This is a genomic window from Noviherbaspirillum humi (assembly GCF_900188095.1).
GTDB classification, from domain to species: Bacteria; Pseudomonadota; Gammaproteobacteria; order Burkholderiales; family Burkholderiaceae_D; genus Noviherbaspirillum; species Noviherbaspirillum humi.
In genome coordinates, this window is sequence record NZ_FZOT01000018.1 from 1 (window position 1) to 56,445 (window position 56,445).

Genomic DNA, 56,445 nt, shown 5'->3' on the forward strand with positions numbered 1-56,445 from the left:
GACGGCCATCCCGATGAAGGCGGAGTGCCGATAGGGATAGCCTCTACAGACTTGGAATCAGAGGATGCTCTTGACATGCTGCTGGCGTCTGAAAAGCTCGCTCGGGAGTTAATTGGAGCGATTTCGTTGACGAGCGGGAGAAGGCGGTAATACCACTTATCTAAGAAAACTTAGGGGTAAATTGCCCTCGAAATTGCCTAAACCAGCCGCTTCGGCTTGCCCATAGCGGCGAGCTTTTTCCCATAGAACGTCCATAGTTTCCTTCGTGCGTTCCCGATCCGCTGGCAGCTTTGCGAGCAGCTCGGCGAAGCAAATCATTGCGTTCTGTTCGGCTTGCGAGAGCTTATCGAAATGGATCAAAAGCTCTTCCGTATGCGAACCAGCTTGAGTCGCTATGTCTTTCATGGCTATCAGTGTTGATTTGCGTCAATCAATGCTAAACCAAAAATGTTTTACGAGCCATTTTTTCTGCATTCGAGGAACCCAATCGGTTCAAAGAGCGCAAAAAACCCGGCGTCTTTCGAGGCCGGGCAGATCGCTTTGGTCACTTGTTGCACGTCTGACGTTACTCCCCGCACAAGCGGCCAGTTAGATTTCCATCAACCCGCGCAGCATCTTCGAGCGCTGCACCAGGTCATCACGCTCGGTCGACGCCGGCGCCCGCCTGGCGAAGTCGGTCAGGTCCCGCAGCAGCTCGCCGATCGCCTTTTTTTCTTCGTCGGTCCACGCGGCCTGAGCGACCTTCGCCAACTCCAGTACGGTTTCAGGATCGGCGATGGATTGGAAGGTGGCTCGGCTCAGCGGGGTATCTTTCTCGATGGCTTCGAGGCAGGCTTGTTCGATGACCGGAAGGGCGTGCATGGATGGGAATCAGCAGCGTGGAGGAGCGTCCAATTATAGCCGCAGACGCATCTCATAATTACTTGCAAGGAAGTGGGTCATACAGAAGTGATACAGACTCACTGGAAGGCCAGTGTTTATGCGGTATTCCTCCCCTTGAACTACGGAGTAGTTCGGAATCATGGTCGGGATAATAGCTGGCGAATTAAAGGATAGTGGTAGCAACGTGGTATTGCTAATGCTGAGCAGCTGACCCCCGGCTTGGGAGTAATCATGGCATTTGGCTTGGTAAACCAATAAAAGCAGCCTTAAAACCAAACTCTTGAAGCGAGCCTCAGCCGCCAAGGACTTTGGTAAAAAAGTGAAAGTAACCTTAATGGAGAGTAAAAGCAGCTGTCGAAAGAATTTACAGAAGTTGCGATGTTTTTTTTAACCCTTTGTTTTATTTAGAATTTCCTGTGGGCACAAAAAATGCTACACCGAGGTTTCTATAAAAACAGGGGAAATCATGAATTTTGTAGGGAAAAACTTTAAGCTTGCTTGCATGCTTAGTTTATTGCTTGGCGCGGGTTCGGTTCATGCGACTCAGTTCAGCATCCAAGGCAGCGATGTCGTGACCAACAGCGGATATGGTTTTTCGTATTCCGGAGATGGTGGCAATCCGACAAATTCCGTCAACGATGCTCGAGGTTCCGTGGGTGACGGCGGCTATGATGCTTTTGATGGTATGGGCTACTTATCCAATACCGGCTCTTTAAGCGTCACTCGCCGAACTGAAGCGTTTCAATCTTTGAATCTATACCGATGGTTTGACACTTTCACCAACAATACTGGTTCGACCATTACACAAACCATTAACTGGTGGGGTAATCTTGGCTCTGATGGATACCAAACTACCTATGCCGGTCCAGGTAGTTCTTTCATCAACGTAGACAACAATGGATATGACCCGGTAGGCGCTTATATCTATGGGAATAACACCTTCGCTAGCACAAGCATGAATTCCTCATGGTATTGCGGTCCAGAGGGTCAGTGGAGCTGTTACGACAATGTCAATATTTCAACGACGCTTACCTTAGATGCCGGCCAGAGCGCTAGCTTACTAAATTTCGTTTTCTTGGCCAGAGATAATAATGACAGATCTGGTGATGTTGCATTAGCAACCAACACAGCCGCTAATTTGGTTGCAAATCCTTATCTAGACGGTCTCAACCAAGACGAGCGCTCCCGGATTCTCAACTGGGGAGGGATGCCATCCGAAGTGCCTGAACCAGGAACCGCAGCACTGCTTGGTCTCGGGTTGTTCGGTTTTATGATGTCGCGGCGCCGCAAGTCTTAAAACAACTAGAGAATAATGCTTCTAAACCCGCTTCGGCGGGTTTTGCTTTTAACCGGCAAACTCTTACTTTGTCATATCCGGAATGGGATATTGCCAGTGCCCGCAGGTCTACTTATCAGGGTCAATGAAATCACAGAGGTCAGCATTCGTGACCTCAAAATATGACCCGCGAGATTTCTATCGATAGGGGAAGTTGGAATATAACACCTGGCGTGTTGCAAGGCCGGGCAAACCCATTGGTCACCGATGCACCTCTGACCCTACTCCTGACGCAAGTGGTCAGTTAGATCTCCATCAATCCGCGCAGCATCTTCGAGCGCTGTACTAGGTCATCCCGCTCGGTCGACGCCAGCGACCGCCTGGCGAAGTCGGTTAGATCTCGCAGCAGCTCCCCGAGCGCCTTCTTCTCTTCATCGCTCCAGGCGGCCTGGGCTATTTGGACGAGCTCTAAGGCAGAGCTTGGATCAACGACGTCGCGGAATGCGGATTAGCCCTCAGGCGTGTATTCCTCGATGACTTCGAGGCAGGCATTTTCAATGACGGCAAGTGCGTGCATGGATACAGTGGGTTGGACAGAGGATGGCAGAGTATAGCGGCGGCAGTTTGGGGTCCAGCGTTGTATGAAATCGCACGTTGGTCAAAGTGTTGGTACTGGTAGTGATTGCCTTGCAGAGAAATATTAAATATCAAGGCGTTAGATGGTAAATAAGTTGGCACTGGTGACCGAGATATTCGATCATCTGCTGTGGTGTCATCATGGTCCCCTTCATGTCCTAGTGATTGCGCAATGGCCGCTGCCTGGCCTGGCCTTTGAAAGGCGCAGGAAAAGCGGTTCGGGCCATGTCGCGTGTCTAGGACAATTTACGATAACCGCGTCGACTCCACATGCCATGTTTTCGGTAAAGAGGCGGCGCCGGCATCGCTGCCGGCGCGGTCAGGCGACTACCCGCATCGAGCCGATGCTGCGCGGGACCACGCCGAGATCGTCCCATGCTTCCGGATGGCAGGTGAACAACAGGATCTGGTGCCGCTGCATGGCATCGAGCAGCGCACGCTTGATCCGTTCGCGCCGTGCCGCATCGGTATGCACCACCGCATCGTCGAGCATGAGCAGGGTCGGCACGCCGGCTTCCTTCAGCAAGTCGGCATAGGCAAGCCGGGTCAGTATGCCGAGCTGCTCCCGGGTGCCGAAGCTCAAGTAATTCAGTTCGGCGCCCCAGCCATCGCGGTTGAGCAGTGCCGGCGCGAGGTTGTCCTGCAGGTTGAGGTCGGATTGCGGAAACAGACGGCGGCAATAATGGGCCATGCGCTCCGCCAGCGGCGCCTGCAGCCGCTGCACCGTCCGGTCGCGTTCTTCCACCAGCATGTCGTGCAGCATCGCCAGCGCGTCGGCACGCAGCTTGAGTTCCGCCCGGCGCCGTTGCAGCTGCTCCACCTCGGCATTGACATCGGCCAGCCGTTCGCCCAGTCCTGAAGCACCGAGCTGCTCCAGCTTGCCGCGCAGCTCGGCCAGCGCCACCTTCTGCCGGGTATGCGCTTCGCGCTGCAGCGCCGCCGAGCGCTGATAGCGATCGACGTCCTGCTCCCCGGTTTCCGCCGCCAGACGATCGAGCTCCGCCCGGGCCTGCTCGATGTCCCGTGCATGCGCCTGCTCGGCGGCGACGGCCGAGGCCAGTTCCAATTGCTGTGCCTGGCGCGCGTCGGCGTCGCCGTCCGCCTCCATGCGCGCGCGCATCGCCGCCGACTGCTCCTGCTGCATGCGCAGCCTGGCTTCCGCCGCCGCGCGCGCCGTGTGCAATTCCTGCTGGCGGCGCTGGCATTGCTGCAGCCGCGCAGTGGCTTCGGCGACCGCTGCCTCGGCATCATGCCGCGACGGCGCCGTGCCGACGTCAGGCAGCTGCGCCAACCGCTGCGCCAGCTGGGCCAGCATGAGCTGTTCGTTCTCCACTGCCCGCGCCAGCGCGTCGCAGCCCTGCGGCGCATGCGCCTGCAGCAGACGCTCAAGGCTTTCCATCTCGCGCCGGGCATCCTGCCAGCGCTGGAACCTGTTTTCGGCGTCGGCCAGGTTTTGCGCGCCGAGCGCCTGGAGCAGGCCGGCGCGTTCGATGACCAGATCATCAGCCTGGGCCGCCAACACGGCGCCATCCGAAGCGGCCGGGACGATGCTGATTTCGCCTAGATCCGGCAGGTGCAACAGCGTCCGACCGGTAATCAGTGCCTGGCCGGTTCCGTCGAGGGTCTGGTCATCCATGCGCAGGGCGCGGCCGGGCTGCAACCGGTATTCGATGCGGGTGGCGCCGGTTTCCAGTCTGGCCCGCAGCGCGGCGAGCTCCGCTTCCAGCTGGCGCAGGCGATGCAGGGCGTCGACATCGACGGCATCGGCATGGGCCGCCAGGGTGAATGCCTGTAACCGTTCGCCAATGTCCCGGGACTGCGCCAGCTGCTGCTGCAGCCGTTCCACTTCCTTTTGTCTGAGGCCGGCTTGCTCCCGCCATTCCTGCGCCTGTTCCGCAGCCAGCGCCTGCTGCAGCGCGTCGCGGGAGACTTGGATGGCATGCTCGGCCTGTCCCATGGCGCCGCCGAGCTGCGCCAGCGCTTCCGCCGCCTCGGCTGCTTCAATAGCAGTCCGGCTTTGTCCGGCTTCGAGCGCCGCCAGGGCCGATAACGCTTCAAGCCGCTGTCGCTCGCGCTCCTGCAGCAACCTGATCCGGTCATGGGCGCCGGCGCGCAGCAACTGAAGCTGCTCCAACCGCACCCTGGCGTCGCGCAGCGCCGCGACCGATACCTTGGCCTGCTCGGCCTTCTGTTCCAGGGCTTCCCAGGGCTTGCGCCGGGACAGGTCATCATAGTCGGCTTCGAGTTTGCTCAGGCGATCGATCTCGGCCTCGAACTGTGCCTGCTGCAGCTGCAATTGCTGCTGGTCGCGCAGCGCCCGTTCCAGGTCGGCCTCGACCGCCGCATAGTGCTGAGTCGGCTTTCTCGTTTTTTCGGTGACGAGCTCATGCAGTTCGCGGCGCACCGCGGCGATCAGCACATCCTCGCCCGCCTCCACACGCGAGCCCGACAGCTGGTTCAGCGCATCGCGCAGATAAGTCGCCGCATGGCCGACCGGATTTTCCACGTCCTGCGCCTGCCCCTGCGTTACCCACAGCAGGCCGGGCACGCCGCCATGCTCCGGCGCCGCCGAACCGCGCACCGGCCGCGAGAAGCGCAGCAACTCGGCCAGCGCTTCTTCGGCTTCTTCCCCCTCCATGCGATGCTGGCCGTCGTGGATCAGCTCGCAGCGGGAACGCACCACGAAGCTCTTGCGCAACAGGTAGTGGCACGATCCGACCGCGAATTCGGCTTCTATCCGGGGTTGCCCCGAGGATGCCTGCCACGGCACCAGATGGCGCAGGGTGCTGGAACGGTGCTTTTCCAGGAACAGGGTGCGCACCGCGGTCGCGATGCTGGTCTTGCCGGCTTCGTTGGGGCCGGTGAAGATGTTCAGGCCGGGATCCAGGTCGTCGATGCGGACCTGCCCGGTGAACTGCTTGAAATCCTCGATCAGCAGGCGCTTGAGCTTCATGGCCGCGCTCCCAGGTCGCGCTGCAGGCGCGCCAGCAGCTGCAACGCTTCCGCCGCCAGGGCGCGCTGCGCCGGATCGTCCTGGGCGGCGTCGAGCCGGGTGACCACCTTGCCGATGTAGCCGCCGCGCGTGCCGAGGGCAGCCATGTCTTCTTCCGTCGGCAGCAGGCGCAGCGCGCCGAGGTCCGAACGCAGCGCCCGCACGCAAGCCGCGGTTTCTCCCAGCGCGGCTTCCAGCCGCTGGGATGTCGACAGATCGATGCTGCCTGCCACGCTAAGCGACAGCACGTCGCGTCCGCCCAAGCTTTTCAGGCGCTCGATCAGCCGTTCGACGTCGCTGCCGACGGCAAGGGTTTCTTCCCACTGGTGCCAGGCGTACTTGCTGCTGCGGTGCTCGGTGATGTGCGGCGGCGCGCCGGGCGCGTCGATCGCCACCTCCAGCACGAAGCCGGAGCGGTTATTGCGGAAGCGATCGGTTTCGGGCGTGCCGGCGTACCAGGTTCGTTCATCGACTTGATAGACGCCATGCCAGTCTCCCAATGCGAGATAGTCGAGCCGGGCACGGGTCGACCGATCGGCGGCGATCGGGTTGCCGGAATCGATGCTCTCCGCCAGGCGCTGAGTGACGCTGCCATGGGACAAGCCGATGCGGAAATGGCCGGGCGGCGTGTCGGCGCCATCGAAGAATTCGGTGACATCGTCGAAAGTCCGGCGCTGGGTCAGCGGCGCGGCAAGGATGGAAAAACCTTCGGCGAAAGGCATGACCTGGGGCTGCAGCAGCAGGCGGACGTTGGCCGGCACGCAGCCGAGGCGCATGGCGCGGGTCCAGACGCTTTCCGGGATCGCCGCATCGTGATTCCCCGGAATCATGATCCAGTGTCCGCTGAATAAGGAAAGGGCAGCGAACAGGCGCCGGATCACCTTGTCGGTGACCGTTTGCTGGTCGAAGACATCGCCTGCCACCAGCACCGCATCCACCTGCCTCTCCACCGCCAGCCTGGCAATGGCTTCCACCGTCTCGAAACGGGCTTCCGCCAACAGCGCACCTTCCTCGGCGGCGAACTGCCCGAAACGGGTGCCGATCTGCCAGTCAGCGGTGTGCAGGAATCGAATCATGGGAGCGGAAGGCCGATGCAAAGCGTTGGACTATACCAAAACTTGTCGCCGAGCAGGCTTATGCATGTACCTTTGCATGAAGCCAACAACATCGGCTATTTCGCATTGAGTCACGGCTAAGGCATGGGTTCTTGTGCAAGCTCATGGATGAGGCACGAAGATGAGAGCACTGATTCGATTTCCCTTTAAACGAACTATCGGCAAACGCCGTTGCGACCGATGCCTGGCGCGCTCCAGGTTGGCGATGCGGACGGCAGTTCGGGTCGCTCCAAACACAGACAAGCAGTAAAAAGGTGCCGGCACAAATAGTTCGGATTTCGAAATTTTAAAATCCAAAGCTCATGAGAAGCCGTGATCGAACGAGATGCTCTTGATTGCTTCGCCTCCTTGCGGCGGATTCCTGGCGATGGCGCCTTGCTGGCATGCCGCGACCGAGTAGTCCGATTAGCATGTATTCATTCGCGTTTCTGGTTCGCGCCGCTATTCAGATGGGTGCCGGACCCGGCCTATGTGAGGCCGGACAGCAGCGGGCCGGCACCTGGTTTGGCTCGAATGGCGAACGAGTGCGCAACCGAAGAAGGCGGCGCCGCGGCATGCTGCCTGAACAGGCAAGCCGTGCCGCGCACCCCAGTCTCGGCTCTAGGCTTCAACCAGCGTGGCAGAGAGCGCCGAAGCTTTCAGGCGCTTATGGCGCCAAACGACAGAGCAGGCAGGGGAAAAGTGAGCCGCAAGCGAAGCGGATTTTGCGCAAGGCGGGAGAAATGCTGCGGGTTATGGACCGCCCGCAGCATCGACTGGCTACAGATGGGTATGGTGCGACGCCTCGTCCACTAGCCACTCGGTAAAGTTTTCGAAGGCGGGGGAGGGCTGGCGGTCTTTCGGGTAGACGAGGTAATAGCCGTAGTCACTCTTGAGACCTTGGTCGAACGGCAAAATCAGCTTGCCCTGCTGGATTTCTTCCTCGACCAGGAAGCGCGGCATGATGGCAACGCCGAGGCCTGCCAGGAGTGCCGGGATCATGACGGAAAACTGTTCGTAGCGCTGGGCCTTGCGCGGGTGATAGCCGGGCACGCGGCGGGCGATGAACCATTTCTCCCAAACTTGGGGCAACTGGATGTGTTCCATCAGCTGATGCTTGAGCAGGTCCTGCGGCGAGTTGATCGGAATGCGCTTGGCCAGTGCCGGGCTGCATACCGGGTACAGCTCCCTGCCCAACAGATAGTGCGCCCGCATGCGGGGCCAGATGCCGCGCCCGAAGCGCAGTTCGGCGGTCAGCGAGCTGAATCCCGATTCATCCGCGACCCGCGGCGAAAACTGGATGCGGACGTCCGGATGGCGCTCGGTGAAGCCGGACAGGCGCGGAATCAGCCACTTTTGGCCGAGGGTAGGCGGCACGCCGAGGATGATGGTGGTGTTGTTGGCTTGCAGCGCACGCACCTTGACGGTAGCGTCGGCGAGCATCATCAGTGCCGGCTTGATCGCCTCGCAGTAGATCTTTCCTGCCTCGGTCAGCGCCAGGCCCTTGTGCACCCGGGTGAACAATCGCACTCCGAGGAAATCCTCCAGGCTTTGCAGCTGCTTGCTGACGGCACTCTGCGTAAGGAACAGCTCCTCCGCTGCGCGGGAGCAGGAAAGATGACGCGCGGCTGCTTCGAAGACGCGCACGGAAGTGATCGAATGAGGCAATAGCTGCATGCTTATTTCCAATTGGAACGAAGATGCAGAATTATTCTCTTTGTGTTGTCGAAATGGCAAGCCTGCAGGAAACTTTTATGAAAAAAACAACATTCCAGTTGCGGCGCGGCGACATTGCCGCGGCTTATTCGCAACGGATTCTGGACGGAGATGGGGGTGCCGAAACCGCTTTGCGGCACGGGTGCGCCGTTCAGGCTCAGGCCGGGACCAGGCGGATGTGGGTGATCTCGGAAGGCGCGCCGAAGCGCTTGGGCGGGCCCCAATAGCCCGTGCCGCGGCTGGTATAGACCCAGAGCTGCTGCAGGCGGTTCAAGCCGGCCACGAACGGTTGCTGCAGCGGCACGAAGAAATTCCAAGGAAAGAACTGGCCGCCATGGGTATGGCCGGACAACTGCAGGTCGAAGCCAGCTTCGGCGGCCGCCGCCGCGGTGCGCGGCTGGTGCGCCAGCAGGATCCTGACCGCATGGTCCGGATCGGCGCCTTGCAGCGCCGCCTGGGGGTCGCTGCGGTGGGAGCGGTCGAAGTGGTGGGCGCTGTAATCGGTCACGCCGGCCAGCAGCAGGCGGCCGCCGTTGTGGCTCAGGATCACATGCTCGTTCATCAGCACGCGCAGGCCGAGGCGACGCAGCACCGGCAGCCAGGCATGCACGTTCGAATAGTACTCATGGTTGCCGGTGACGAAGTAGGCGCCATGACGCGCGCTCAGCCGTTCCAGCGGCAGGACGTGCGAACCCAGGGCTGCCACGCTGCCATCCACCAGATCGCCGGTGATGGCCACCATGTCCGCTTCCAGGCGGTTCACCGCATCGACGATCCGGGCCAGATAGCCTTGCTTGATGGTCGGTCCGACATGGATATCGCTGATCTGCGCGATGCTGAAACCATGCAATGCTTGCGGCAGGCCTGCAATCGGCACATCCACTCGCCGTATCCGCGCGACGCGTCGGGCATTGACGAAGCCGATCAGGGAAATCAGGCCGCTCGCGGCCAGCACCGCCAGCGCGCTCCAGCGCCGCCAGACGTTGAGGTCAGCGTCGAGCAGCAGCAAGCCCGCCGCCAGCAGCGCCAGGTCGCGCAGCAGCGTGGTGACGAGCAACGTCGAGAACAATCCCATGGCCAGCATGCCGACCCAGGTAATGCGGTCCGCCAGCGACTGGCGGCGAATGCCATGCGCCGTCAGCCCGGCCGGGATCGCCGCCAGGGAAGCCAGCAGGAACAGCGTGCCGGCGATCGACGCCCACGGCTGGCCCGGCAAGGCCGGCAGCAGGCGCCAGCCGATATAGCCATGCAGCGCGGCTACGATGGCCAGCGCCAGTGCGAAGGTTCGGGAAATCATGATGGAGCGGGGAAAGGGCAGGGCGCCCGGAAACTTCAAGATGATGCTGAAAAGCCAAAGTTCAAGCCGGGCGGCGAACCGGACAGAAGCGGGCGGCGGTGGCCGCCCGGGCGGGATGTTTCATTCGGTCTGCGGCACTTCGGCCGGGCTGGTGTCCGGAACCACTTCCGGGCCATCGGGACCAAGCGGGCCGGTCGGGCTTTCCGGCGCCGGCGGAATTTCCGGTTCCATCGGCGTGGACGGCGTGATTTCCGGTGCGCCGCCCGGCGAAGGCATTTCCGGCGGTGACGCGGGATTGATATGCATGCGGAACTCCATTCGAACGACTCCTGTGAAAGACGGCATGCGGTACGCCGGCGCGGAACTCGCATCGGCATCGGTCCTCCTACCCTCAGGACTTGCATGTTCGTCATCTGTCAGAACCCGCGCCGCGCGGGAAGTTCAGGCCGCCCGCGCGCGTCCTTTCCCAGTCTGGAGGAATCCCCATGACGCTCACATTCGCTTCAACCGATTATGGTCGCATCGCCTTGGTGGCCGGCTCCCTGCTGCTGGCCGCCAGCGCTGGCGCGCAGATGCCGACCCCTTCCGATACCGGGAAGCCGGGCACCGGCCGGGCCGCGCCGGCGCCCGGCATGGTGGTGACGCCGCCTTCCGCCGGCGACGCCAGTTCCATCGCCAAGCCGCCGCCGGAGGTCGATCCCGGCATCAAGACCGCGCCGGATGATTCCCGCATGAAGCCGGATCGCGCACGCACGCCGCCGGCGAGCCAGGGCCGCGCCGACGGCAAGTGCAAGAGCACGGACAGGAATTGCGTTCAGAAATAAAATGGCCTGATTCTTCGACATCGGGGCCGGCATGCAGCAGACAGCGCGCGACAGATCGGGCAGAGGCAAGGGCAGCAGCGGGGGCGACCGGCCGGACCGGATTTCCGGCGCAGCCGCATGCTGAGCATTGCCGGCCAGGGCGTTGAACGCAAGCGGGTCGCACTGGCCTTCGCCGCCTACTTCCTTCTGCTGTCGAGCTACTACGTGCTGCGCCCGGTGCGCGACGACATGGCCGTTCAGTTCGGCGCCTCGCGCCTGCAATGGCTGTTTTCCGGCACGTTTCTTTTCACGCTGGGCATGGTGCCGCTCATCGGCCTGGCCGTGCGGCGTTTGCCGCGCGTCTGGCTGCTGCCGACGGTGTACGGCTTCCTGATCGCCAACCTGGCTGGCTTCGCCCTCGTCTTTCTGCTGGTCCCGGGCCGCCCCGCCGCGGCCGCCTTCTTCATCTGGCTCAGTGTTTTCAATCTGCTGGTGGTCTCCCTGTTCTGGAGCGGCTGCAGCGACGCCTTCAGCACCGAGGAATCGCATCGCAGCTACGGCCATATCGCCGCCGGCGGCACCGCCGGCGCCTTGGCCGGACCCGCCCTGACCGCCCTGCTTGCGCGCCATGTCCATACCAGCCAGCTGCTGCTCGTCTCCATCATCCTGCTGCTGGCGGCAACGCTGTGCATGGCCGCCTTGCGTTCCGCGAGCGCGAGCCGCGCGGCGCCTGGGGCGCCTGCTCCCGCCAGAATCGGCGGCTCCGTCCTGGCCGGCATTCCGCTCGCCCTGCGCCGGCCGCAGTTGCGGCGCATGATGCTGCTGATCGTGTCCTACACCACCGTGTCGACCCTGCTCTACATCGAACTGGTGGACCTGGCCGGCAAGCGCTATGCGGACTCCGGCGAGCGCAAGGCTTTCTTCGCCACCCTCGACCTGGTGGTCAACGGCCTGGCACTGGCGCTGCAATTGCTGGGCACCCGGCGCCTGGTGCAGCATGCCGGCCTGCGCGTCGCGCTCAGCCTCGCGCCGCTGGTCATCGGCGCCGGCCTGCTCGCACTCGGCGCCTGGCGCAGCGCCATCGCGGTGGCTGCGCTGCAGGTGCTGCACCGCGCGGGCGAGTTCGCCATCGCCAAGCCGGGCCGGGAAATGGTCTATACCACCGTGGATGCAGAAAGCCGCTACAAGGCCAAGAATTTCATCGATACCGCGGTCTACCGCGCCAGCGACGCTGCCAGCGGCTGGCTCATCGCCGCCGTGCGCACGGGCGGCGCGGACCCCATGCTCGCGGTCGGCCTGCCGGTCGCCGCAGTCTGGCTTTGGGTCGCCTACTCACTCGGGAGAAACCATGACAGCCTTACCCATGAACAGGCGTGACGCCCTGCGCCTGATGACGGCCGCCGCCATCAGCGGCATCGGCGTCCTGCCGGACGGCGCGGGCGCGGCGAACGGCGCCGATCAGCCAGGCATGCTGGCACGGCGCATACCATCCAACGGCGAATCGCTGCCGATGATCGGCCTCGGCACCTGGCAAACCTTCGACGTCGGCACCGCGCCGGCCGAGCGGGCGCCGCTGGAGGCGGTGCTGAAGGAATTCGTTGCGCTCGGCGGCCGTCTCATCGACTCCTCGCCGATGTACGGCAACTCGGAAATCGTGGCCGGCGACCTCACCGCGGCTCTGGGCTTGCGGCAAAAGCTGTTCATCGCCACCAAGGTTTGGACCTCCGGCAAGCGTGCCGGCATCGAACAGATGGAAGATTCGATGGGCAAGCTGCGCGCCGATCCGATCGACCTGATGCAGGTGCATAACCTGGTCGACGTTTCCACCCATCTCGCTACGCTGCGGGAATGGAAGCAGATCGGCCGAGTGCGGCACATCGGCGTCACCCACTACGCCGCCAGCGCGCATGATGCGGTGGCGCGGGTGATCAGCGGCGAGCCGGTGGATTTCATCCAGATCAATTACTCGGTCGGGGAGCGCGAAGCGGAACGGCGCCTGCTGCCGCTGGCGCGCGACCGCGGCGTGGCCGTCATCATCAACCGGCCCTTTGCCGGCGGCGACATGTTCCGGCGCCTGCGCAGCAAGCCGCTGCCGGGCTGGGCCGCCGAGATCGATTGCGACAGCTGGGCTCAGTTGCTGCTGAAGTTCGTGGTCTCGCATCCCGCCGTGACCTGCGCCATTCCGGCCACCGCCCGTGTCGAGCATCTGCGCGACAACATGAAGGCGGGCATGGGCCGCATGCCGGATGAAAAGATGCGGGCGCGCATTGCCGCCGAAGCCGCCTGAATCCAACGCCCAAAAAGAAGAAGGACCGCCGGGGCGGTCCTTCCTAAAGCCGAGCAGCCTGCTTATTCCGGCTGCACGCCTGCCTGCTGGATCACCGTCTTCCACTTGGCGATCTCGGACTGCAGGAACTGCTTGTGCACCTCGGGCGAGGTGCGGTTCTCGGCCACCGGCTCGGTGCCCAGGCCGGCGAAACGGTCGATCACCAGCTGGTCCTTGAGCGCCACCTTCAGGGCGCCGTTGATCTTGTCGATCACCGGACGCGGGGTGCCCTTGGGGGCATACAGGCCGTGCCAGACCGAGACTTCAAAGTTCTGCACGCCCGCCTCGCGGGTGGTCGGCAGGTCCGGGAAGACCGCGAGGCGCTTCGGCGTGGTCACCGCGTAAGCCTTGATCTTTCCCGACTTGATATAGCTGGTGGTGTTGGTGGTCTGGTCGCACATGATGTCCACCTGGCCGCCGAGCAGGTCGTTCATCGCCGGGCCGGTGCCCTTGTACGGAATCGTCGTGAACTGGGTGTTGATGGCGTGCTGGAACAGCATGCCGCACAGATGGGAAGCGGAGCCGGTGCCGGCATTGGCAAGGTTGATCTTGTCCTTGTTGGCCTTGATGTACTGCACCATGCTGCTGAAATCCTTGGCCGGGAAATTGCCTCGCGCCACCACCGTCATCGGGACCTCGGTCACCAGGCCGGCAGTCTCGAAGCTGGTCAGCGGATCGAAGGACAGTTTGCGGTACAGGCTGGGCGCGGTGGATTGGCCGATGTGGTGCAGGAGGATGGTGTAGCCGTCCGGCTGGGCGTGGGCGACGCGGGCCGCGGCGATCGTGCCGCCGGCACCGACGGTGTTCTCCACGATCACCTGCTGGCCCAGGGTCTTGCTCATCGACTGGGCGATCAGACGGCCGACCACGTCGGTCGGGCCGCCGGCGGCGAACGGGATCACCATGGTGATCGGCTTGGTGGGATAGGTCTGGGCGCTGGCGGCGGTGGCAGTCACCAGGGTCGCAGCGGCCAAGGTAAAGCGAAGCATGTTCTTCATGTGATCTCCTTTTCGTGGTCCGGTCAATCCATGCAGGCCAGACGTTCGATGCCTGTTTATTGATTTGATTCTCTTAAGAGTCGGTGGCAGTTGATTGCGCCCGCATGTTGCATGATCGACTTAGGCGGATTCTTCCATAACCATCAAAGAAAGAACATCAATTTTTATAGAGAAAATGCTCTTGTCAGGCCGGCTTTGATTAAAGTGATCGACTATCACTCGGCGAAGTGGGGCAGGTCTGCCATGCCCGGCCTTTGCAGCGCTGCTTTTGCTGCGCTGCGCAAATATTGGCATCGGTCAGCACGTTGCTCTCTCCAAGGAAGGAGCATGTCCAATCGAATCGCGTGCAATGTTTAGCCGCAGGAGACGGCCGACATGCACCTATGCCTCGTGAAACCCGGTTGCCTGGCGTTGATCTGCCGTCACTGGGGGCGGTGCCTATTGCGCCGCACCGGTTGCCGGCGCGGCGCCAGCCTGCGCGACGGCACTGGCGTTCCGGGCTTCCTGCTGCACCAGCTGATCATGCTCCTGCTTGCGGCTGCCGATGGTCATCGCGTATTCATGGGTGAACAGCGAACCGTAGAAAAAGATTTGCGCCGAATAGTAGATCCAGGTGATCAGCACGACCACCGAACCGGCCGCGCCATAGGCTGTGCTGAAATTGCCGTGGGCCACGTACAGCCCAATGCCGATCTTGCCGACCGTGAACAGCAGGGCGGTGAGGACTGCGCCGATGAACACATCCTTCCAGGCGATCTTCACGGCAGGCAGGTACTTGAAGATGACGGCGAACAGGCCGGTGACGATGCCGAAGGACACCAGCGTGGAAACCGCCTTGGCGATCAGCTCGAACGCTTCGGAGGAGCCGGAGCCGCTCCACAGGTTGCCGAGGGCCGACAGTGCCGTGCTCACCACCAGCGAAGCCAGCAGCATCAGCGCCAGCACCAGCAGCAGGCCGACCGACAGGAAGCGTTCCTTGAGCAGCCCCATGATCCCGGAGGTTTCGCTCTTCTTGACCTCCCACAGCTCATCCAGGCTGTCCTTGAGTTCGGCGAAGGCGGTGGTGGCGCTGACCAGTAGCAACACGAAGGACACCACGCCGGCGGCGATGCCGGTGCTCTTGGATTGACTGCCGGCGATGATGGTGCGCACCGCATCTGCGCCCTGGCTGCCCATGAGCGAATTCATCTGGGAAAGCAGCAGCTCGGTGACCGCCTCGCGGCCGAAGAACAGGCCGGCGAGGGTGACTACCAGGATGAGGATAGGCGCTAGGGAAAACAGGGTGTACAGCGCCAGCGCCGCGCCCTTGCTGGCGGCTCGATGCGCCACCCAGGCCTTGGCGGCGGCAATGGCCACGTGCAGCAGCGACTTCGCATAGGAGCCATTCTGATGCGTCGCCCGCGCGACCTCTTCCGCCTGCCGTTTTTCCTGGTGCTTCGCCGGCGAAGCCACCGGCGTGGTCGGCGCGAGGGGAGCGGAGCCTGCCGCTTCCGGATTGACCGCCGGCTGAGGCATGCGCGGCTCGGGCGGCGCATGGCGGCGGCGGTACATGCCATAGGCGGCGGTGGCGACATTGGCCAGCGCCAGCATCACGTCCAGCATGTTCTTGCCTTGCGGCGCATGTTTTTTAGATGCCTTCATGGTCCCGTCCTTCTTACGAAACCCGGTCCGCCGCAGCGGAACCGGATGCAATTGAGTTGTCATATAGGCAGCATGCACCGGTCTTTTGTTCCTCCATTTCCATTTGTTCACAATGCAAGAACGGGTGCGAGACCCTGCGCCGGGTTTTGCGCTACACGGCATCACGTTTGCAAAGCTGAAACTCTTTCCTGCCCCGGCTGCCAAAAAGGTATCCCCTGTACTTGAGGCCGCTTCCGTGCGTTCAGAGACTGCGCTGTCCGATAACTCCCCCCGCCCGCCATTGCCCGCCGAGCCTGAAAACCTGGACGGTATCGGCGACGATCGCGACGTCGCCCGACCGGCGCAGGGCGGCGGGGTGATGACGGCCGCCTTGCTGCTGCTGACCATCGCAGCCCTATATTTCGGGCGCGAGATCTTCGTTCCCTTTGCGCTCGCGGTGCTGCTCAGCTTCATGCTGGCGCCGCTGGTGGCCTGGCTGCGCCGCCTGCATGTGCCGCGGGTGCCCTCGGTCATCCTGGTGGTGGTCGCCGCCTTCGCCTTCATCGGCGGCCTGTCGGTGCTGGTCGGCAGCCAGGTGATACACATCGCTGAGAACCTGCCGACCTACGAGCAGACGATGCGGGACAAGATACGCTCGCTCCGCCATGCCGCGCCCGGCGGCGGCGTGCTCGACCGAGCGACTGAAGTGTTCCAGTCACTCGGGCGCGAGCTGTCGACACCGAACGAGGTGAAGGGCACCGGCGCCGCGCCGGCCAAGGCCAAGCCGCAGAAGGAGCCGATTCCGGTGCGCATCGAGCCGCCGGACAATCAGGCGCTGGGCAATCTCGAGAAGGCGATCGCGCCGCTGCTCGGGCCGGTCGGCACCGCTGGCATCGTGGTGGTGTTCATCATCTTCGTGCTGCTGGAGCGGAACGATTTGAGCGATCGCTTCATCCGCCTCATGGGCGGCGACCTGCACCGCACCACCGAGGCGCTGAACGAGGCGGCGCGGCGCGTCAGCCGCTACCTGCTGATGCAACTGGTGGTCAATGCCACCTACGGCATCCCGGTCGGCCTCGGGCTGTACATGATCGGCGTGCCGGGCGCCTTCCTGTGGGGTCTGATGGCCACGCTGCTGCGCTTTGTGCCTTATCTCGGCCCCTTCATCGCCGCTTTCTTTCCGATGGTGCTCGCCTTCGGCGTCGATCCCGGCTGGAGCATGCTGCTGTGGACGGTGGCGCTGCTGGTGGCGATGGAACTGATCAGCAACAATTTCATCGAGCCCTGGCTGTACGGCTCCAGCACCGGCCTGTCGCCGGTGGCGGTCATCCTGGCCGCCATCTTCTGGACCACGCTGTGGGGGCCGATCGGGCTGATCCTCGCGACGCCGCTGACGGTGTGCCTGGTGGTGATGGGGCGCTACGTGCCGCAGCTGCAATTCCTCGAGGTGCTGCTCGGCAGCGACCCGGTGCTGGCGCCGGAAGAGCGCTTCTACCAGCGCCTGTTGGCCAGGAACATCGAAGAGGCGGTGGAGATCGCCGAATTGCAGGTGGCGGAGACGGCGCTGCTGCCTTTCTATGACCAAGTCTGCCTGCCGGCGCTCAAGCTGGCGGAGAACGACCGCCAGCGCGGCGCGTCGCCGGAAGACCGCAGGCGGGTCGCCGACGGCGTGCGCGCCGTCGTGCGGGAGCTCGGCGCCCATCGCGACCGGCGCGATGAGGCGGCGGCTGCGCCGGCGGGCAGTTCCGGACCGGTGCCGCGCTGGTACGGCATGCCGGTGCTGTGCATCGGCGGCCGCAGCGAGCTCGACGCCGCCTCGGCGGCGATGACGGTGGACGCGCTGGAGAGCTGCGGCATCGGCGCGCGCCAGCTGCCGGCCACCGCGGTGTCGCTGGAAGCAATCGGCTCGCTCGAGTTGGCCGGGGTATCGGTCGTCTGCCTGTGCTACCTGACGCCGGAGCCGCATACCTATGCCCGCTTCGTCACCCGCCGTCTCAAGCGCCGCATGGCGCAACTCAAGGTGATCATCGGCGCCTGGAACCTTGGCACCGACCAGGGTTCGGCGGAACAGTTCGCCACCCAGGTCGGGGCCGACGCCGCCGTCACCAGCCTGGACGAGCTGCGCGAGGTGATCGAATCCCTGCTCGACGATACCGACACGGCAACCGCGCAGGAAATGCCGGTGTCGCCGCAGGAGAGCGACCGGCTGGAAGCGCTGCGGGCCAGCGGCCTGCTGGAAACGCCCGCCGGCGACCACCTCGACCGCGTTGCCAAGCGCCTGGCGGATGCCTTCGATGCGCCGATCGGCCTGGTGAGCCTGATCGACGCCAGGTCCCAGCTGTGGAAAGGGGCGTCCGGCCTGCCGCCGGACTTGAATCAGAGCCGCCAGACGTCGCGCGACACGTCGGTGTGTACCTATGTCGTCGCCTCCGGGCTGCCGCTGGTGGTGGAAGACCTGGCGCGCGACCGGCGCTTCACCAACAACCCGTTGCTGCGCGAACACGGCATCCGCTTTTATGCCGGCGTGCCGCTCAAGACTTCCTCCGGCCACGCCATCGGCTCGCTGTGCGTGATGGATACCCGGCCGCGCAGCCTGTCGGCGCGCGACACCAAGCTGCTGCAGCTGATCGCCGATGAACTGATGGCCGAGTTCGATCATCCGGCCGCGGCTGCCGTCCATGCCGAGGGCGGAGCCAAGCCGGCGCTGCCCGAACGCCGCGACGAGCCGCAAACCGAAGCGGTGCCGGGCAACGGCGGGTGAACATCCGCGCAGGCGCGCAGTCTATGGCTTCCATGGCCGGGCCGGCCAGCGGCATGCATTCCATCAATTTTGAGCCAGATCAACGCGCGGCGGCGCGGCGGGATCAAAGCGGGTCCGGCGGTTTTCTAGGTATGTGTTTTCACTCACCAAACACGGAGACGAATCGTCATGCAAAAGATGCGGGTCAAGGATACGGATGATGCGGTTGCCGGCGTCAGCGCCCTGCGTGAAATCCTCGTGTCGGAACTCGCGACGATAGACCGGCTGATCCAGCGCACCGAGCTGGACACGGAAGGCAAGGCGCGCGAGGAATCGGAACAGATCATGGCTACCTATGAGCGCGTGCGCACCAGCCTGCTGAGCGGCCTGGTCAGCGTCGACGAGGTGCTCGGCTGGGTGCACATGCTGGCGGAAAAGGATCCGGAGGGCAATGAACTCGATTGCGTGCGCTCCCTGCCTTACGTAAACATCCTGCCGGTGATCTGACCAGGCGTCCCTTCGCTTGACGGGTCGCGGTTCCGGCTTGGGGCCTTGGCACGTTCCCGCTTCGGTTTGCCCCTGCGGCAATCCGTCCCTGTGATTGCGGCGCGCCGCGCGGAATACGCGGCGGCATGACCATTCCCGCCAAATCGCCGATAATCCGATATGCGCGTGAAAAACGCGGCCCGCGCCAGCGGCGCCCGCGCATGCGGCTTACCGCTTCAATCACATAGGACGAGAAATGAGTATTGGTGGAAAAGAAACCCCGGCCGCGGCTGCCCCGGCGCCGGTGATCGAGCATGTCGCGACATCACTGCTGCCGACCAGGCACGGCGGGTTCCATATCCACGTGTATCGCTGCCCGGATGACGGCATCGAGCATGTCGCGCTGGTGCGCGGCGATGTCAGGGGCAAGGAAAGGGTGCTGGTGCGGGCGCATTCGGAGTGCCTCACCGGCGACGTGTTCGGTTCCATGCGCTGCGACTGCGGTGAGCAGCTGGACAAGGCGATGGCGTTGATCGCCGAGGCTGGCGAAGGCGTGATCGTCTACATGCGCGGCCACGAAGGCCGCGGCATCGGCCTGGGCAACAAGATCCTGGCCTACGCGCTGCAGGACCAGGGACAGGACACGGTGGAAGCCAACCTCGCGCTCGGCCTGCCGGTGGACACGCGCGATTTCCAGATGGCCGTCAGCATCCTCGGCGAGCTGGGCGTGAAGACGGTGCGCCTGATCACCAACAATCCCGGCAAGATGCGCAAGCTGGCCGAGCACGGCCTGCACATCGTCGAGCGCATTCCGGTGGTCACCGAGCGCACGCCGCACAACATCGCCTATCTGCGGGCCAAGCAGGAAAAGCTAGGCCACTTCCTCGACTTCAATTAAGTCAGGCCGCGGTCGCGTCCGGCGCGGCGGCCTGCTCCGCCGCGGCCGGCGCCTCGAACTGCGCGCGCAGGCGGCGAGCCACCGGCAGCAGGCCTGGCACCGACAAATCGTCCAGCACGATCTGCGGCGACCTGTCGATCTCCGGATAATTGCGCAGGATGGAGCGGCGGTAGGCCGGATCGTAGTGGCTGCGCATTAGCCGCTCGAACAGCTCGGCGATGCGGCGTTCCTGTCCCAGGGTTTCCCAGGTCGAGAATTCCTCGCCGCTGACCAGCGGCCGCAGGAAGCGCAGGCGATCCAGCAGCGACATCGGATCTTCCTCGAAATGCCGGTAATCCTCGCGCAGCAGCTGCACCCGCTGCGGCATCGGCGCTTCGATGGCGATGGTCAGGCTGCGGCGCATGCCCACGAGCATGGACTCCGGGATCTGCACCTGGCCGATCTTCTTGCTTTCCGCCTCCACCCACACCGGGCGCGACGGGTCGAATTCCGACAGCCGCTGCAGCAGCAGGCTGTCGAACATCTTCTGCGTCGGCTGCGGCTTGCCCGGCACCGCGCCGATCATGGAGCCACGGTGCACGGCGATGCCTTCCAGATCCAGCACCTGGGCGCCGGCTTCGTCCAGCGCCTGCAGCAGGCGCGTCTTGCCGCAGCCGGTGGGGCCGGACAGCACGATGTAGTTGAAGCGGGTGGGCGCCTCCAGCAGCTGCTCATTGACCCAGCGCCGGTAGGTTTTCCAGCCGCCCTTGAGCTTTTCGACGCGGTAGCCGATGGTGTCGAGCACGTCGAACCAGACCTTGCTGCGCTTGCCGCCGCGGAAGCAGTACACCAGGATCTTGCTCTTGGCAGGCCGGTTTGCGAGATGTTCGCCGATGTGGCGCGAAATATTGTTCAGCGAGTAACGCGCGCCGAGCTGATAGGCGGCGAGCGGATCGGTGCGGTGCAGGGTGCCGACCTCGGCGAATTCCTGGTCGTTCACCACCGGCAGGTTGATGGCGCCGGGGATGTGGTCCTCGGCATACTCGTGCGGGCTGCGCGCATCGATGATCAGATCGTATTGACGGAAATCTTGCATGGTGGCGCCATTTTACGGGGTTGGCGGCCGCTCCGCTGCTGAAATTCCGATGCGGTCCCTGATGCTTGCCGGTTTGCCATCCGGCTGCGCTAGTCGCCCTTTCCGATGCGCAGGTGCTCCAGGATTTCCCTGACGACCAGCCCGATCGGCTCCGCCAGTCCGAGTACGGCGCCGATGCCGGCCACCACCATGAAAAAGGTCAACATGATCATCCCATCCCGGGCATCGCGCCGGCCTGGCGCGCCAGCAGTAGAATGCCCCACGCAGTCAGCCCGGCGCCGGCGAGCCGCGCCGTCAGCCGTCCGGCGGGCGCCAGTTTTTCGATCAGCACCAGCAGCGCCAGCCCGGCGATCCAGGCCATGTTCATCAAGCCGCCGACGAACAGCAGCAGCATCAGGCCCCAGCAGCAGCCGAGGCAATAGGCGCCATGGCGCGCGCCCATGGCGAAGGCGCCGCGCCGGCCCGGCCGCCAGTGCGCGGCAAGCGTCTCCAGCGGCGAGCGGCAATGATCGAGGCAGGCGGATTTCGCCGGGAGCCATTGATAAATGCCCGCCGCCAGCAGGATGCCGGCCGCCAGCCGGTCGCTGCCGGCTTCCATCATCGGCGTCAGCCAGCCGGCGGCTTCCAGGGCGAACTGCAGGCCGGTTGCCGCCAGGCTGAAGCCGCTCCAGGCGGCGAGATAGCCGCCCGCGAACATCAATGCCGCCGCCGACCCGGCCTGCATGCGCGCCGCCAGGCTGCCATACAGCAGGATCACCGGCGCCGCCGCCGGCAGCATCATGGCGGCCATCATCACCAGCCACATCGCCAGCATCAGCAGCGCATGCATCGGGGTCCATGGCCAGACGCTCATCGGCATCTGCATGCCGCCCATGTCCTGCAGCGTGCCGGCGCCGCTGAGCAGATAGGCCCAGCAGGCCAGCATGGCGACGCCGAGCAGCAGGGGCGTCAGCGCATGCTCCCGCTGCAACGCCCAGCGCAGCGCCGGCCAAACCCAATGCCGCGCGCCGGCGCGCACATTACCGGCGGCATCCATGGTCAGCCGGTCACGCCTTCCGGCGTCTGCGTCACATGCGCCAGGGTGCTGTGGGAATCGCGGCTGGTGAAGCGGATCGCGCCGCTGCTGTCTATCGCGGCCGAGGCCACTTCGCCCTCGATATGCTCGAAGCCTTCCGGCATCACCACTCGGATGCGGTGCGGCGCACCAGTGACCGGATTGCGGATCGGCTCCACCGTCGATTCCAGCACCCCGGGAATGTGCAGGCGGGCACGGCGCGCTTCCTGGTCGAACGTGAATTCGATAGGCGCGAACACCGGCGGATGCAGCGTCGCCGTGATCAGGCTGAAGATGTGGAACAGCGTGCCTTCGTGCGAGTGCTTGCCGGACATGATCTGGAACAACGCCTCGCGCTGCTCCGGGCTGGCGCGTTCGTCGATGATGGGTTGGGCCTGGCCGTTGCCTTCATGCAGCGCACCGGGGAAGTGCACGGTGACGAAGAAGCCGAGGCCGTCGAGCCGGGTCGGGCCGAAGTGGCCCCGGGTGATGCGCATGCCGAGGAAGCCTTCGCACTTGCCGTGGGTGGGGCGGGCATTGAAGTCGCAGGGACAGCCGTAGGCGCAGATGCAGTTCTTCAGCCATTCGCCTTCCAGGCGCCAGTCGATGGTGGCCATGTTCTTCTCCTTGGAAGAAGCGGGCGCGGAAGGCGTCGAGTCGCCTGCGGTCGATGTTTGCGCAGTGGAGGCGGACATCGCCGCATGTGTCCGGAAGACGCCGGAAACAAGCGGCCGGGCGCCAGCAAGCGGCGCCGCGTCGGTGAGCATGAACGGCAGGCTTGTGCCCGCCGGCATCGCTGCCGCGATGGTGCGGTGCAAATTCAGTCTGGCAGCTTCGGTGCCGATGTCCAGCGTGGCCGCTTCACCGCGTCTGCGCTAGATCAAACATCCTCGACGCAGGTTTGCCCAAACTCAGGCGGCGACGGTGCGGAAGCCGACGAAGATATCGTTCCGCTGCGGGAGATAGAAATTGCGAAAGATCGGGGACCGCATGCGCGGCGCAGTGGCGAAGGAAGCCCCGCGCACCGTCTGGTGGCTGCCGAACCAGGGGGCGGAATACTCGCGGTAGGCGTCGGGTTCGAAACCGGGATAGGGCTCGAACGGCGAGCAGGTCCATTCCCACAAGCTGCCCCACTGGAAAGCCGGATGGCCGGAACGGGCGGCATATTCCCATTCGAACTCGGTCGGCAGGCGCCGCCCGGCCCACATGCAGTAAGCCTGCGCTTCGTACAGGTTCACATGGCGCACCGGTTCATGCAGCGGCAGGGCGATGCGCCGGCCGAAGCGCTCGCACTGCCAGCCGCGGCCCTCGCGCCACCAGTAAGCCGGCGCCGACCGTTCCTGCGCCATCAGCCACGCCTTGCCGGCGCTGCTCCAGTAGCCGGGATTTTCGTAGCCGCCGTCGGCGACGAATTCGCGGTATTGCGCATGGGTGACCAGGCTGGAATCGATGGAAAACGCCGGCACGTGGCAGGCATGGCGCCGGCGCTCGTTGTCGAAGGAGAAGCCGGACTCCGCATCGTCGCTGCCGACCTGCAGCGTGCCGCCGGGGAAGGCGATGTCGCTCTGGGCCATCGCCTCCGCTGGCGCGTCGACGAACTCGCGCGCTTCCGGCGACAGCGGCAGGCCGAGCGTCTGCAGGGTGTAGAGGAAGGCTTCGCCATGCATGTCCTCGTGCGCCAGCGCCAGCCGGTAGGGATAGAGCGTCGCGTCATCGGCCTCGGCGCGGGAAAGCTTGTCCAGCACCCGGTCGAGCACCTCGCTGCAGTAAGTCCTGATGGCGCCGGCCGGTGGCAGGTCCAGTTGCCAGCGCGCGTCGTGCGCCACCCCATTGGAATCGAACCAGCCGTCGGCGCTGCGGATCATGGCCGGACTTTGCGCCGCCCCCGGCGCGCTCGACGCGGCGCCGCGCAGGATATACCACTCGGCGAACCAGGCGATATGGCCGATCTCCCACAGCGGCGGATTAACCGTGGGCAGCAGCGGCACGCCCTCCGGCCGGTCGGCCGCGGCGGCGGCGAAGCATCGGTACAGCGCGATGTTGCGCGCGCGTGTATGCTGCAGGGCAAGCGCCAGCCGGTCCGGCGCCGCCGTTCTGAAGGAATCGTTCATCCGCTATGTCGTCTGGTCAGTCCGCCAATCAGCAAGCCGGCCATCGAGCTTCCCGGCCGCACGTCGCCATTATCAGTCCGGCCATGGCAAATGCCAACAACGGCAACTGGCAGACCGCCAGCCGCTGGGCGCGATTCCTGGAGCCCGATTGCCGGGTCAGCCTGCTGCCGGCCTGGCAAGGAGAAGCGTGCGACGCCCTGATCGCCCTGCATGCGCGCCGATCGGCGCCTTCCATTTTCGAGTTTGCCTCGGCCTGCCCGACATTGCCTCTGGTGACGGTGCTGACCGGCACCGATCTCTACCGCGACATTCTGGACGACGACGATGCCAAGCGTTCCCTGGCGCTCTCCACCCGCCTGGTGGTGCTGCAGGAGGATGGCCTGCGGCGGCTGGACCCGCTCCTGCGCGGCAAGACCACGGTGATCTACCAGTCGGCGCCGGCGCTGCCGCCGATCGAGGCAAGCGAGCGCTCGCGTGAGGTCATCATGATCGGCCATCTGCGGGAAGAGAAATGCCCGCAGACCTTCATGCAGGCGGCGGAGCGGGTGACAGCACCCGGCGTGGCAATGATCCACGTCGGCGGCGCGCTGGAGCCGGAACTGGGCAAACGTGCCGAAGCCACCGCGCGACGCCTGCCGCATTACCGCTGGCTCGGCAACCTGCCGCATGACCAGACCCGCGAGCGGCTGCGCCGCAGCCTGGCGATGGCAATCGCCTCGCGCATGGAGGGCGGCGCAAATGTCATCATCGAGGCAGTCACCAGCGGCGTGCCGGTGCTGGCCAGCGACATCCCGGGCAACCGCGGCATGCTGGGCGACGGCTATGCCGGCTATTTTCCGCCCGGCGACAGCGCCGCGCTGGCGCGGCTGATCGACCGCGTCGCCGCCGACGACGCCTTTTTGGCGCTGCTGCGGGCGCAATGCGCGGCCCGCGCCGGCCTGTTCGCGCCCGAGCGGGAACGAGCGGCGCTCAGGCAATTGTTGGATAATCTGATTTTTCCCGACCCCGCTCGCTGACTGGCCCGGCTTGCACGCCGACCCGCGGTCCTTTTTCTTCCTATTCAGGCTGACACCAACATGAATGCACCGGCTGATCTCGGCATCCGACTCACTTCTTTTTCCCATGGCGGCGGCTGCGGCTGCAAGATCGCGCCCGGCGTGCTGGCCGAAATCCTGAAGAAGTCGAGCGGCTTCCCGGTGCCGAAGGAACTGATGGTCGGCATCGAGACCGCCGACGACGCCGCCGTCTACAAGCTCAACGACGAGCAGGCGCTGATCGCCACCACCGATTTCTTCATGCCGATCGTCGACGATCCCTTCGACTTCGGCCGCATCGCCGCCACCAACGCCATCTCCGACGTGTATGCCATGGGCGGCACGCCGATCATGGCGCTGGCCCTGGTCGGCATGCCGATCAACCAGCTGCCGGTGGACGTGATCGGCAAGATCATCCAGGGCGGCGAATCGATCTGCGCCGAAGCCGGCATTCCGATCGCCGGCGGCCACACCATCGATTCGGTGGAGCCGATCTACGGCCTGGTGGTGATGGGCCTGGTGCATCCGTCCAAGGTCAAGCGCAATGCCGATGCCCGCGCCGGCGACAAGCTCATCCTCGGCAAGCCGCTCGGCGTCGGCATCCTGTCGGCGGCGCTGAAGAAGAACGCGCTCGACGCCGCCGGCTACGCCGCCATGATCGAGAACACCACCAAGCTCAACAAGCCGGGCAAGGCATTGTCCGACCTGCCGGGCGTGCATGCGCTGACCGACATCACCGGCTTCGGCCTGCTCGGCCACACGCTGGAACTGGCGCGGGGCGCGAAGCTGCAGGCCCGCATCGCCATGAACCAGGTGCCGCTGCTGCCCGACGTGCAGGCGCTGGCGGAGCAGGGCTACGTCACGGGCGCGTCCGGCCGCAACTGGGCCGGCTATGGCCATGAAGTCAGGCTCGACGCCAACATCGGCGACGTGCAGCGCAGCCTGCTGACCGATCCGCAGACCTCCGGCGGCCTGCTGGTGTCCTGCGCGCCGCAGGCGGTGGACGAGGTACTGGCGCTGTTCCGGCGCGAAGGCTTCGCCCATGCCGCCGTCATCGGCGAGATGACCGAAGGCCCGGCCGGCGTCGCCGTTGGCGTGTGACCGGACGAATTTTCAACCCACCACCATAACAACATGATCCGACTTCCCCGCTTCCGCTCCCTGGCCGTCATCGGTCTCGCGCTGGCCGCCACGCTTTGCGCCGGCCTGGCGCAGGCGCAACAGGTGTTGCGCGTCTCCGCCATTCCCGACGAGGCGCCGACCGAACTGCAGCGCAAGTTCAAGCCGCTCGGCAATTATTTGGAGCAGAAGCTGGGCATGAAGGTGGAATTCATGCCGGTGACCGACTATGCGGCCTCGGTCGAAGGGCTCATCAACAACAAGCTGGACATGGTCTGGTTCGGCGGCTTCACCTTCGTGCAAGCCAAGGCGCGCAGCGGCGGCAAGGTGCTGCCGCTGGTGCAGCGCGAGGAAGACGAACAGTTCAAGTCGGTCTTCGTCACCACCGACAAGGCCATCAACAAGCTCACGGACCTGAAAGGCAAGACCTTCAGCTTCGGCTCCGAGTCGTCCACCTCCGGCCACCTGATGCCGCGCTATTTCCTGCTCAATGCCGGCATCAACCCCGACACCGACATGAAACGCGTCGCCTTCTCCGGCGCGCATGACGCCACCGTGGCCGCCGTGTCCGGCGGCAAGGTCGATGCCGGCGCGGTCAACATTTCGGTCTGGGAGAAGCTGGTGACGCAGAACAAGGTCGATCCGAAGACGGTGCGGGTGTTCTACACCACCCCCGGCTACTACGACTACAACTGGAGCGTGCGTTCCGACATGAATCCGGCGCTGCGCCAGAAGCTGACCGAAGCTTTCCTGTCCTTGAACAAGAACGACCCGCAGGGCAAGGAGATCCTCGACCTGCAGCGCGCCACCCGCTTCGTGCCGACCCGGCCCGAGAACTATGACGCCATCGAGAAAGCGGCGCGTCAGGCGGGCCTGCTAAAGTAACCATGAGTTTCGAGCTGCAAGGCGTGTCGGTGCGCCATCCGTCGGTCGCGGCCGGACAGGCATTCGCCCTGTCCGACCTGGCGCTCGGCATTGCGCAGGGCGAGCAGGTGGCGCTGATCGGGCCTTCCGGCGCCGGCAAGACCACGCTGCTGCATACGCTCGCCTGCGCCTTGCGTCCCGATGCCGGCGGGTTGCAATTGTTCGGCACCGACCCCTGGAAGCTGGATAACGCAGCGCGCCACGCGCTGCGCCGCCGGCTGTTCCTGGCGCCGCAGACGCCGCCGCTGCCGCCGCGCCAGCGGGTGGTGACGGCGGTGCTGGCCGGCCGCCTGCCGCAATGGAGCCTGGCGCAGGCGCTGCTGTCGCTGGTCAAGCCGGCCGACCCGCGCGCCGCTTTCGAGGCGCTGGCCCGCTTCAATCTCGAGGACAAGCTGTATCACCGCGTCGACCGCCTGTCCGGCGGCGAACGCCAGCGCTGCGGCATGGCCCGGCTGCTGGTATCGGAAGCGGCAGCCTTCCTGGTCGACGAACCGCTCTCCGCGCTCGACCCGACGCTGGCGCGGCAAACCCTGCGCGTGCTGCAGCAGGAAGCCAAGGCGCGACAGGCCACCCTGGTCTGCAGCCTGCATCAGGTGGACCTGGCGCGCCAGCATTTCGAGCGCATCGTCGGGCTGCGCGCCGGCCGCATCGTGTTCGACGCGCCGCGCGAGGCGGTGAGCGATGCCATGATCGCCGCGCTCTACCAGAATGCGCATGAGGCCGTGCCGGCACTGGCGGACTCGCCCACGCCCGCCGTGCTGCGCCGCCCGGCGACGCGCTGCTTCTGAGCCGTTTCATGCCATCCCCAGCCGTTTCCCTGCCTCATGGCGATCCCGCCTGGCGCGGCCGCCTGATCGGCACGCTGCTGGCCGCGATCATTCTGTGGCCGCTCCTGGCGTGGAGCGAATTCAAGCCGTGGATCCTGCTCGATGAACAAAGCCTGAAAGCCACTGGCCGTTTCCTCGCCGCCTTCTTTCCGCCGGCGCACTCGCTCGACTTCCTCGCCCTGGCGGCGGAAGCCACCTGGCAGACGGTGGCCATGGCGACCGCCGGCATGGCCCTCGCGCTGATCGGCGCCATTCCTTTCACGTTGATCGTCACCGAGCAGCTGTCGGTGTCGCGCATCGGCACCGGCCGCATCGGCTGGCTTGGCCGCACGGTGCGGCAGGCGGTGCGCTGGCTGCTGATCCTGCTGCGCAGCGTGCCGGAACTGGTGTGGGCGCTGCTGTTCGTGCGCATCGTCGGCCTCGGCCCGACGGCCGGCGTGCTGGCGATTGCGCTCACCTATTGCGGCATGCTCGGCAAGGTGTACGCCGAGATCCTGGAATCGGCCAACCCGCACGCCACCCGCAGCCTGCTGCAGAACGGCGGCAGCCGGCTCGGCGCACTGGTCTACGGCATGCTGCCGGAAGCGGCTTCGGAACTCGTCTCCTACACCATCTATCGCTGGGAATGCGCGATCCGCGGCTCGGTGGTGATGGGCTTCGTCGGCGCCGGCGGCCTCGGGCAGCGCATGGATGAATCGATGAAGATGCTGGCCGGCGACGAAGTCTGCACCATGCTCATCATCTTCGTGCTGCTGGTGGCCTGCGCCGACGGCGTCAGCAAGCTGCTGCGGGGACGGCTGGCATGAAGCGCGAGCCGGGCATGAAGGCGCTGCCGCCGGCACCGCGCCGGCCGCTCTCGGTGCTGCTGGTGCTGCTCGCGCTGGCGGCACTGACGATCGCCAGCTTCGCCACCCTGCGCCTGCAATGGCAGGGACTGTTCTCCGCCGACGCGGCGGCAACGAGCATGGAGTTCCTGCGCGGCTTCGCGCCGCCGGAAACGGCGCCTGCCTTCCTGTGGAAAGTGGCCGGCGGCATCGCCGAAACCCTGGCGATGTCGGCGCTCGGCACCGGCATCGCCGCGCTGCTCGGCCTCGCGCTGGCGCTGCCGGCCAGCGGCCGCTTCGGCGGCGTCGGCCGCGGCTTCATCCGCCTCATCCTGAATGTGCTGCGGAGCGTGCCGGAACTGGTGTGGGCGGCGGTGCTGCTGATCGCCGCCGGCCTCGGACCCTTCGCCGGCACACTGGCACTGGCGGTGCACACCACCGGCGTGCTCGGCCGCCTGTTCGCCGACACCCTGGAAAACGAATCGCCCCAGGCCGAAGCCGCGCTGCGCATCAACGGCGCCGCGCCGATGGCGGCCTTCTTCTACGCCAGCCTGCCGCAAACCCTGCCGCAGATGATGTCGTACACCCTCTACCGCTGGGAAAACAATATCCGCGCCGCCGCCATCCTCGGCGTGGTCGGCGCCGGCGGCCTCGGGCAGATGCTGAAGTACCACCTGTCGCTGTTCCAGATGCACCAGGCGGCCACGGTCATCCTGGCGATGCTGCTGCTGGTGGCGCTGGTGGATGCGGTGAGCTTCGGCTTGCGGCGGGTGATGACGCGCTGAGGTGCTGAGGTGCTGAGGCGCTGAGGTGTCTGGGATGACATGACCGACGTGGCATCGTCTCAAGACGATGGCCGGCAATGGCTGACGTCGCCTAAACAGCTGGTATTGCTGGTGCCATCGGCAGTGATCCGGGAAGCGGCCAATGCGGTGATCAATACGCTGCATCCGGCGTGTTCGACGATTCGAGTCGAGGCAAAGCGCAGTTTCAGTTCCGATCACGGGCTTTTCTCCTGAGGGCCTGATTCGTATCGGTTTGGCCAGCGCCTTCAAGCAGAATCAAGCAGAAAAGCGATGGTCCGTTATTGACGCAAAAAGTCTCTTCTGCCTGTGAAAGCCAACCGCGATCAAGCAAACATCATTGGCATATGAGTTGCTAAGGGCGGGGGCGCTCTTGGGGCTTAACGCTGCGCCAAGCGCTTGTGTCGCTAACCTTTCACTTCATGGAGCCAGGAATGGAATCAATCACACCAGCAAGGCTGGATCAGGGAGTCGTATCAACCAATGAAAACCCGCTCCCCAGCGTGGCGTCCTGTCAGCCGCCGGACAACAAGGCGGCGATAGCAGATATGGAGCAGGGTGCCAAAGGCGCTTTCGGAGGACTAAGTCTCACTTTTGTCGGAGCACTTGCCAAGACTCCTCCGCTCAGCGCATTGGGTATCTTGTTTGCCTTCCTTAGCTTTGTGAATTTCGGCAGGGGCTACACGGAGCGGAAACCGAATCCGTGCAATGATGTTCTGCCGAAGAAGTAAGCTTTCAGAATTCATCCATCGCCGTGAGCCAGCCACTTTCCATGGTGGCCTGACGCGACAAGCAGAACATATGCGGATGCCATCAAGTCGGCAATTCCAGAGTCATCGTCAACTGATAAGGGCGATGCGCGCCACCGCCCTGTCAAGCCACCTCACCCGTTCACATTCAACACCTTCTCGATATCCGCCACGAACTTCCTGTCATCCGGCGACGTCATGCTGGAGTAGCTGCCCACCACCTTGCCATTGCGGTCGATGAGGTACTTGTAGAAGTTCCACTTCGGCGCGGTGCCGGTCTGCTGGGCGAGGGCGCTGTGCAGCGGGTTGGCTTCCTTGCCGCGCACCGAGGTCTTGGAGAACATCGGGAATTTCACGCCGTAGGTGTTGTAGCAGAAGTCGGCGATCTGCTTGTCGTTGCCCGGCTCCTGGGAAAAGTCGTTCGACGGGAAGCCCAGCACCACCAGTCCCTTGTCCTTGTACCGGGCGTACAGCGCCTCCAGTCCTTCGTACTGGCTGGTGAAGCCGCAGTAGCTGGCGGTGTTCACCACCAGCACCGCCTTGCCGGCGTACTGGCAGAGATTCTGCGGCGCCTCGTCCTGCAGGCGATTGAAGCGGTAATTGAGAATCGCCGGACATGCCGCCGGCCCGGCAGGCGTCGCGGCGGGAGCGGAAGGACGCTGGGGTGCGGATTGCGCCATCGCGCCGGCGGCGGATACGGCGCACAACGCGCCCAGGATGATGCTCTTGAACATGATGGACTCCATTGAACGGCCGTTGAAAGATGGCTTTCAGTGTACGCCAGCGCCAGGATTTTTTCCGGCGAGGATGTGGAGCGCGGTCCCATGTTGCCGAACTGATTTGCTTTCCTGGCATCTGATGGACATCGGAAACCGTCCATCTCGCCAGGAGAATCGCCATGTCGCTTTCACCAAGGAAAAACCTCGTTCTGCCCGCGCTGCTGTCCGCGCTTGCGCTTGCGGCGACCGCACCATCGCAGGCGCAGACCAGCGCCGCCACCCCGCGGCCGATGACCGCGCCGCCGGCCGCGCCCCAGGCGCAGCAGAATGCGCCGGACGTCCGCATCAGCAAGCTCAAGGGGCGCGACGTGCAGGATGCCAAGGGCAAGAAGATCGGCGACATCGAGGACCTGGTCGTCGACATGCAGCGCGAATATGTGCCCTACGTAGTGCTGTCATTCGGCGGCGCGCTCGGCCTCGGCGACAAGCTTTTCGCCTTTCCGCCGAACAGCTTCCAGAGCGGCAAGGACAACCATCTCGTGCTCAATGTCGAGCGCGACAAGCTGAAGAACGCGCCCGGCTTCGACAAGAAGAAATGGCCGGACTTCAACGACAACGCCACCCGCGGCGCGCTCAACCGCTATTTCCAGGGCCAGACCACCCAGGCCGGCAGCGAGGTCGGCCAGCTCTGGCGCGCCTCCGAGATGGTCGGCAAGAACATCAACGAGCGTTCCGGCCGCAATGCCGGCAAGATCGACGACGTCGTGGTCAACCTTGGCAATGGCAAGGTGGAGTATGTGGTGGTGGCCTTCGACAAGGCATGGAGCCCCGACGGCAAGCTGGTCGTCCTGCCGCTCAAGGCCATCGATTTCCCCGGCCGCACCGATCTTGATCCGATCATCAACATCGCCCGCGACCGCATCGGCGAAGCGCGCAGCTTCGAGAAGAACACGTGGCCGGACATCAACAGCGCCGCCTTCAAGAATGACGTGCGGCAGTACGTCGCCAGCTTCGATGCCGCCGGCAGCGGCCGCATCCAGGCCGGGCCGACCCAGGGCGTGTCGGAGAAGCAGCCGGCGAATGCCTCGAAGGTGCCGTCGGACCCGAACAGCCTGGCGAAGATGCCGGCGCCGGGCATGCAGAGTTCCGGCAATGCTCCGCAGGGCGATGCCAAGGCGGGCGGCGGAAACAGCGGCAATGCCAGGTAAGGCCGGAGCGCGCCCTGCCGGCCCGCCATGCGACAATCGCCTGATCCCTAGCGAACGATCAGGCCCCTCATGCAACGCTGGCAATTCTGGATAGACCGCGGCGGCACCTTCACCGACATCGTCGCGCTGCGTCCGCAGGGCGACATCGTGACGCACAAGCTGCTCTCGGAAAACCCGGAACGGTATGCCGACGCCGCCATCGCCGGCATCCGCCACCTGCTCGACGTGAAGCCGCACGAGCCGATCCCGGTGGAGCGGATCGCGGCGGTGAAGATGGGCACCACGGTCGCCACCAATGCGCTGCTGGAACGCAAGGGCGAGCCGACGGTGCTGGCGATCACCCGCGGCTTCCGCGATGCGCTGCGCATTGCCTACCAGAACCGGCCGCGCCTGTTCGACCGGCGCATCGTGCTGCCGGAGCTGCTCTACCAGCGCGTCGTCGAGATCGAGGAACGCATCGGCGCGCAGGGCGACATCGTGCTGCCGCTGGACGAGGCGAAGGCGCGCGCGGATCTGGGCGAAGCCTTCGACGCCGGTTTCCGCTCCATCGCCATCGTCTTCATGCACGGCTACCGGCATTGCGTCCATGAAGCGGCGCTGGAGCGCATCGCCCGGGAGATCGGCTTTACCCAGGTGTCGGTATCGCACAAGATCAGCCCGCTGATGAAGCTGGTGTCGCGCGGCGACACCACGGTGGTCGATGCCTATCTATCGCCCATCCTGCAGCGCTACGTGGCCCGGGTGGCGCGGGAACTGCCGGGCGTGAACCTGCAGTTCATGCAGTCCAGCGGCGGCCTGACGGACGCGCGCGCCTTCCAGGGCAAGGATGCCATCCTGTCCGGGCCGGCCGGCGGCATCGTCGGCATGGCGCGGGCAGGCGCAGCGGCCGGCTTCGGCCAGGTGATCGGCTTCGACATGGGCGGCACGTCCACCGACGTCTCCCACTACGCCGGCGAATTCGAGCGCGTGTTCGATACCCAGATCGCCGGCGTACGCATGCGCGCGCCGATGATGAGCATCCACACCGTCGCGGCGGGCGGCGGCTCCATCCTGCATTTCGACGGCGACCGCTACCGCGTCGGGCCGGACAGCGCCGGCGCCGATCCGGGCCCGGCCAGCTACCGCCGCGGCGGACCGCTGACGGTGACCGATGCCAATGTCATGACCGGCAAGCTGCAGCCGGATTTCTTTCCGCATGTGTTCGGGCCGCAGGCCGACCAGCCGCTCGATGCGCAGGCGGCGGCAGCCGGCTTCGAACGACTGGCGGACGAGATAGGCCGCGCCACCGGCCGCCGCCCGGCGCCCGAGGAAGTGGCGGAAGGCTTCATCGATATCGCGGTCGGCAACATGGCCAATGCCATCAAGCAGATCTCGGTGCAGCGCGGCCACGACGTCACCCGCTATGTGCTCGCCACCTTCGGCGGCGCCGGCGGCCAGCATGCCTGCCTGGTGGCGGATGCGCTGGGCATGACGCAGGTCTTCGCCCATCCGCTCGCCGGCGTGCTCTCGGCCTATGGCATGGGCCTCGCGGACCGCGCCGTGATGCGGGAAGCCGCCCTCGAACTCAGGCTGGAGGCGGCGTCGCTGCCGCCGCTGGCGCGCAGGCTGGACGAGCTTGCCGCCGAAGCGGGCGCCGAGCTGGCGCGGCAGGGCGTGGAAGCTTCGCGGCTGCGCCTCCTGCGCCGGGTGCATCTGCGCTACGACGGCACCGATACCGCCCTCATCGTGGCGCATGGCGCCGAGGACGAGATGCGCCTGGCTTTCGAATCCGCCTACCGCAGGCGCTTTTCCTTCCTCATGTCGCACAAGGCCCTGATCGTGGAAGCGGTGTCGGTGGAAGCCCTCGGGCCGTCGGACGCGCCGCCGGAAAAGCCGCCGGAGCGGCCGGCGCGTCCGCACGGCTTGCAGCCGGCACGGCGGGTGCGCCTCTATTCGCGCGGCCGCTGGCATGACGCCGCCTTGTACCGGCGCGAGGATACGCGGTCCGGCGACGCGATCGCGGGGCCGGCCATCATCGCCGAAGCCACCGCCACCACCATCGTCGAGCCGGGCTGGGAGGCGCGGGTGACGCAACGGGATCATCTGGTGCTGCAACGGGTCGTGCCGCGCGAACGGCGCCGCGCCATCGGCACCGAAGCCGACCCGGTGATGCTGGAAGTCTTCAACAACCTCTTCATGTCCATCGCCGAGCAGATGGGCATGCGCCTGCAGAACACGGCGCATTCGGTCAACATCAAGGAGCGGCTGGATTTCAGCTGCGCGCTCTTCGATGCCGGCGGCAACCTCATCGCCAACGCGCCGCACATGCCGGTGCATCTCGGCTCCATGGGCGAGAGCATCAAGACGGTGATGCAGGAAAACGCTGGCCGCATGCGGCCGGGCGATGTGTTCATGCTCAACGATCCCTACCACGGCGGCACCCATCTGCCGGACGTCACGGTGATCACGCCCGTGTTCGACGATGCCGGCGGCGAGATCCTGTTCTACGTCGGCTCGCGCGGCCACCATGCCGACATCGGCGGCACCACGCCCGGATCCATGCCGCCGGACTCGGTGCATATCGAGGAAGAGGGCGTGCTGATCGACAACTTCAAGCTGGTGGAGGCCGGCCGCCTGCGCGAACGGGAAACCCGGGCGCTGCTGCAGGGCGCCCGCCATCCCGCGCGCAATCCGGACCAGAACCTCGCCGACCTGCGCGCCCAGGTGGCGGCGAACCAGAAGGGCGTTGACGAATTGCGGCGCATGATCGAACACTTCGGCCTCGACGTTGTGCGGGCCTACATGGACCACGTGCAGGACAACGCCGAAGCCTCGGTGCGGCGCGTCATCGGCGCGCTCAGGGACGGCGCCTTCGACTATCCGATGGACAACGGCGCCGTCATCCGGGTGAAGGTGACGGTGGACCAGGCGGCGCGCAGCGCGCGCATCGACTTCACCGGCACGTCGCCGCAGCAGACGAACAATTTCAATGCGCCGGCGGCGGTGTGCATGGCGGCGGTGCTGTACGTGTTCCGCACGCTGGTGGACGAGGACATTCCGCTCAACGCCGGCTGTCTCAAGCCGCTGGAAGTCGTCATCCCCGAAGGCTCGATGCTCAACCCGCGCTATCCCGCTTCGGTGGTGTCGGGCAATGTCGAGACCTCCACCTGCATCACCAATGCGCTCTATGGGGCGCTGGGCGTGATGGCGGCCGCGCAGGGCACCATGAACAACTTCACCTTCGGCAATGAACGCCACCAGTATTACGAGACGATTGCCGGCGGCTCCGGCGCCGGCGAAGGCTTCGACGGCACCGACGTGGTCCAGACCAACATGACCAACTCCCGCCTCACCGATCCGGAAGTGCTGGAATTCCGCTTCCCGGTGCGTCTCGACAGCTATGAGATTCGGCCGGGCTCCGGCGGCAAGGGGCGCTGGCACGGCGGCAGCGGCGGCGTGCGCAAGGTGCGCTTCCTGGAGGCCATGACCGCATCCATCCTGTCCAACAACCGGGTGCATGCGCCCTTCGGCATGGCCGGCGGAGAATGCGGCCAGCGCGGACGCAATTTCGTGATCCGCAGCGATGGCCGCGTGGAAGCGTTGCCGCATGTGGGCAAGACGCCGATGCAGCCGGGCGATGTGTTCGTGATCGAGACGCCGGGCGGCGGCGGTTATGGCGCGCCGGCCGACGGCGGCGCCGGACCGTCTTGATGCAGCGGATGCCGCGCTGCAGGCGGCATCGCGGCGGTCATTGCGCGGGCAGGGGCAGTCCGTGCATGTCCTGGCGCGTAGTGGACAGGGCAAGCAGCTGTGCCCTGACTTCCGCCACCACGCCCTTCCAGTTCCCGGCTTCGGTCTGGCGCACGAGCCGCGTGCGCGGATACCACGGCGAATCCTGCCGCTTCAGCATCCAGCGCCAGTCCGGCAGGCGCGGCAGCATCAGTATCACCGGGCGGCCGAGCGCGCCGGCCAGATGCGCCACTGCGGTATCGACGGTCACCACCACGTCGAGGTGCATCAGCATGGCGGCGGTATCGTAGAAGTCGCGTATCTTCGCTGCCAGGTCCACCACCGGCGCGCCGAATTGGAGCTGCCGTTGCGCCGGGCCGACCTGGAGGGAAAAAAAGCGCGCCTCCGGTAGATTGAACAGCGGCGCCAGCGTCGCCAGATCCATGGAGCGCTCGCCGTCGCGGCGATGGCCAGGCGACCCGGCCCAGGCCAGACCGACCTTCAGTACGGGCTGGCCGGCGAACAGCGATGCCGCATGATCGACCGCCGCGGGCTCGACGCCGAGATAGTTGCAGCCGGCGGGCAGGTCCGCGTGATCGATGCCGAGCAGATGCGGCAGGCTCATCAGCGAGCAATGCATGTCGAACTCCGGACTGCCGTAGACCTGGCTCGGGTCGCGCATGCGCGGGATGACTTCGACCGCTGGCATGTCGCGGAAGGTGTAGCGGATCAGCCAGAACAGCTCATTCTGCACCTCGAACCAGACGCGCGCGCCGGCTTCGGCCAGGCGCGGCAGCAGGCGGCAAAACTGGATGGTGTCGCCCAGTCCCTGCTCGGCATACACCAGCAGGCGCCGGCCGCGCAGTTCGCCGCCCTCGAAGCGCGGCTGGGGCAGCATCCGGTTGGGGAAGTCGAAGTCCTTCCAGGTCCAGCGCAGCTCGTAATTGGCCCAGCCCCGCTTCAGTTCGCCCAGCAGCAGCTGGGTCACCGCGAGGTTCCAGCGCGGCAGGCCGTGCTGCGGCGACAGGTCGGCCGCGCGCTGGTACAGCGGTTCGGATTCGGCGAAATAACCCAGGCATTGCAGGCAGTTGGCGAAATTGTTCAGCACCTGGGCCGCCTGTCCCGGAAAGGGCAGGGCGTCGAACGCCAGGGCCGCCGGCGACGGCAGGTCCAGCTCGCCCAGCGCGGCCTCGAGCACCCCCATGACCTGTGCGATGCCCTCGTCGCGGCGGGCATAGTGTTCCATCAGCGGCAGCAGGCAGGCGATGCCGTCCCGGTACTTGCCCATGCCTTCCCAGGCCTGGGCCAGGTTGATGATGGCCGGAACATGGCGCGGATGGCTGGCCAGCAGCTCCCGCAGCAGGTGCTGCGCCTCCGGGTAGAGCCGCTGCTGCAGCAGGACATCGGAAAACCGGACCATGAAGTCGAGCGCCCGGGATGCCGGCAGGCAGGCGAGGGTGGAACGCAAACTGGCGCAGTACTCCGGCTTCGGGCCGCCATCCCGAATCGCCTGCAGCAGCAGGTTGGCCGCCTCGTCATGCCGGTTGCGCTGGCTGCGCGCCACGCCGAGCAGGAAATGCGCGTCCGGGCGGCAGGCAGGGTCGTTCAGCAGGGATTGGTAGATCGCTTCCGCGCTGTCGAGCTGGCCGGCGCCATGCAATCCGCGCGCCTTTTCCAATGCCTTGCGGCCGGGTTCCATACCCGGGTGTGTTGGTTCGAACATCATGGGTCTTGCCCCTTTGCGTCGATTCGCGGTCAATTCTAGTCAAGCAACCGGTTCTTTCGCATCTCATCTTTGTGGTAAATGCGAGGCGGAAGCGCGATTTTTTCTCCGGAAACGAAGCAACCGCGACATCGAGGACATGGAAATATCGCCGCAGGGCCGAAAACGCTGATTAGGCGTCAAGATAGGGAAGTGCGCGGGGAGGGGGATTGGCGCCGCACACGGGCGGCACGGCTTTCAATCGGTATGCATGGGCGTCGGCTCGGACGATTCCCCCGCCAGCTCATGCCCGAGCCGCTCATACTCGGAGATGACCTGGGCGCCGAACAGCAGCAGGATGGCGCCGAGCTCCAGGCTGAGCAGCACAATGATGGCGGTGGTCAGGGAACCGTACACCACGTTCACCTGGGACAGCGTCGCCAGATACCAGATCAGCACATGGCGGGTGATTTCCCACAGCAGCGCGGCGGTGACGCCGCCCACCAGCGCATGGCGCAGCCGCAGCCGGCCGACCGGCATGACCAGATAGACCGAGGTCAGCACGAAAATTTCACCCGCCACGCCGAGGCCGTAGAGCAGCACGCCCGAGATGCCGCCGAGCGACCATTCGCGTCCGAGGAAATGAATGCTTTCCTGGCCCAGGGCCTGCAGGCTGCCGGATACCAGGGTCACGACCAGCAGGCCGATGCCAAGCGACAAGATGTAGCAATACGGGAGCACCGCCGACACCAGGAAATGCCGGCGCCTGATCGCCACGCGGTGGAAGAAGATCACCGACATCGCGTTTTCCAGCACGGTGAAGGCCAGCGAACTGAAGAACAGCATCGTGGCCAGCAGCACCCAGCCGACCACTTCGCGGTGGGCGAGGAAATTGGCCAGCTCGGTGATGATGGCGCGCGACTGGCTGGGCAGTAGCCACTCGAGGTAGCGGCCGAGCGCTTCCAGCAGCTCGGCCGGATCGACCACGTGCGACAGCGTGATCATGATCAGGATCAGCAGCGGCACGATCGACAGGAGCGCGTAGTACGCCACTGCGCCGGCCAGCAGCAACCCCTGGTTGGCGCGGAAAGCCTTGGACACGCGCAGCGTGAAGATGAGCGGGTGGCTCAGCATCTGCCGCGTTTCGGGAGCGACCATGCGCATGGACGATGAATGGATGGAGCAGTCGAACTGGCAGTGTAGCCAGTCCGGAAGCCTGCCGGGATGACGCAAAGCATAGAGCCTTGCTCCCGGCGGCGGGTCGGCGGCCGGGCCTGGTCGGAACCGGTAAGACCCGGTCAGACTTTTTCGCGCTCCCGGGCCAGCGCCAGGAATTCGGCGCGCAGCGCCGGGTTGGTGCGCATCTCGCCGAGGATGGCGGAGGTGACGGTTTCCTCGCCGGGCGTGCGGATGCCGCGGCTTTCCATGCACAAATGACGGCAGCGGATCACCACGCCGACCGCCAGCGGTTCGACATGGGTCATCAGCGCCTCGGCGATCTGGATGGTCAGGCGCTCCTGCACCTGCAGGCGCTTGGAGAAGCAATCCACCAGCCGGGTGAGCTTCGACAGTCCGACGATCTTGCCGCGCGGCGTGTAGCCGACGGTGGCGAAGCCGAAGAACGGCGCGAGATGATGCTCGCAGTGGCTGTAGACCGGAATGCCGCGCACCACGATCAGTTCGTTGTATTGCTCGGCGCCATCCTCGAATACCTTGAGTATTTCCGCAGGGTCCTGTTCATAGCCGGAAGCCCAATGGGTCCAGGCCTTGGCGACGCGCTGCGGGGTTTCCACCAGGCCGGGCCGGTCAGGGTCTTCGCCCAGGCTTTCCAGAAACCGGCGCCAATCTTCATCGGAGAACTGCTTCACTTCCATTGTGGAGATCTTTCCTTGTCAAAACGGTAAGGTCATCGGGCCGCTTCCAGCGAACGGGAGGGGTTTCCGATTGCTGGGCTGAAGCATAGACGAAAGCTCGACGGTGCGCACACCGCAACCCCCTGCACGTCTTTCTTCCGGGGTAGACCGGTTTGCCTCCAAACAGTGCCTAGGCTCGACCGCATTGCCGTGTTTTTGCACCCAAATGAGCCATTGAGCGGGCCGAAAAGCGCAAAACCGCCGGATTTTTCACATTGTTGCGCAGGCACAAGCCTTGCGAATGCGGAGCACCGCCGCCACAGCCGGCGGCTTTTTCAACTCCAAAGCAAAGGATGGAACATGGATCGCAACGACGTGACCAGGAAGATCATCGCCGCAAAGGTGCGGAACCGGATGCGCTGGGCCGACATCGCCGAGAAGATAGGCGAGAGCAAGGAGTGGACGACCGCCGCCATGCTCGGCCAGATGACTTTGACCCTGAAGCAAGCCGAGGTGGCGCGCGAATTGTTCGGCCTCACCGACGAGGAAACCGCCTGGCTGCAGATCGTGCCCTACAAGGGTTCCCTGCCCACTGCCGTACCGACCGACCCGCTGATCTACCGCTGGTACGAGATCGTCAACGTCTACGGCACCACCATCAAGGAGCTGATCCATGAGGAGTTCGGCGACGGCATCATGAGCGCCATCGACTTTTCCATGGATATCCAGCGCGAACCGGATCCCAAGGGCGACCGGGTCAACGTGGTTTTGAGCGGCAAATTCCTGCCGTACAAGACGTATTGATCTCAACCCTGGCTTGAAAAAGTTCGGCCGCCGATCTCGGCGGCCGATGCCACTCAGAACGCGTTGACCTGCAGCACCTGGATGGCACGGCCATCCTTGCTGGCCGTGCCAGGCGTCATCGAAAAGCTCCTGAGCGCCGATTCCACCTGCGCCGGCGTGGCGGACGGATTGCGTGACAGGTAGAGCGCGGCGGCGCCGGCCACATGCGGCGATGCCATCGACGTGCCCGACATGGTGGCGGTGCCGCCGCCGGCACGGGTCGAGACGATGTTCACGCCGGGCGCCCAGATGTTGACGCACTGGCCGTAGTTGCTGAACGAGGCTTCCTTGCCGTACGTGTCGGTTGCGGCGGTGGTGATGATGCCGTTGTCGAGGCCGTTGGCGTTGTAGCCGGCGCGCGCGGGCGAGCTGTTGCAGGCATCGACGCCGCTGTTGCCGGCGGCAAGGGCGATGGTGACTTGGGCACCCACCGAACGCCGCAGCGCATCGTCCAGCGTCTGGCTCACGCCGCCGCCGAGGCTCATGTTGGCTACCGCCGGCTTGACGGCATTGGCCGTGACCCAGTCGATTCCCTTGATGACCGTCGAGGTCGTGCCGCTGCCGTTGCAATCCAACACCTTCACGCCGATGAGGCGGACGCCCGGCGCCACGCCGACGACGTCGACCGCATTGTCGGCCGCGCCGATGGTGCCGGCCACATGCGTGCCGTGGCCGTTGCAGTCGGTGTTGCTGCCACCGGCGAAGTTGACGTGTTTGACCAGGTTCAGGTCCTGGTGGGTGGCGATGCCGCTGTCGACGACGTAGACGTTGACGCCGGCGACGCTGCCGCTGCCGTTACCTGCCAGGGTCGAGCTGACATCGGCTTCCACCCGGTCGACGCCCCAGGGCAGGCTCTGCACATCGGCGGTCACCGGCAGGTCGGCTTCGATGTAAGCAACGGTCGGCTCTGCCTTCAACGCTTCGATCTGCTCAGTGCTCAGGTCGGCGGCGAAGCCTTTCACCGCATGGCTGAAGACATGTTTCGACTTGAACCGGTGCAGGTTCTCCAGGCGCTGGGCGGCCCCCATCACGCCGCGGTCCAGATAATCCCATGCCGCGGCATGGGCGATGGCGCGCTCATCCGGATGGGCATTGCCCTTGAACTGGTGAAAGGGCGTGGCTTCCTGGAACACCACGATGACCGGCGTCGTCTTGCCGGGCGCGTTGGCGAAGGACGGAAGGGAAGCGGCGCAGGCGAGCAGGCCGAGGGCGATGTTTGAAAGGCGATTTGTCATGAGGGCAGCTGCGTGATTGGGTCAAGGGCACTGGCAGGTCGGTTTGCCAGAACGGGCAGCATGGAAAGCCCTGATGCATCGCCTGCGCTTGCAGGCAACGCAACGGCATTCACCGTCGAAGAACGGATGCCGCGGTCATCATGTGTTTCAGGCAATGTCCCGAGTGGGCGGGGCGGTGCGATGGCATCCATGTGCGCTGCGCAAATATTGCCACATGGAAATAGCAGTAGGAGCGATTTTTGTTACCAGTCGTAATGACGCTGGTTCATACCAAACGATGCCATGGTGTATCTGCAAACATCGCTGGCGCGCTGCCAGAGCTGGAAGCCGGCCGGGCGCCGGCGGGTGCCGCCAATGACCGCGAAAGGGGATGGGGGAGGAGCCGATCGGCGCAGTGCGCGGAATGCAGTCCGGACTGCGCCGGCTTGAGGGGAGCGAAGGGAAGGTCGGAGCGGGCCGGCGTCCTGGCTATGGAAATGGATGGCGCTATGCCAGCCCGGCAGGCCCGGGCATGCCGGGTCGTCAGCCCTGCGGATGCCAGCCCTAAGGATGCTTGTGGATCGGATCGACCCAATGCACTTCCTGCGGCTTTTCCACCGCATCGATGTCGAGGTTGATCACCACCGCTTCATTGTCGCTGCGCACCAGCACGCACTCCAGCGCCTCGTCGTCGCTGGCGTTGATCTCCTGGTGCGGCACGTAGGGCGGCACATAGATGAAATCGCCCGGCCCCGCTTCGGCGGTGTATTCGAGGTGCTCGCCCCAGCGCATGCGCGCCTTGCCGCGCACCACGTAGATCACGCTCTCCAGCGCGCCGTGATGATGGGCGCCGGTCTTGGCCTTGGCATGGATGGTGACGGTGCCGGCCCAGATCTTCTGCGCGCCGACGCGCGCATGATTGATGGCGGCGGCGCGGTGCATGCCGGGCGTCTGCGCCGTGTTGGTGTCGAGGTTGTCGCCCTTGATGACGCGCACGCCGTCGTCGCGCCAGTCGTGGTGTCCGGTGTTCTCGCTCATGTCTTCCTCCTGTGCTTGGCTATGCGTTCTGCGCTGCATGCGAGCTTACTGCCTCGGACCGCAGCGCGCCAGCGGGCGTATCATGCCGCGATGAGGCGCATGCCGGTCATGCAAGACATCATACAAGGAGGAGAAAGCGATGACAGTCGAAGAACAAAGCAAGGCGGTGGTGCGGCTTTATGTCGATGCCTTCAACCGCGGCGACCTCGCCGCGCTGCGCGACCTGCTGGCGGACGATGCGGAGATTCAGGGCGTGATGGGCAAGGGCCTGTTCGACAAGGTGGGGCCGATCTGGCGCCAGCTGATCGAAGGCTATGGCATGCAGCTGAAGATAGAAGGCATGATCGCCGAGGGCAATGTGGTGGCGGTGCGATATACCGAGTCCGGTGTGTTCCGCGCCCCGGCCTTCGGTCACGAGCCGACCGGCAAATCATATGAACTGGTCGCGATGGAGTGGATCGAGATCGCCGACGGCAAGATCAGGCGGCGTTGGGGAGCGCGCGATTCGGCGAGCCAGATGCGCCAGCTCGGACTGCTTATTTCCTGACATTTCGGTATTTTCAGAGCGGCGCCGTGACCCGGATGTGTACCGGTCTTGGGCCTGGGGATGGAGTCGTTTTCACGTAAAATACTGTATTCATATACAGTCATTCACGCCCCATGGAATTGACCGACAAGCTGGAAATCCTGGCCGACGCCGCCAAGTACGATGCGTCCTGCGCCAGCAGCGCCGCGCCGCGCCGCAGTTCACTGGGCAAGGATGGTTTGGGCGCCACCACGGGCAACGGCATCTGCCACAGCTATACGCCTGACGGCCGCTGCGTGTCGCTGCTCAAGATTCTGCTCACCAATTTCTGCCTCTACGACTGCCAGTACTGCGTCAACCGCCGCAGCAGCGACGTCCCGCGCGCCCGTTTCGCGGTGGAGGAGGTGGTCAAGCTGACCATCGATTTCTATCTTCGCAATTACATCGATGGCCTCTTCCTGAGCTCCGGCATCATCCGCTCGCCCGACTACACCATGGAGCAGCTGGTGGAGGTGGCGCGCCAGCTGCGCGAGGTGCACCAGTTCCGCGGCTACATCCACCTGAAGACGATTCCCGACGCCTCGCCCGAGCTGATCGAGCGCGCCGGCCGCTATGCCGACCGGCTCAGCGTGAATATCGAGCTGCCGACCGAAAACTCGGTGGCACGGCTGGCGCCGGAAAAGAGCGTGCGCACCATCAAGCTGGCGATGGGTTCCATCCGCCGCAAGCTCGATGAAAAGGCGGAAGAGCCGAAGGCGCCACGCTTCGCCCCTGCCGGCCAGAGCACCCAGATGATCGTCGGCGCCGACAGCGCGGACGACAGCGCCATCCTGCACACCGCCGAGACGCTGTATTCCTCGTACAAGCTCAAGCGCGTCTACTACTCCGCCTTCAGCCCCATCCCGGCCGGCCCGAGCGTGCTGCCGCAGCGGCCGCCGCCCCTGCTGCGCGAACACCGGCTCTACCAGGCCGACTTCCTGGTGCGCGGCTACGGCTTCCAGGCCAGCGAGCTGCTGCCGGGCAGCGGCAACCTGCCGCTGGACATCGATCCCAAGCTGGCCTGGGCGCTCAGCCACCGGGAGCATTTCCCCATGGACCTGAACCGGGCGGACGAGACCATGATCGCCCGCATTCCCGGCATCGGCCTGCGCAATGCGAAGCGGCTGGCCCAGCTGCGGCGCTCGCGGCGCATCCGCTATGCCGACCTGACCAAGCTGCGCTGCGCCATGGACAAGCTCAAGCCCTTCATTGTCACCGCCGACTACCGGCCGGCGCAGGATAGCGCGCCGTCCGAACTGCTGCGCCGGGCGCTGGCCGACAAGACGCCGCAGATGGAGCTGTTTCCGGCGCTGCAGGAAGCGGCATGAGCCTGTCGGCATGCGCCGGAAACTTCAACGATTGGCGCCAGGCCGCCCGCGGCCTGCTGCGCCGCGGCATCCCGCCGCACGAAGTGCAATGGTCGGATGGCCCGCAGGCGAACGATCTTTTCGCTATCTCCTCCAACCCACAGGCGCCCGAGGCGCAAGCCAGCATGCCGGCGGCCCAGGTGCCGCGCAAGCTGCTGGAACTGCTGGAAGAGGCCGCCTGCTTCCGGACGCCGGAGCGCTGGGCGTTGCTGTACCGGGTGCTGTGGCGCTGGACCAGCGGCGAGACGGAGGTGCTGTCGGCGGCCGACGAGGATGGCGCCCGGCTGCATGCCTGGGCCAAGGCGGTGCATCGGGAAGCGCACAAGATGGAAGCCTTTCTGCGCTTTCGCGAGCGCGCGCCGGAACTCGGCGCGCCGCGCTTCGTCGCCTGGTTCGAACCGGAGCACGACGTCCTGGCGCGGGTGGCGCGGCATTTCGCCCACCGCATGGGCCGCAGCACCTGGCTGATCGCCACGCCGCGCGGCATCGCCTGCTGGGATGGCGAGCGGCTGGAGGTCGATCCGGAAGCCGCCGGCACGCCGCCCGACGGTGAGGACCGGGCCGAGGCGCTGTGGCTGACCTACTACCGCAGCACCTTCAATCCGGCGCGACTGAACACCTCTGCGATGGAGATGCATATGCCCGTGCGCTACTGGAAGAATCTGCCGGAAAGCAAGCTCATTCCCGATCTCGTCAGCCAGGCCGGCAGCGGCGCGCGCAAGGTGGCGCAGGCGCGCGGCGTCGGCGCGCGGCAGGGCGCGACCATCGATATCCAACCGGAAGCGGCGCAGCCGGAACGCGAGGCGCCGACCTCGCTCGACCAGTGCCGCCGCTGCGAGCTGTGGCGCAACGCCACCCAGGGCGTGCCCGGCGAAGGCCCGGCCAGCGCGCGCATCATGCTGGTCGGCGAACAGCCCGGCGACCAGGAAGACCTGCAGGGCCATCCCTTCGTCGGCCCGGCCGGCAAGCTGCTCGACAGCGCGATGAGCAAGGCCGGACTGGACCGGAACACGGTCTATCTCACCAACGCCGTCAAGCATTTCAAGTGGGAGCCGCGCGGCAAGCGGCGCCTGCACAAGACGCCGGCGCAGAAGGAAGTGGACGCCTGCAGCTACTGGCTGGAGCAGGAAGTCGCCCAGGTCGGGCCGGAGGTTATCGTGGTGCTCGGCAGCACGGCGCTGAAATCGGTGCTGCATACCGGCAAGGCCGGGCTCACCGAACTCATCGGCAAGCCTTTCGAGCACGAAGGCCGCTGGATCGTGGCGACCTATCATCCCTCCTATGTGCTGCGGGTGCCGGACGAGGAGGCGAAGGCGAGGGCGTTCGAGGCGCTGGTGGAGGCCTTCCAGATCGCGCAGGAAAAGGCCAGGCGGCACTGATTGCCGCCGGCGCTGGCACGGCTTTCACCATTTCCCGTCCGTCGCCGCGGCATGAATGATGGCGCCCAACGCCCGGCGTTACTTCGCAAAGCCATCCCACACCATCAGGTGTCCGGTGCTCGTGCCGGCCGCTCCGCCGCCGCCCGTCAGCGATTGCAGCGAATTGTGGAGGGCAAAGGGCAGCAGGCGGCCCACCGAAGCGAGGGCGGCGACGCCTCCCGAAGCCGCCACGGCGCGTCCATCGCCGTTGCCGCCGTCGGCCGGCGTGATCCATAGCCGCCGCGTGGCGAAATCCGGCGAGACCACGAGCACGAACGGGTCGCCGCCGGCGTAAGCGGCGAGCGTCTTGCCGTTGATGCTCAGGCTGGTCCGGTTGGCAATCGCATAAGCGGCGTTCCCCGCGACGTACACGTTGCCTGCCTCGTCCGCGGCGAGTCCTCTCGGAAAGATGGAATTGCCCTTGCCGCTTCCGAGGCGGGTCAATAGCAGCTGTCCTTTCTCCGGCGTTCCGGTGGCGGGATTCAGCCGGGCGAAATAAGTGATGTGATTGGAGGCGGTGTTGTACTCGGTGTTGTAGCTGTCATTCGCAACATTGGGGGCCGGTTTGGAGAGGTCGGTCGGCAGCCAGCGGTAGATGGTGTTGCCGCCCGCGCTCTCCCCTGCGAAGTAGAGCTTGCCGTCCCGCCCCATCGCCACCCGCAGGCCGCGCGTGTCGGCGCAATTGCTGCCGGCGCCTGCCTCATCCTTGGACCAGTCCCACGCCTTCCAGGCGGCGGCGCCGGCAAGGGTATAGCTGCGTATCCAGGCAACCTGCAGCTGGCTGCAGGGCGCGCCGTTGCGCTGCGCGAAGCCGGTGACGAAGACGAGCCCGCTCGCGCTGTCGATGGCCACATCGTTCACGGCGGAATCGCCGAAGGCTCTCTCGAATTTGAGCTGGCCTTGAGGATCGAACACCCGCAGCGTCTTGCCGAAGAGCGCTGCCGCATGGCCATCCTCTGCAATCGCCACCCGCTGCGCCGCGCCGCCGGAGGTGTGCTTCCATCGCACCGTTTTTCCATCGGCGCCTGCCACCACCACGCCGGCATCGGAGGCGATCGCCATGTCGCCGTTTGCCCGCCGCAACGCGAGGTCGCTTACCAGACCTCCGACTCGGATGACGGCCAGGACCGTGGTGCCGCTCGCGTTCAGTCTAAGCACGGCTCCGCCGGTGCCGCCGCCGATCAGGTCCACGGCCGTTCGGGCGAAGTCGGTGCCGGTAAAGCGACCGCCAACGAGCAGGGAGCAGTTCGTGTCGATCTCGACGGCATTCGCTTCATCCTGCGCACCCATGCCCAGGTAGGTGGCCGCACGCGTATTGAGGGACGAAGCGTTCGACGGCGGCGACAGCGTGCCGGGGCAACCTGTCGCGGGCACGGCGGCGGCTGTGCCGCCCTGGCCAGCGGACGGCGTATAACCGGTCGTCGCAATGGGCGAGGTCGTCGCCATGCCGCCGGGCGTGTTGGCGGCGGCGAAGGGGCTGCCCGAGGCATTGCCGCCCTGCGTGCTTCCGGCGGGCGTGCCCGATGCCGCCGGTGCGGATGCCTGCGCGATGCTTCCCGGGCCGGCGGTCGCGCCGGGGTTGGACAGGCCCGCCGAATCGCCCCCTGGCACGCTTCCCCCGGCAGAAGGCGAATTTCCCGTTGCAGCGACGGGCGGAGCGGTTCCCGTGTTTTCAATCGCGATGTTCGTGGCGTCGCCCGCCGGCTTGCCGTTTTGTTCTCCACCGCCGCCGCAGGCGGACAGCAGAGTGAGGATGGCGAATGCGGAACAGGTAAGCCGGAAATGCCGATGCATGACTACTCCCAAAGAAAAGCAGGTGTGAGGTGGAAAAGAAGGCTGTCTTCACCGAGGGATGGAGCTGGAGCGGGAAATCAGCGGTGATGTGACGCGCGGGGCGTTTGACGGCGTACCAGCGCATCCACCGTGGGCAGAAACGCAACCACCATGCCATTGCAGGCAGATGTTCCAGCGTCGTCGCTGTTTTAAGCCTGCATGTTTTTCTGCCTCGTGCCGAAGTACCTGTTCCGGGATCGGGCAGCAGCGGCCCGGTATTGGTCAATTCGTCTATAGAAAATTGGCCGGCGGCCATGTAAGCTTGCTTCCCGGAAAAAGTGCGTCCTTCGTACATCAAATCAGAACCAGCCAGACGCCGAGAAGCGAGCAACCGAATCACGATGAACAATCCTTGCCCGGGAGGCTGGCCCGCCCCCCTGTTGCAGCAACTTGCCGAATCCGCCATCAAGCTGGTCTGGATGACCGATGCCGATGGCGTTTGCATCTATCTCAATCCCGAGGTGGCCGCGCTGTATGGCGACCCGGCCGATTTCCGGCTGTCCGACTGGACGGCGGCGATGCACCCGGACGACCGCGAGCGTATCGCGCCGATGTATCGGCAGGCGGTGGCTGAGCGCCGCGAGTACCAGGTCGAGTACCGCATCGCGCTGAAGCCGGGCGAGGTGCGCTGGGTGCGCGGATCGGGCGCGCCGCGCTGGTCGGCGCAGGGCGAGTTTCTCGGCTATGTGGGCGCCATCATCGATACCACCAGCCATCACGCCGCCCTGGACCGGCTGGCCAAGAGCGAGGAAGCCCACCGCCTGCTCACCGAGAACAGCAGCGACCTGATCAGCCACCATGCGCCCGACAGCGGCGTCTATCTGTATGCGTCGCCCTCGGCCACGCGCATGCTCGGCTTCGAGCCGTCGGAACTGCTCGGCACCCGGGTCTACGATTATCTGCATCCGGACGACGAGACGCTGGTGCGTGCCGAAGTCCTGCGCCAGGCGAAGAGCGGCGATGCCAGCCAGCTGGTGGAGTTCCGCGTGCGGCACAAGGACGGGCACTACATCTGGGTGAGCACGAATGCCCGCGTCCTGCTGCATCATGTGACGGGCGAGAAGCTCGGCACCGTGGCGGTCACGCGCGACGTGACCGCGCAGCGCGCCGCCCGGGAGGCGCTGCGCCGCAGCGAGGCGCGCTTTCGCAGCCTGACCGACCTTTCCTCCGATTGGTATTGGGAAACCGACGCCGAAGGCCGATTCACCTTCGTCTCGGAAGGCCTGCAGCGGCTGTTCGACCTCGCGCCCGAGGAAGTGCTCGGCCATACCCGCATCGAGCGTGCGGCGGACCGCGACCAGCCGGGGTTGATCCAGTACCAGAAAATGATCGACGCGAGGCTGCCCTTCCGCGACCTGGCGTATTCGGTTTTCGTCCAGTCCAAAGGCACGGTGCGGCATTCGTCGATCTCCGGCGAGCCGGTATTCGAGGATGGCCGCTTCCTGGGTTACCGCGGCGTGGGCCGCGACATCAGCGAGCAGATCGAGCTGGCGCAGCAGCTGTCGCGCCTGGCGGAGGAAAACCGGGCGCTGATCGAGAATTCGCTCGACATCATGGCGCTGCTGGACGCGGAAGGGCGCTTCCTGCGGCTGAACCGGGCAACGCTGGACATCCTCGGCTACGCGCCGCAGGACATGCTGGGCAAGCGCTACATCGAATTCCTCGTGCCGGACGATATCGCGCGCACCCGCGCGGTCGATGCCGGCCTGCGCACCGGCAGCAACACGGTGCAGAATTTCGAGACGCGCTGGATCAAGCGCTGTGGCGGCATCGTCCATCTCTCGCTCTCGGTGCGCTGGGCCGACGACCAGAAGATGATGTACGCCACCGCCCGCGACATTACCGAAGCCCACCTCACCCGGGCCGCGCTGGACAAATCGAGCGACCGCATGGCTTCCATCCTGGAGAGCATCGGCGATGCCTTCTTCGCGCTCGACCGCGACTGGCGCGCGGTGTACGTCAACCAGAAGACCGCCGACTTCATCGGCCAGCCGCGCGATTCGTTGATCGGAAAGGTTTTGTGGGATGCCGTGCCGCACATCCGCAATTCCGTCTTCATGGAGTACTACCGCCGCGCGATGGACGAGGGCCAGCCTTCCTTCTTCGAGGCGTATTGGATGCCCGCCGGCGCCTGGTGCGATGTGCGGGTGTATCCGAACGAGGATGGCATCTCGGTCTACTTCCACGACATCACCGCCCGTCGCGAGGCGGAACAAACCCTGCGCGCCAGCGAGGAACGCTTCCGCAAGGTGATCGAGATGACGCCGTCCGGCTATGTGCTGGGAGACGCCACCGGCCTCATCCTCGATGCCAATCCGGCGCTGTGCGAGATGGCGGGCTACCGCCGCGAGGAACTGGTCGGCCGGCATCTGCAAACGCTGCTGCCGGTCTGCCCCTGCGGCGGCGCGCTGTTCGAACGCGGCGGCGTCAGCTCGGTGCATGGCCGCGAAGCTATCGTGCGCCACCAGGATGGCCGGGATCTCTTCGTTCTGGTCAATGCCAACATCGAGCGCGATGCCGACGGCAACGGCTTGTCCATCACCGCCTTCGTCACCGACATCACCGAGCGCAAGCGCGCCGAGGGCCGGCTGCGCGAACTCGCGACGCACGACAGCCTGACCGGCCTGCCGAACCGGGCGCTGCTGTCGGAACGGCTGCAGTCCATGCTCGCCATCGCCGGCGAGCGACTGCCGGTGGCGGTGATGTTCATCGACCTCGACCGCTTCAAGGAAGTCAACGACTCCATGGGCCACACGCCGGGCGACGAGCTGCTCAACGAAGTGGCGCGCCGGCTGCGCGGCAATCTCCGTCCGGACGACGTGGTGGCCCGGCTCGGCGGCGACGAATTCGTCGTCGCCGCGCCTTGCAGCCAAGGCGACGTGTCGGCCGCCCGCATCGTCGAGAAGCTGTTCGCCGCGCTGGCCGAACCGATGCACATCGGCGGCCATGAAGTGTTCGTCCGCGCTTCGGTCGGCATTGCGATGTATCCGCGCGACGGCGTGACGAAAGAGCACCTGCTGCAGAACGCCGATACCGCCATGTACCGCGCCAAGGCGGCAGGCCGCAACGGCTATTGCTTCTTTGCTTCCGAAATGAGCGCCGACGCCAAGCGCCGGCTGATGATAGAGAGCTCGCTGCACCGGGCGCTGGAGCGAAACGAGTTCGAGCTGTACTACCAGCCCAAGCTGAACCTGCACAGCATGGAAGTCACCGGCATGGAAGCGCTGCTGCGCTGGCGCCACCCGCAGCTGGGCATGGTGCCGCCGCTGGACTTCATTCCGATCGCCGAGGAAGCCGGCTTCATCGAGCAGATCGGCGCCTGGGTGCTGGCCGCAGCGTGCCGCGAAGCGCGCAGGCTGATGGACAAAAGCGGCATGCGGCTGCGCGTGGCGGTCAACCTGTCGGCGCGGCAGATCAAGGATGAAAGCCTGGTCGGCGATGTGCGGAAGGCGCTGGCGGAAAGCGGCCTGCCGCCGCAACTGCTGGAGCTGGAGCTGACCGAAAGCGCTCTGGTCGATGACGTCAACCTCACGGTGGATGTGTTCCGGCGCCTGAAGGCGCTCGGCATCTCGCTGGCGGTGGACGACTTCGGCACCGGTTACTCCGGCCTGGCCTATCTCGGCCGCTTCCCGCTTGACGTGCTCAAGCTGGACCGCTCCCTAGTGCAACCGCAGGAAGCGGACAACAGCAACCGGCGCGTGGTGCAGGCCTTCATCCAGATGGCGCACAGCCTCGGATTTTCGGTGGTGGCTGAAGGGGTGGAAACGGTGGACACGCTGCGCTTCCTCGGCGATGTCGCTTGCGACGAGGCCCAGGGTTATCTGTTCTCGCGCCCCTTGCCCGTCGATGCCTTCGAAGCGTTCCTGGAAAGCGGGGCGGTGGCGGCGATCGAATTGAAGATGGCCTGACCGGAACGCAAAATATTTTCCGTTCGGCATGCAAAAACCGGAAACCAATGCGGCTTCCGGTTTTCCAATATCATGCCTGCTCTGGTCGTTCCTTTACCGGCGAATCGCCCCGGGAACCGCAAGCATGGCCACTTCGTCAACTCTCCCGCAGACCGTCTTGAGCGCCGTCCTCTCCGCATCCTTGCCCTTTGCCAGCCGCTTCCCGATCGCCTTCGTCGACCTGGAAACCACCGGCGGCGCCGCGACCGCCGACCGCATCACCGAGATTGGCATCATCGAAGTCGATGCCGACGGTGTGCGCGAATGGAGCAGCCTGGTCAACCCGCAGGCACCGATTCCGGAATTCATCCAGCAGCTCACCGGCATCAGCAACGAGATGGTGGCCGATGCGCCAACTTTCGCCGAACTCGCCGACGAGATCAGCGCCCGGCTCGAAGGCAAGATCTTCATCGCCCACAACGCCCGCTTCGATCACGGTTTCCTGAAGAACGAATTCAAGCGCACCGGCCATGCCTTCCGGCCGGCGGTGCTGTGCACCGTGCGCCTGTCGCGCAAGCTGTTCCCCGGCTTCGCCCGCCACAGTCTCGATGCCATCGCCGAGCGCCATCGGCTGCAGGTGACGCAGCGCCACCGGGCGCTCGGCGACGCCCAGCTGCTGTGGCAGTTCTGGCAAAAGATCCACGAGGAGCATGCGCCGGAGGCGGTCGAGGAAACGGTGAGCAAGCTCATCAGCCGACCCAGCCTGCCGTCGCACCTCGACGCCGCGCAGATCGAGGCCATCCCTTCCACCCATGGCGTCTACCTGTTCTACGGCGCCAACGGCATGCCGCTCTACATCGGCAAGGCCAACAATCTGCGGCGGCGGGTGCTGTCCCACTTCAGCGGCGACCACCTGGCGTCGAAGGAGCTGGAGATCAGCCAGCAGACCGAGCGCATCGACTGGATTCCCGCCGTCGGCGAACTCGGCGCGCTGCTGCAGGAAGCGCGGCTGGTGAAGCAGCTCATGCCCAGCCATAACGTCCTGCTGCGCGACAACCGCGAGATCTGCGCCTGGCGCCTGTACCCGCGCAACGGCCAGCTGAAGGCGACGCTGGTCGGCACCGACGACATGTTCTTCGCCCACGACCCGCAGCTCTACGGCCTGTTCGACAACAAGCGGCAGGCCAAGGCGGCGCTGAAGTCGTTCGCCGACCAGCATGCGCTCTGCCACGTCGTGCTCGGCCTGGAAAAGCTGCGCGACCGCAGCGCCTGCTTCGCCAGCCAGGTGAAGAAATGCCTCGGCGCCTGCGACGGCCGCGAGCCGTCCGACGCGCACAATGCACGCGTGCTGGAAGCGATGCAACCGTGGCAGGTGCAGCCCTGGCCTTACGAGGGCGCGGTGGCGCTGCGCGAGAACGGCGGCCTGCATGTGGTTGATGGCTGGGCCTATTACGGCACGGTGGAAACGCTGGAAGAAGCGGCGGCGCTGGTGGCGACGGGAAAGCGGCGCTTTGACGTGGATGTGTATCGGATCGTGGGGAAGTGGCTTGAAAGGAATCCCGGCCGCGTCCAGCTCCTGTGAGCGATTGACCGACTAAGCGCAATTTGCGGTGCGCCCTGGCGATGAAGCGCGGCGATCCTTGTCGTCATCGCTCGAGCGGTGCCTCGTTCTGTCCGGCATCGGTCATGCACGGCGCCGCCAGATTCGGCGCACTTCGCGGCCTGGCCTGTGAAAGCCCCATCATGCCGGACACGGTATAAGGGAGCTGGTCATGGCTTGCAGGCATGCTCGTCCTGCTGCTCATGCATTTCAAGTCGATGCCATGGCGCTGCATGAAGCCGGGCGACATCCACAACAGCAGCGGGATGCGCTTCTGCTCCGGGGGAGCGACGGCTGCGGGCGCGCCGTGAAGATGGACGCCATGCTCCCCGAGCGATTCGCCGTGGTCCGACAGGTAGAACAGCGCGGTGTCGAATTTGTCAGCGACTTTTTCCAGTAATCCGATTTGATCCGCCAGCAAGCGATCGGTGTACGCGATCGTGTTGTCGTAGGCATTGACGATTTCCTCGCCGCTGCATGACGTCAGCTCACCGCGGCACGCCGGCTTGAAAATCTCCGCGCTCGGCGGATAGCGCCTGAAGTAATCCGGCCCGTGGCTGCCGATCTGGTGGAAGACGATGAGCGTGTCATCCTTCTTCGTCGCCAGGCTTTCTTCCAGGCCCTGCAGCAGCACCTCGTCGTAGCACACTTCGCCTTCGCACAGACCAGGCGTGCGGCTCTGCCTGAAGTCGATCAGCTTCGCCCTACGCGCCGCGCTCCTGCCGCCGGAATTATTGGTGCGCCATTCGACATCGATGCCGGCATCGATCAGGTCGTCGATGATATTGCGCTCCTTCAGCGCGGAATTGACATCGAAGCGCTGCCGCCCGCGGTAGGAAAACATGCAGGGCAGGGACACGGCGGTGGAGGTGCCGCAGGATTCCACATGGCCGAAGTAGAAGACATGGTCGATGGCGGAAAGTCGCGGATTGGTCGGCCGCGCATAACCGCCCAGCTGGAAGTTCTGGTGGCGCGCGGTTTCACCGATCACCAGGAACACCAGCAGCGGCTTGGCGCCCGGGGGCCGGTTCAGCCGGCGCGGCGGCGTTGCCGAGGCAAGGGATCTGTCATCTTCAAGGCGTTTCAGGTCCGCCATGGCATAGCCGGCCCACGCCTTCACCGCGGCGTTTGGTACGAGGAGGTAATGCAGCCTGGCGTGTTCATCGGCGAAGGCACGAAAGCGGTCGGGGAATGCCGCGATCAGGGCCGCCGCGAGGATGATTGCCGGGCCGATGAACAGGAGCCGATGCCATGCATGCTGGCGCAGGCTGAGCACGGCCAACCGCGACCACCCGACGAAAAATAGCGGCAGGATGCCGAGCAGCAGGGTGTAAGCCACCAGTCTCACGCTCAGCATGCTCGACGCTTCCTGGCTATCTGCCGCGGCGAAGCTGCGGAACATTTCCTGGTCCAGGCCAAGCCCGAAGCTGTCGGCGCAGAAGGCCGCCATGGCGGCCAGCGGAATCAGCACGACCGCCGCCACGCGTGGCAGCAGGCTGCCCGGAATGAGCAGGAGCAGGGCAGTCAGGAAGAGCAGCAGCACGCCGGCGAGGGCGGCGAGGTAGAAGGCATCCGCGGGATGGCCGGTCCAGAAGGCAGCGCCGGCTTCGCGCCAGAAGCGGACGTTGTAGAGCGAGAGAAAGAGCAGGGCCAATGCCAGCGAGAACGACACCGGCGAACGGAAATGCCAGAGGTCCTTGGCTGCAGGACGAATTCGGAGCTTGCCTGAGCGTGGCGCCATATCAGGGAGGGCTAGCCGGGTGGCGGAGATTGACATGCGGCGCAGGGCGCCTACCGGAACCTGCACAGTGTATGTGTTGTGTCCTGCCTGGGTTTGACGAGGCGCAGGCCGAGGCAGGGGAATTCATTCCCGCGGGAATTCGGATTGGAAGTCTGCCACGGTAAGGCGGGGTGCCGGGTTTCAAGCTATAGTCTTCAGGACAAGACAAAAAACAAAGTCCCTCCCATGCTCTGGTTTTCCCTCTACCTTATCGCCGGCGCCCTAGTCGGTTTCCTCGCCGGCCTGCTCGGCATCGGCGGCGGGATGACGCTGGTGCCGATCCTCTCCGCCATGTTCGCCGCCCAGCAGTTCGCCCCCGATCACGTGGTGCACCTCGCGCTCGGCACCGCCATGGCGTCCATCGTCTTCACGTCCACTTCCAGCGTGCGCGAGCATTTCAAGCTGGGCGGGGTGGACCTTGCCATCGTGCGCCGCATGTCGGTGGGCATGGTGGCCGGCAGCCTGCTGGCGACGGTGGCATCCGGCTGGATATCGCAGCGGCACCTGGCGCTGAGCTTCGCCGTGATCGTCTACCTCGGCGCGACGCAGATGATCCTCAACCGCAAGCCGAAGGCGGCGCGCAGCCTGCCGGGCAACGCGGCGCTGATCGCGGTCGGCACGCTCATCGGCATCGTGTGCGGGCTGGTGTCGGCCGGCGGCGCCTTCCTGACCGTGCCCTTCATGCTCTGGTGCGGCGTGCCGATGCGCACCGCCATCGGCACCGCCGCCATGATCGGCATTCCGGTGGCCGTCGTCGGCACCATCGGCTACCTGATCTCCGGCTGGTCGGTGCCCGGCCTGCCGCGCGACGCGGTCGGCTTCATCTCCACCTTCGCGCTGATCGGGCTGGTGTCCGGCAGCGTGCTCACCGCGCCCTACGGCGCGCGCATGGCGCACCACCTGCCGGTGCTGACGCTGCGGCGCATCTTCGCCTGCCTGCTGTATGTGCTGGCGACGAAGATGCTGGTTTCCTACTGGTAGCAAGAGGAGGGACGCATCATGGATGCGCAGATTGACGCCGCCACCTTCATCGAGCAGGCGGCGGATGCCATCGTCATCGCCGCGCCGAACGGCGCCATCACGGTGTGGAACGCGGCGGCCGAGCGGCTGTTCGGTTTCACGAGCGAGGAAGCGCTGGGCCGCTCGCTGGACATCATCATCCCCGAACGTTTCCGGCGCCGGCACTGGGAAGGCTACGATCAGGCGATGCAAAGCGGCTTCAGCCGCTACGGCGCGGACGACCTGCTGCGGGTGCCGGCATTGCACCGGGATGGCAGGGCGCTGTCGATCGCCTTTACCGTCACGATGCTGAAGGACGAGGCGGGGAAGGTGGCGGCGATTGCCGCCATCATCCGCGACGAGACGGCGCGCTGGGCGGAGGAGAAGCAGTTGAAGCAGCGCCTCGCGGCGCTGGAATGCGGGAAGG

The 56,445-nt window shown here is 65.2% G+C and carries 48 protein-coding genes (1 of these 48 only partly in view); 26 read left to right on the forward strand and 22 right to left on the reverse strand.

The features are described 5' to 3' along the window. Positions 1 to 156 precede the first annotated feature (156 nt). Together CHB88_RS20025 and CHB88_RS20030 are read right to left on the reverse strand one after the other, a co-directional pair. Positions 157 to 405, reverse strand: coding sequence for a hypothetical protein (locus tag CHB88_RS20025; RefSeq protein WP_089401121.1), 249 nt, complete (start codon positions 403 to 405; stop codon positions 157 to 159). A gap of 183 nt (positions 406 to 588) precedes the next feature. Then, positions 589 to 861: a hypothetical protein gene (locus CHB88_RS20030; RefSeq protein ID WP_089401122.1), complete on the reverse strand. Its 273-nt coding sequence runs from the start codon at positions 859 to 861 to the stop codon at positions 589 to 591. Between the two features lie 487 nt (positions 862 to 1,348). Between CHB88_RS20030 and CHB88_RS20035 the strand changes: the two genes are divergently transcribed. Continuing rightward, positions 1,349 to 2,179: a PEP-CTERM sorting domain-containing protein gene (locus tag CHB88_RS20035; RefSeq protein WP_089401123.1), complete on the forward strand. Its 831-nt coding sequence runs from the start codon at positions 1,349 to 1,351 to the stop codon at positions 2,177 to 2,179. A 934-nt stretch (positions 2,180 to 3,113) separates the two neighbouring features. Here the strand turns inward: CHB88_RS20035 and CHB88_RS20040 are convergent. The 5 genes from CHB88_RS20040 to CHB88_RS20060 all read right to left on the reverse strand — a co-directional run bounded on the left by CHB88_RS20040 (position 3,114) and on the right by CHB88_RS20060 (position 10,199). Beyond that, the gene (locus tag CHB88_RS20040) at positions 3,114 to 5,747 is read right to left on the reverse strand and encodes an AAA family ATPase (RefSeq protein ID WP_089401124.1); all 2,634 of its coding nucleotides are present in this window, start codon (positions 5,745 to 5,747) and stop codon (positions 3,114 to 3,116) included. Continuing rightward, positions 5,744 to 6,862, reverse strand: coding sequence for a metallophosphoesterase family protein (locus CHB88_RS20045; protein WP_089401125.1), 1,119 nt, complete (start codon positions 6,860 to 6,862; stop codon positions 5,744 to 5,746). The genes CHB88_RS20040 and CHB88_RS20045 overlap by 4 nt, the downstream gene beginning before the upstream one ends. 798 nt (positions 6,863 to 7,660) lie before the next feature. Continuing rightward, the gene (locus tag CHB88_RS20050) at positions 7,661 to 8,557 is read right to left on the reverse strand and encodes a LysR substrate-binding domain-containing protein (RefSeq protein WP_089401126.1); all 897 of its coding nucleotides are present in this window, start codon (positions 8,555 to 8,557) and stop codon (positions 7,661 to 7,663) included. 196 nt (positions 8,558 to 8,753) lie between these two features. Then, positions 8,754 to 9,893 (reverse strand): metallophosphoesterase, encoded by a 1,140-nt coding sequence (locus CHB88_RS20055; protein WP_089401195.1) that lies wholly within the window; start codon positions 9,891 to 9,893, stop codon positions 8,754 to 8,756. A 120-nt stretch (positions 9,894 to 10,013) separates the two neighbouring features. Beyond that, positions 10,014 to 10,199 carry a hypothetical protein gene (locus CHB88_RS20060; RefSeq protein WP_143131384.1) on the reverse strand — a complete coding sequence of 62 codons (186 nt, stop codon included), beginning with the start codon at positions 10,197 to 10,199 and terminating at the stop codon, positions 10,014 to 10,016. A gap of 179 nt (positions 10,200 to 10,378) precedes the next feature. Between CHB88_RS20060 and CHB88_RS20065 the strand changes: the two genes are divergently transcribed. The 3 genes from CHB88_RS20065 (at position 10,379) to CHB88_RS20075 (ending at position 12,983) form a co-directional block, all read left to right on the forward strand. Beyond that, positions 10,379 to 10,717 carry a hypothetical protein gene (locus tag CHB88_RS20065; protein ID WP_089401128.1) on the forward strand — a complete coding sequence of 113 codons (339 nt, stop codon included), beginning with the start codon at positions 10,379 to 10,381 and terminating at the stop codon, positions 10,715 to 10,717. A gap of 117 nt (positions 10,718 to 10,834) precedes the next feature. Continuing rightward, entirely contained in the window at positions 10,835 to 12,073 is a 1,239-nt protein-coding gene (locus CHB88_RS20070) for an NTP/NDP exchange transporter (RefSeq protein ID WP_089401129.1), read from the forward strand. Continuing rightward, positions 12,060 to 12,983 carry an aldo/keto reductase gene (locus CHB88_RS20075; RefSeq protein ID WP_217900204.1) on the forward strand — a complete coding sequence of 308 codons (924 nt, stop codon included), beginning with the start codon at positions 12,060 to 12,062 and terminating at the stop codon, positions 12,981 to 12,983. The genes CHB88_RS20070 and CHB88_RS20075 overlap by 14 nt, the downstream gene beginning before the upstream one ends. 62 nt (positions 12,984 to 13,045) lie before the next feature. On the opposite strand, the gene CHB88_RS20080 is transcribed toward CHB88_RS20075, so the two are convergent. Beyond that, a complete protein-coding gene (locus CHB88_RS20080) occupies positions 13,046 to 14,020 on the reverse strand; it encodes a tripartite tricarboxylate transporter substrate binding protein BugD (protein ID WP_089401131.1) in 975 nt (324 codons plus the stop codon). Between the two features lie 438 nt (positions 14,021 to 14,458). After that, a complete protein-coding gene (locus CHB88_RS20085) occupies positions 14,459 to 15,661 on the reverse strand; it encodes a YihY/virulence factor BrkB family protein (RefSeq protein WP_245845097.1) in 1,203 nt (400 codons plus the stop codon). A 235-nt stretch (positions 15,662 to 15,896) separates the two neighbouring features. Between CHB88_RS20085 and CHB88_RS20090 the strand changes: the two genes are divergently transcribed. The 3 genes from CHB88_RS20090 to ribA all read left to right on the forward strand — a co-directional run bounded on the left by CHB88_RS20090 (position 15,897) and on the right by ribA (position 19,764). Continuing rightward, positions 15,897 to 18,401: an AI-2E family transporter gene (locus CHB88_RS20090; protein ID WP_245845099.1), complete on the forward strand. Its 2,505-nt coding sequence runs from the start codon at positions 15,897 to 15,899 to the stop codon at positions 18,399 to 18,401. 168 nt (positions 18,402 to 18,569) lie between these two features. Next, the gene (locus tag CHB88_RS20095; protein WP_089401132.1) at positions 18,570 to 18,887 is read left to right on the forward strand and encodes a hypothetical protein; all 318 of its coding nucleotides are present in this window, start codon (positions 18,570 to 18,572) and stop codon (positions 18,885 to 18,887) included. A 235-nt stretch (positions 18,888 to 19,122) separates the two neighbouring features. Next, the gene (gene ribA, locus CHB88_RS20100) at positions 19,123 to 19,764 is read left to right on the forward strand and encodes a GTP cyclohydrolase II (RefSeq protein ID WP_089401133.1); all 642 of its coding nucleotides are present in this window, start codon (positions 19,123 to 19,125) and stop codon (positions 19,762 to 19,764) included. Position 19,765: 1 nt separating this feature from the next. On the opposite strand, the gene mnmH is transcribed toward ribA, so the two are convergent. The 3 genes from mnmH to CHB88_RS20115 form a co-directional block, all read right to left on the reverse strand. Beyond that, the gene (mnmH, locus tag CHB88_RS20105; protein WP_089401134.1) at positions 19,766 to 20,839 is read right to left on the reverse strand and encodes a tRNA 2-selenouridine(34) synthase MnmH; all 1,074 of its coding nucleotides are present in this window, start codon (positions 20,837 to 20,839) and stop codon (positions 19,766 to 19,768) included. Between the two features lie 208 nt (positions 20,840 to 21,047). Continuing rightward, complete coding sequence (locus tag CHB88_RS20110) at positions 21,048 to 21,875, reverse strand: DUF2182 domain-containing protein (RefSeq protein ID WP_089401135.1); 828 nt, start codon at positions 21,873 to 21,875, stop codon at positions 21,048 to 21,050. Between the two features lie 2 nt (positions 21,876 to 21,877). Beyond that, positions 21,878 to 22,510, reverse strand: a complete 633-nt coding sequence (locus CHB88_RS20115; protein ID WP_089401136.1) for a DUF1326 domain-containing protein — start codon at positions 22,508 to 22,510, stop codon at positions 21,878 to 21,880. Between CHB88_RS20115 and CHB88_RS20120 the strand changes: the two genes are divergently transcribed. Further along, complete coding sequence (locus tag CHB88_RS20120; protein ID WP_089401137.1) at positions 22,500 to 22,772, forward strand: hypothetical protein; 273 nt, start codon at positions 22,500 to 22,502, stop codon at positions 22,770 to 22,772. The genes CHB88_RS20115 and CHB88_RS20120 overlap by 11 nt on opposite strands. Positions 22,773 to 22,804: 32 nt before the next feature. Here CHB88_RS20120 and senA read toward each other — a convergent pair whose 3' ends face one another. Then, positions 22,805 to 24,004, reverse strand: a complete 1,200-nt coding sequence (senA, locus tag CHB88_RS20125; protein WP_176442570.1) for a selenoneine synthase SenA — start codon at positions 24,002 to 24,004, stop codon at positions 22,805 to 22,807. Positions 24,005 to 24,009: 5 nt separating this feature from the next. Between senA and senB the strand changes: the two genes are divergently transcribed. The 8 genes from senB (at position 24,010) to CHB88_RS20160 (ending at position 30,266) form a co-directional block, all read left to right on the forward strand. After that, positions 24,010 to 25,020, forward strand: a complete 1,011-nt coding sequence (senB, locus tag CHB88_RS20130; RefSeq protein WP_089401138.1) for a selenoneine biosynthesis selenosugar synthase SenB — start codon at positions 24,010 to 24,012, stop codon at positions 25,018 to 25,020. A gap of 60 nt (positions 25,021 to 25,080) precedes the next feature. Next, entirely contained in the window at positions 25,081 to 26,139 is a 1,059-nt protein-coding gene (selD, locus tag CHB88_RS20135; RefSeq protein ID WP_089401139.1) for a selenide, water dikinase SelD, read from the forward strand. 33 nt (positions 26,140 to 26,172) lie between these two features. Then, positions 26,173 to 27,042, forward strand: coding sequence for a putative selenate ABC transporter substrate-binding protein (locus CHB88_RS20140; RefSeq protein ID WP_089401140.1), 870 nt, complete (start codon positions 26,173 to 26,175; stop codon positions 27,040 to 27,042). A 2-nt stretch (positions 27,043 to 27,044) separates the two neighbouring features. Next, positions 27,045 to 27,869, forward strand: a complete 825-nt coding sequence (locus tag CHB88_RS20145) for a phosphonate ABC transporter ATP-binding protein (protein ID WP_089401141.1) — start codon at positions 27,045 to 27,047, stop codon at positions 27,867 to 27,869. Positions 27,870 to 27,877: 8 nt separating this feature from the next. Continuing rightward, positions 27,878 to 28,714 carry a PhnE/PtxC family ABC transporter permease gene (locus tag CHB88_RS20150; protein WP_089401142.1) on the forward strand — a complete coding sequence of 279 codons (837 nt, stop codon included), beginning with the start codon at positions 27,878 to 27,880 and terminating at the stop codon, positions 28,712 to 28,714. Continuing rightward, entirely contained in the window at positions 28,711 to 29,517 is an 807-nt protein-coding gene (phnE, locus tag CHB88_RS20155; protein WP_089401143.1) for a phosphonate ABC transporter, permease protein PhnE, read from the forward strand. The genes CHB88_RS20150 and phnE overlap by 4 nt, the downstream gene beginning before the upstream one ends. Positions 29,518 to 29,556: 39 nt before the next feature. Then, complete coding sequence (locus CHB88_RS24805; RefSeq protein WP_143131385.1) at positions 29,557 to 29,751, forward strand: RES domain-containing protein; 195 nt, start codon at positions 29,557 to 29,559, stop codon at positions 29,749 to 29,751. Between the two features lie 218 nt (positions 29,752 to 29,969). Continuing rightward, on the forward strand, positions 29,970 to 30,266 hold the full coding sequence (locus tag CHB88_RS20160) for a hypothetical protein (RefSeq protein WP_089401144.1): 297 nt from the start codon (positions 29,970 to 29,972) through the stop codon (positions 30,264 to 30,266). 152 nt (positions 30,267 to 30,418) lie between these two features. Here the strand turns inward: CHB88_RS20160 and CHB88_RS20165 are convergent, their stop codons facing one another. After that, on the reverse strand, positions 30,419 to 31,018 hold the full coding sequence (locus CHB88_RS20165; protein WP_245845103.1) for a glutathione peroxidase: 600 nt from the start codon (positions 31,016 to 31,018) through the stop codon (positions 30,419 to 30,421). Positions 31,019 to 31,182: 164 nt separating this feature from the next. Between CHB88_RS20165 and CHB88_RS20170 the strand changes: the two genes are divergently transcribed. Then, positions 31,183 to 32,211 (forward strand): PRC-barrel domain-containing protein, encoded by a 1,029-nt coding sequence (locus tag CHB88_RS20170; RefSeq protein WP_089401146.1) that lies wholly within the window; start codon positions 31,183 to 31,185, stop codon positions 32,209 to 32,211. 69 nt (positions 32,212 to 32,280) lie between these two features. Next, complete coding sequence (locus tag CHB88_RS20175) at positions 32,281 to 35,901, forward strand: hydantoinase B/oxoprolinase family protein (RefSeq protein WP_089401147.1); 3,621 nt, start codon at positions 32,281 to 32,283, stop codon at positions 35,899 to 35,901. 37 nt (positions 35,902 to 35,938) lie between these two features. Here CHB88_RS20175 and CHB88_RS20180 read toward each other — a convergent pair whose 3' ends face one another. From CHB88_RS20180 to folE, 3 genes are all read right to left on the reverse strand, one after another. After that, the gene (locus CHB88_RS20180; RefSeq protein WP_089401148.1) at positions 35,939 to 37,645 is read right to left on the reverse strand and encodes a tetratricopeptide repeat protein; all 1,707 of its coding nucleotides are present in this window, start codon (positions 37,643 to 37,645) and stop codon (positions 35,939 to 35,941) included. Positions 37,646 to 37,879: 234 nt separating this feature from the next. Continuing rightward, positions 37,880 to 38,779 (reverse strand): YihY/virulence factor BrkB family protein, encoded by a 900-nt coding sequence (locus CHB88_RS20185; protein ID WP_245845105.1) that lies wholly within the window; start codon positions 38,777 to 38,779, stop codon positions 37,880 to 37,882. 140 nt (positions 38,780 to 38,919) lie between these two features. Then, a complete protein-coding gene (folE, locus tag CHB88_RS20190; protein ID WP_089401150.1) occupies positions 38,920 to 39,495 on the reverse strand; it encodes a GTP cyclohydrolase I FolE in 576 nt (191 codons plus the stop codon). 339 nt (positions 39,496 to 39,834) lie between these two features. On the opposite strand from folE, the gene cynS reads away from it, so the two are divergent. After that, positions 39,835 to 40,278 (forward strand): cyanase, encoded by a 444-nt coding sequence (cynS, locus tag CHB88_RS20195; RefSeq protein ID WP_089401151.1) that lies wholly within the window; start codon positions 39,835 to 39,837, stop codon positions 40,276 to 40,278. Positions 40,279 to 40,331: 53 nt separating this feature from the next. On the opposite strand, the gene CHB88_RS20200 is transcribed toward cynS, so the two are convergent. Then, a complete protein-coding gene (locus tag CHB88_RS20200; RefSeq protein ID WP_089401152.1) occupies positions 40,332 to 41,552 on the reverse strand; it encodes a S8 family peptidase in 1,221 nt (406 codons plus the stop codon). A 543-nt stretch (positions 41,553 to 42,095) separates the two neighbouring features. After that, a complete protein-coding gene (locus tag CHB88_RS20205; RefSeq protein ID WP_176442571.1) occupies positions 42,096 to 42,569 on the reverse strand; it encodes a cupin domain-containing protein in 474 nt (157 codons plus the stop codon). Positions 42,570 to 42,708: 139 nt separating this feature from the next. Between CHB88_RS20205 and CHB88_RS20210 the strand changes: the two genes are divergently transcribed. From CHB88_RS20210 to CHB88_RS20220, 3 genes are all read left to right on the forward strand, one after another. Beyond that, complete coding sequence (locus CHB88_RS20210; protein ID WP_089401154.1) at positions 42,709 to 43,116, forward strand: ester cyclase; 408 nt, start codon at positions 42,709 to 42,711, stop codon at positions 43,114 to 43,116. 113 nt (positions 43,117 to 43,229) lie between these two features. After that, the gene (locus tag CHB88_RS20215; RefSeq protein ID WP_089401155.1) at positions 43,230 to 44,462 is read left to right on the forward strand and encodes a putative DNA modification/repair radical SAM protein; all 1,233 of its coding nucleotides are present in this window, start codon (positions 43,230 to 43,232) and stop codon (positions 44,460 to 44,462) included. Beyond that, the gene (locus CHB88_RS20220; RefSeq protein ID WP_089401156.1) at positions 44,459 to 45,880 is read left to right on the forward strand and encodes a UdgX family uracil-DNA binding protein; all 1,422 of its coding nucleotides are present in this window, start codon (positions 44,459 to 44,461) and stop codon (positions 45,878 to 45,880) included. The genes CHB88_RS20215 and CHB88_RS20220 overlap by 4 nt, the downstream gene beginning before the upstream one ends. Before the next feature lie 78 nt (positions 45,881 to 45,958). On the opposite strand, the gene CHB88_RS20225 is transcribed toward CHB88_RS20220, so the two are convergent. Next, positions 45,959 to 47,530, reverse strand: coding sequence for an SBBP repeat-containing protein (locus CHB88_RS20225; protein ID WP_143131386.1), 1,572 nt, complete (start codon positions 47,528 to 47,530; stop codon positions 45,959 to 45,961). A gap of 61 nt (positions 47,531 to 47,591) precedes the next feature. Further along, positions 47,592 to 48,101 carry a hypothetical protein gene (locus tag CHB88_RS24810; RefSeq protein WP_143131387.1) on the reverse strand — a complete coding sequence of 170 codons (510 nt, stop codon included), beginning with the start codon at positions 48,099 to 48,101 and terminating at the stop codon, positions 47,592 to 47,594. Here CHB88_RS24810 and CHB88_RS20230 point away from each other — a divergent pair. Both CHB88_RS20230 and CHB88_RS20235 read left to right on the forward strand, forming a co-directional pair. After that, on the forward strand, positions 48,094 to 51,660 hold the full coding sequence (locus CHB88_RS20230; protein WP_089401158.1) for a PAS domain S-box protein: 3,567 nt from the start codon (positions 48,094 to 48,096) through the stop codon (positions 51,658 to 51,660). The two genes, CHB88_RS24810 and CHB88_RS20230, sit on opposite strands and share 8 nt — an antisense overlap. A 157-nt stretch (positions 51,661 to 51,817) precedes the next feature. Further along, positions 51,818 to 53,221: a 3'-5' exonuclease family protein gene (locus tag CHB88_RS20235; RefSeq protein ID WP_245845107.1), complete on the forward strand. Its 1,404-nt coding sequence runs from the start codon at positions 51,818 to 51,820 to the stop codon at positions 53,219 to 53,221. Positions 53,222 to 53,285: 64 nt separating this feature from the next. On the opposite strand, the gene CHB88_RS20240 is transcribed toward CHB88_RS20235, so the two are convergent. Beyond that, a complete protein-coding gene (locus tag CHB88_RS20240; RefSeq protein WP_143131388.1) occupies positions 53,286 to 55,016 on the reverse strand; it encodes a phosphoethanolamine transferase in 1,731 nt (576 codons plus the stop codon). 189 nt (positions 55,017 to 55,205) lie between these two features. On the opposite strand from CHB88_RS20240, the gene CHB88_RS20245 reads away from it, so the two are divergent. Together CHB88_RS20245 and CHB88_RS20250 are read left to right on the forward strand one after the other, a co-directional pair. After that, positions 55,206 to 56,000 (forward strand): sulfite exporter TauE/SafE family protein, encoded by a 795-nt coding sequence (locus tag CHB88_RS20245; protein ID WP_089401161.1) that lies wholly within the window; start codon positions 55,206 to 55,208, stop codon positions 55,998 to 56,000. Positions 56,001 to 56,018: 18 nt separating this feature from the next. Continuing rightward, a protein-coding gene (locus tag CHB88_RS20250) for a PAS domain-containing protein (RefSeq protein WP_089401162.1) crosses the window boundary here: on the forward strand, positions 56,019 to 56,445 show its 5' portion. The gene runs 23 nt beyond the window's last position; the window shows 427 of its 450 coding nt (coding positions 1-427); its start codon is at positions 56,019 to 56,021; its stop codon lies off the right edge, out of view.

What these genes read in the sequence shown, in the direction of transcription:
- CHB88_RS20025 (WP_089401121.1), bottom strand. Translation starts at nt 405, where the DNA reads ATGAAAGACATAGCGACTCAAGCTGGTTCGCATACGGAAGAGCTTTTG.
- CHB88_RS20030 (WP_089401122.1), bottom strand. Translation starts at nt 861, where the DNA reads ATGCACGCCCTTCCGGTCATCGAACAAGCCTGCCTCGAAGCCATCGAG.
- CHB88_RS20035 (WP_089401123.1), top strand. Translation starts at nt 1,349, where the DNA reads ATGAATTTTGTAGGGAAAAACTTTAAGCTTGCTTGCATGCTTAGTTTA.
- CHB88_RS20040 (WP_089401124.1), bottom strand. Translation starts at nt 5,747, where the DNA reads ATGAAGCTCAAGCGCCTGCTGATCGAGGATTTCAAGCAGTTCACCGGG.
- CHB88_RS20045 (WP_089401125.1), bottom strand. Translation starts at nt 6,862, where the DNA reads ATGATTCGATTCCTGCACACCGCTGACTGGCAGATCGGCACCCGTTTC.
- CHB88_RS20050 (WP_089401126.1), bottom strand. Translation starts at nt 8,557, where the DNA reads ATGCAGCTATTGCCTCATTCGATCACTTCCGTGCGCGTCTTCGAAGCA.
- CHB88_RS20055 (WP_089401195.1), bottom strand. Translation starts at nt 9,893, where the DNA reads ATGATTTCCCGAACCTTCGCACTGGCGCTGGCCATCGTAGCCGCGCTG.
- CHB88_RS20060 (WP_143131384.1), bottom strand. Translation starts at nt 10,199, where the DNA reads ATGCATATCAATCCCGCGTCACCGCCGGAAATGCCTTCGCCGGGCGGC.
- CHB88_RS20065 (WP_089401128.1), top strand. Translation starts at nt 10,379, where the DNA reads ATGACGCTCACATTCGCTTCAACCGATTATGGTCGCATCGCCTTGGTG.
- CHB88_RS20070 (WP_089401129.1), top strand. Translation starts at nt 10,835, where the DNA reads ATGCTGAGCATTGCCGGCCAGGGCGTTGAACGCAAGCGGGTCGCACTG.
- CHB88_RS20075 (WP_217900204.1), top strand. Translation starts at nt 12,060, where the DNA reads ATGAACAGGCGTGACGCCCTGCGCCTGATGACGGCCGCCGCCATCAGC.
- CHB88_RS20080 (WP_089401131.1), bottom strand. Translation starts at nt 14,020, where the DNA reads ATGAAGAACATGCTTCGCTTTACCTTGGCCGCTGCGACCCTGGTGACT.
- CHB88_RS20085 (WP_245845097.1), bottom strand. Translation starts at nt 15,661, where the DNA reads ATGAAGGCATCTAAAAAACATGCGCCGCAAGGCAAGAACATGCTGGAC.
- CHB88_RS20095 (WP_089401132.1), top strand. Translation starts at nt 18,570, where the DNA reads ATGCAAAAGATGCGGGTCAAGGATACGGATGATGCGGTTGCCGGCGTC.
- ribA (WP_089401133.1), top strand. Translation starts at nt 19,123, where the DNA reads ATGAGTATTGGTGGAAAAGAAACCCCGGCCGCGGCTGCCCCGGCGCCG.
- mnmH (WP_089401134.1), bottom strand. Translation starts at nt 20,839, where the DNA reads ATGCAAGATTTCCGTCAATACGATCTGATCATCGATGCGCGCAGCCCG.
- CHB88_RS20110 (WP_089401135.1), bottom strand. Translation starts at nt 21,875, where the DNA reads ATGGATGCCGCCGGTAATGTGCGCGCCGGCGCGCGGCATTGGGTTTGG.
- CHB88_RS20120 (WP_089401137.1), top strand. Translation starts at nt 22,500, where the DNA reads ATGGTGGCCATGTTCTTCTCCTTGGAAGAAGCGGGCGCGGAAGGCGTC.
- CHB88_RS20115 (WP_089401136.1), bottom strand. Translation starts at nt 22,510, where the DNA reads ATGGCCACCATCGACTGGCGCCTGGAAGGCGAATGGCTGAAGAACTGC.
- senA (WP_176442570.1), bottom strand. Translation starts at nt 24,004, where the DNA reads ATGAACGATTCCTTCAGAACGGCGGCGCCGGACCGGCTGGCGCTTGCC.
- senB (WP_089401138.1), top strand. Translation starts at nt 24,010, where the DNA reads ATGTCGTCTGGTCAGTCCGCCAATCAGCAAGCCGGCCATCGAGCTTCC.
- selD (WP_089401139.1), top strand. Translation starts at nt 25,081, where the DNA reads ATGAATGCACCGGCTGATCTCGGCATCCGACTCACTTCTTTTTCCCAT.
- CHB88_RS20140 (WP_089401140.1), top strand. Translation starts at nt 26,173, where the DNA reads ATGATCCGACTTCCCCGCTTCCGCTCCCTGGCCGTCATCGGTCTCGCG.
- CHB88_RS20145 (WP_089401141.1), top strand. Translation starts at nt 27,045, where the DNA reads ATGAGTTTCGAGCTGCAAGGCGTGTCGGTGCGCCATCCGTCGGTCGCG.
- CHB88_RS20150 (WP_089401142.1), top strand. Translation starts at nt 27,878, where the DNA reads ATGCCATCCCCAGCCGTTTCCCTGCCTCATGGCGATCCCGCCTGGCGC.
- phnE (WP_089401143.1), top strand. Translation starts at nt 28,711, where the DNA reads ATGAAGCGCGAGCCGGGCATGAAGGCGCTGCCGCCGGCACCGCGCCGG.
- CHB88_RS24805 (WP_143131385.1), top strand. Translation starts at nt 29,557, where the DNA reads ATGACCGACGTGGCATCGTCTCAAGACGATGGCCGGCAATGGCTGACG.
- CHB88_RS20160 (WP_089401144.1), top strand. Translation starts at nt 29,970, where the DNA reads ATGGAATCAATCACACCAGCAAGGCTGGATCAGGGAGTCGTATCAACC.
- CHB88_RS20165 (WP_245845103.1), bottom strand. Translation starts at nt 31,018, where the DNA reads ATGTTCAAGAGCATCATCCTGGGCGCGTTGTGCGCCGTATCCGCCGCC.
- CHB88_RS20170 (WP_089401146.1), top strand. Translation starts at nt 31,183, where the DNA reads ATGTCGCTTTCACCAAGGAAAAACCTCGTTCTGCCCGCGCTGCTGTCC.
- CHB88_RS20175 (WP_089401147.1), top strand. Translation starts at nt 32,281, where the DNA reads ATGCAACGCTGGCAATTCTGGATAGACCGCGGCGGCACCTTCACCGAC.
- CHB88_RS20180 (WP_089401148.1), bottom strand. Translation starts at nt 37,645, where the DNA reads ATGATGTTCGAACCAACACACCCGGGTATGGAACCCGGCCGCAAGGCA.
- CHB88_RS20185 (WP_245845105.1), bottom strand. Translation starts at nt 38,779, where the DNA reads ATGGTCGCTCCCGAAACGCGGCAGATGCTGAGCCACCCGCTCATCTTC.
- folE (WP_089401150.1), bottom strand. Translation starts at nt 39,495, where the DNA reads ATGGAAGTGAAGCAGTTCTCCGATGAAGATTGGCGCCGGTTTCTGGAA.
- cynS (WP_089401151.1), top strand. Translation starts at nt 39,835, where the DNA reads ATGGATCGCAACGACGTGACCAGGAAGATCATCGCCGCAAAGGTGCGG.
- CHB88_RS20200 (WP_089401152.1), bottom strand. Translation starts at nt 41,552, where the DNA reads ATGACAAATCGCCTTTCAAACATCGCCCTCGGCCTGCTCGCCTGCGCC.
- CHB88_RS20205 (WP_176442571.1), bottom strand. Translation starts at nt 42,569, where the DNA reads ATGAGCGAGAACACCGGACACCACGACTGGCGCGACGACGGCGTGCGC.
- CHB88_RS20210 (WP_089401154.1), top strand. Translation starts at nt 42,709, where the DNA reads ATGACAGTCGAAGAACAAAGCAAGGCGGTGGTGCGGCTTTATGTCGAT.
- CHB88_RS20215 (WP_089401155.1), top strand. Translation starts at nt 43,230, where the DNA reads ATGGAATTGACCGACAAGCTGGAAATCCTGGCCGACGCCGCCAAGTAC.
- CHB88_RS20220 (WP_089401156.1), top strand. Translation starts at nt 44,459, where the DNA reads ATGAGCCTGTCGGCATGCGCCGGAAACTTCAACGATTGGCGCCAGGCC.
- CHB88_RS20230 (WP_089401158.1), top strand. Translation starts at nt 48,094, where the DNA reads ATGAACAATCCTTGCCCGGGAGGCTGGCCCGCCCCCCTGTTGCAGCAA.
- CHB88_RS20240 (WP_143131388.1), bottom strand. Translation starts at nt 55,016, where the DNA reads ATGTCAATCTCCGCCACCCGGCTAGCCCTCCCTGATATGGCGCCACGC.
- CHB88_RS20245 (WP_089401161.1), top strand. Translation starts at nt 55,206, where the DNA reads ATGCTCTGGTTTTCCCTCTACCTTATCGCCGGCGCCCTAGTCGGTTTC.